This window comes from Streptomyces sp. WM6372 (assembly GCF_001279655.1).
GTDB lineage: Bacteria > Actinomycetota > Actinomycetes > Streptomycetales > Streptomycetaceae > Streptomyces.
The window spans coordinates 1-54,664 of sequence record NZ_LGDB01000203.1 but is presented as its reverse complement, the minus strand read 5'-3'; the positions used below and the strand labels follow the sequence as shown (position 1 = coordinate 54,664).

At 74.1% G+C, this 54,664-nt stretch carries 54 protein-coding genes and 1 pseudogene (1 of these 55 cut by a window edge); 13 read left to right on the top strand and 42 right to left on the bottom strand.

Going from position 1 to position 54,664, the window contains the following annotated elements; all coding sequences use genetic code 11:
* The 4 genes from ADK52_RS26255 to ADK52_RS26240 form a co-directional block, all read right to left on the bottom strand.
* Positions 1-1,286, bottom strand: partial view of an alpha/beta hydrolase family protein gene (locus tag ADK52_RS26255; RefSeq protein ID WP_107090172.1) — the 5' portion only. Its footprint begins 148 nt before the window's first position; 1,286 of the gene's 1,434 nt are visible here — the first part of the coding sequence; it begins with the start codon at positions 1,284-1,286; its stop codon lies off the left edge, out of view.
* A gap of 76 nt (positions 1,287-1,362) precedes the next feature.
* On the bottom strand, positions 1,363-2,037 hold the full coding sequence (locus tag ADK52_RS26250; protein ID WP_053692299.1) for a (2Fe-2S)-binding protein: 675 nt from the start codon (positions 2,035-2,037) through the stop codon (positions 1,363-1,365).
* An 82-nt stretch (positions 2,038-2,119) separates the two neighbouring features.
* Complete coding sequence (locus ADK52_RS26245) at positions 2,120-2,569, bottom strand: SRPBCC family protein (protein ID WP_053692298.1); 450 nt, start codon at positions 2,567-2,569, stop codon at positions 2,120-2,122.
* Between the two features lie 95 nt (positions 2,570-2,664).
* Positions 2,665-3,744, bottom strand: a complete 1,080-nt coding sequence (locus tag ADK52_RS26240; protein WP_053692297.1) for an SIS domain-containing protein — start codon at positions 3,742-3,744, stop codon at positions 2,665-2,667.
* A 772-nt stretch (positions 3,745-4,516) separates the two neighbouring features.
* On the opposite strand from ADK52_RS26240, the gene ADK52_RS26235 reads away from it, so the two are divergent.
* The gene (locus ADK52_RS26235) at positions 4,517-5,203 is read left to right on the top strand and encodes a GNAT family N-acetyltransferase (RefSeq protein WP_053692296.1); all 687 of its coding nucleotides are present in this window, start codon (positions 4,517-4,519) and stop codon (positions 5,201-5,203) included.
* 66 nt (positions 5,204-5,269) lie between these two features.
* Here the strand turns inward: ADK52_RS26235 and ADK52_RS26230 are convergent, their stop codons facing one another.
* The 3 genes from ADK52_RS26230 to ADK52_RS26220 are packed head-to-tail and all read right to left on the bottom strand — an operon-like array spanning position 5,270 to position 8,532.
* Positions 5,270-6,301, bottom strand: coding sequence for a TolB family protein (locus ADK52_RS26230; RefSeq protein WP_053692295.1), 1,032 nt, complete (start codon positions 6,299-6,301; stop codon positions 5,270-5,272).
* Between the two features lie 48 nt (positions 6,302-6,349).
* Entirely contained in the window at positions 6,350-7,648 is a 1,299-nt protein-coding gene (locus ADK52_RS26225) for an MFS transporter (RefSeq protein WP_063783940.1), read from the bottom strand.
* Positions 7,649-7,650: 2 nt separating this feature from the next.
* Positions 7,651-8,532: an alkaline phosphatase family protein gene (locus ADK52_RS26220; protein ID WP_030154071.1), complete on the bottom strand. Its 882-nt coding sequence runs from the start codon at positions 8,530-8,532 to the stop codon at positions 7,651-7,653.
* 281 nt (positions 8,533-8,813) lie between these two features.
* Here ADK52_RS26220 and ADK52_RS26215 point away from each other — a divergent pair, with 281 nt between their 5' ends.
* Positions 8,814-10,058 carry an alpha/beta hydrolase gene (locus ADK52_RS26215; RefSeq protein ID WP_078988607.1) on the top strand — a complete coding sequence of 415 codons (1,245 nt, stop codon included), beginning with the start codon at positions 8,814-8,816 and terminating at the stop codon, positions 10,056-10,058.
* Here the strand turns inward: ADK52_RS26215 and ADK52_RS26210 are convergent.
* Positions 10,036-11,502 carry a carboxylesterase/lipase family protein gene (locus ADK52_RS26210; RefSeq protein WP_053692294.1) on the bottom strand — a complete coding sequence of 489 codons (1,467 nt, stop codon included), beginning with the start codon at positions 11,500-11,502 and terminating at the stop codon, positions 10,036-10,038. The two genes, ADK52_RS26215 and ADK52_RS26210, sit on opposite strands and share 23 nt — an antisense overlap.
* Before the next feature lie 107 nt (positions 11,503-11,609).
* On the opposite strand from ADK52_RS26210, the gene ADK52_RS26205 reads away from it, so the two are divergent.
* Both ADK52_RS26205 and ADK52_RS26200 read left to right on the top strand, forming a co-directional pair.
* Complete coding sequence (locus ADK52_RS26205; RefSeq protein ID WP_159046035.1) at positions 11,610-11,996, top strand: hypothetical protein; 387 nt, start codon at positions 11,610-11,612, stop codon at positions 11,994-11,996.
* Positions 11,997-12,077: 81 nt separating this feature from the next.
* On the top strand, positions 12,078-12,356 hold the full coding sequence (locus ADK52_RS26200) for a chaplin (protein ID WP_030868780.1): 279 nt from the start codon (positions 12,078-12,080) through the stop codon (positions 12,354-12,356).
* Positions 12,357-12,474: 118 nt separating this feature from the next.
* Here the strand turns inward: ADK52_RS26200 and ADK52_RS26195 are convergent, their stop codons facing one another.
* The 6 genes from ADK52_RS26195 to ADK52_RS26170 all read right to left on the bottom strand — a co-directional run bounded on the left by ADK52_RS26195 (position 12,475) and on the right by ADK52_RS26170 (position 17,970).
* Positions 12,475-13,338, bottom strand: a complete 864-nt coding sequence (locus ADK52_RS26195) for a tyrosinase family protein (protein ID WP_053692292.1) — start codon at positions 13,336-13,338, stop codon at positions 12,475-12,477.
* A 10-nt stretch (positions 13,339-13,348) separates the two neighbouring features.
* The gene (locus tag ADK52_RS26190) at positions 13,349-13,714 is read right to left on the bottom strand and encodes a tyrosinase family oxidase copper chaperone (RefSeq protein WP_053692291.1); all 366 of its coding nucleotides are present in this window, start codon (positions 13,712-13,714) and stop codon (positions 13,349-13,351) included.
* Positions 13,715-13,899: 185 nt separating this feature from the next.
* Complete coding sequence (locus tag ADK52_RS26185) at positions 13,900-14,511, bottom strand: trimeric intracellular cation channel family protein (RefSeq protein WP_053692290.1); 612 nt, start codon at positions 14,509-14,511, stop codon at positions 13,900-13,902.
* Between the two features lie 188 nt (positions 14,512-14,699).
* Positions 14,700-15,812, bottom strand: a complete 1,113-nt coding sequence (locus ADK52_RS26180) for an acyl-CoA dehydrogenase family protein (RefSeq protein WP_053692289.1) — start codon at positions 15,810-15,812, stop codon at positions 14,700-14,702.
* A complete protein-coding gene (locus ADK52_RS26175; protein WP_053692288.1) occupies positions 15,809-16,996 on the bottom strand; it encodes an acyl-CoA dehydrogenase family protein in 1,188 nt (395 codons plus the stop codon). The genes ADK52_RS26180 and ADK52_RS26175 overlap by 4 nt, the downstream gene beginning before the upstream one ends.
* Entirely contained in the window at positions 16,993-17,970 is a 978-nt protein-coding gene (locus tag ADK52_RS26170; RefSeq protein WP_053692287.1) for an NADPH:quinone oxidoreductase family protein, read from the bottom strand. The genes ADK52_RS26175 and ADK52_RS26170 overlap by 4 nt, the downstream gene beginning before the upstream one ends.
* A gap of 195 nt (positions 17,971-18,165) precedes the next feature.
* Here ADK52_RS26170 and ADK52_RS26165 point away from each other — a divergent pair, with 195 nt between their 5' ends.
* From ADK52_RS26165 to ADK52_RS26155, 3 genes are all read left to right on the top strand, one after another.
* Complete coding sequence (locus ADK52_RS26165; RefSeq protein ID WP_147419986.1) at positions 18,166-19,305, top strand: hypothetical protein; 1,140 nt, start codon at positions 18,166-18,168, stop codon at positions 19,303-19,305.
* A 68-nt stretch (positions 19,306-19,373) separates the two neighbouring features.
* Complete coding sequence (locus tag ADK52_RS26160; RefSeq protein ID WP_234344239.1) at positions 19,374-20,351, top strand: SDR family oxidoreductase; 978 nt, start codon at positions 19,374-19,376, stop codon at positions 20,349-20,351.
* A gap of 36 nt (positions 20,352-20,387) precedes the next feature.
* The gene (locus ADK52_RS26155; RefSeq protein WP_053692285.1) at positions 20,388-21,188 is read left to right on the top strand and encodes a hypothetical protein; all 801 of its coding nucleotides are present in this window, start codon (positions 20,388-20,390) and stop codon (positions 21,186-21,188) included.
* Here ADK52_RS26155 and ADK52_RS26150 read toward each other — a convergent pair.
* The 5 genes from ADK52_RS26150 to ADK52_RS26130 all read right to left on the bottom strand — a co-directional run bounded on the left by ADK52_RS26150 (position 21,175) and on the right by ADK52_RS26130 (position 26,621).
* Positions 21,175-22,008 carry an enoyl-CoA hydratase/isomerase family protein gene (locus tag ADK52_RS26150; RefSeq protein WP_053692284.1) on the bottom strand — a complete coding sequence of 278 codons (834 nt, stop codon included), beginning with the start codon at positions 22,006-22,008 and terminating at the stop codon, positions 21,175-21,177. The two genes, ADK52_RS26155 and ADK52_RS26150, sit on opposite strands and share 14 nt — an antisense overlap.
* A gap of 45 nt (positions 22,009-22,053) precedes the next feature.
* Entirely contained in the window at positions 22,054-22,818 is a 765-nt protein-coding gene (locus tag ADK52_RS26145) for a PIG-L deacetylase family protein (RefSeq protein ID WP_053692283.1), read from the bottom strand.
* A 53-nt stretch (positions 22,819-22,871) separates the two neighbouring features.
* Positions 22,872-24,176, bottom strand: a complete 1,305-nt coding sequence (locus ADK52_RS26140) for an alpha/beta fold hydrolase (protein ID WP_107090177.1) — start codon at positions 24,174-24,176, stop codon at positions 22,872-22,874.
* Between the two features lie 338 nt (positions 24,177-24,514).
* Positions 24,515-25,600 (bottom strand): S-(hydroxymethyl)mycothiol dehydrogenase, encoded by a 1,086-nt coding sequence (locus ADK52_RS26135; protein ID WP_053692281.1) that lies wholly within the window; start codon positions 25,598-25,600, stop codon positions 24,515-24,517.
* Positions 25,601-25,673: 73 nt separating this feature from the next.
* Complete coding sequence (locus ADK52_RS26130; protein WP_053692280.1) at positions 25,674-26,621, bottom strand: LysR family transcriptional regulator; 948 nt, start codon at positions 26,619-26,621, stop codon at positions 25,674-25,676.
* A 56-nt stretch (positions 26,622-26,677) separates the two neighbouring features.
* Here ADK52_RS26130 and ADK52_RS26125 point away from each other — a divergent pair, with 56 nt between their 5' ends.
* Positions 26,678-27,586, top strand: coding sequence for a dihydrodipicolinate synthase family protein (locus ADK52_RS26125; RefSeq protein ID WP_234344238.1), 909 nt, complete (start codon positions 26,678-26,680; stop codon positions 27,584-27,586).
* A gap of 393 nt (positions 27,587-27,979) precedes the next feature.
* Positions 27,980-28,753: a transglycosylase SLT domain-containing protein gene (locus ADK52_RS43955; RefSeq protein ID WP_053692279.1), complete on the top strand. Its 774-nt coding sequence runs from the start codon at positions 27,980-27,982 to the stop codon at positions 28,751-28,753.
* Positions 28,754-28,807: 54 nt separating this feature from the next.
* Here ADK52_RS43955 and ADK52_RS26115 read toward each other — a convergent pair whose 3' ends face one another.
* From ADK52_RS26115 to ADK52_RS26060, 12 genes are all read right to left on the bottom strand, one after another.
* Positions 28,808-29,413: a response regulator transcription factor gene (locus tag ADK52_RS26115; RefSeq protein WP_053692278.1), complete on the bottom strand. Its 606-nt coding sequence runs from the start codon at positions 29,411-29,413 to the stop codon at positions 28,808-28,810.
* Positions 29,410-30,708, bottom strand: coding sequence for a sensor histidine kinase (locus ADK52_RS26110; RefSeq protein ID WP_053692277.1), 1,299 nt, complete (start codon positions 30,706-30,708; stop codon positions 29,410-29,412). Before ADK52_RS26110 ends, ADK52_RS26115 begins: the two co-directional genes overlap by 4 nt.
* Positions 30,709-30,729: 21 nt before the next feature.
* Positions 30,730-31,452: an ABC transporter permease gene (locus tag ADK52_RS26105; protein ID WP_107090176.1), complete on the bottom strand. Its 723-nt coding sequence runs from the start codon at positions 31,450-31,452 to the stop codon at positions 30,730-30,732.
* A complete protein-coding gene (locus ADK52_RS26100) occupies positions 31,452-32,477 on the bottom strand; it encodes an ABC transporter ATP-binding protein (protein ID WP_078988617.1) in 1,026 nt (341 codons plus the stop codon). The genes ADK52_RS26105 and ADK52_RS26100 overlap by 1 nt, the downstream gene beginning before the upstream one ends.
* A 110-nt stretch (positions 32,478-32,587) precedes the next feature.
* On the bottom strand, positions 32,588-33,508 hold the full coding sequence (locus ADK52_RS26095) for a squalene/phytoene synthase family protein (RefSeq protein ID WP_053692275.1): 921 nt from the start codon (positions 33,506-33,508) through the stop codon (positions 32,588-32,590).
* 46 nt (positions 33,509-33,554) lie between these two features.
* A complete protein-coding gene (locus tag ADK52_RS26090; RefSeq protein WP_053692274.1) occupies positions 33,555-35,270 on the bottom strand; it encodes a serine/threonine-protein kinase in 1,716 nt (571 codons plus the stop codon).
* Positions 35,271-35,297: 27 nt separating this feature from the next.
* Complete coding sequence (locus tag ADK52_RS26085; protein ID WP_324615943.1) at positions 35,298-36,977, bottom strand: peptide-N4-asparagine amidase; 1,680 nt, start codon at positions 36,975-36,977, stop codon at positions 35,298-35,300.
* Positions 36,978-37,062: 85 nt separating this feature from the next.
* Positions 37,063-37,563: a ribonuclease E activity regulator RraA gene (gene rraA / locus ADK52_RS26080; protein ID WP_053692272.1), complete on the bottom strand. Its 501-nt coding sequence runs from the start codon at positions 37,561-37,563 to the stop codon at positions 37,063-37,065.
* Between the two features lie 72 nt (positions 37,564-37,635).
* Complete coding sequence (locus tag ADK52_RS26075) at positions 37,636-37,902, bottom strand: GlsB/YeaQ/YmgE family stress response membrane protein (protein ID WP_030872233.1); 267 nt, start codon at positions 37,900-37,902, stop codon at positions 37,636-37,638.
* Positions 37,903-37,981: 79 nt separating this feature from the next.
* Entirely contained in the window at positions 37,982-38,317 is a 336-nt protein-coding gene (locus ADK52_RS26070; protein ID WP_053692271.1) for a hypothetical protein, read from the bottom strand.
* A gap of 5 nt (positions 38,318-38,322) precedes the next feature.
* Positions 38,323-39,297: a hypothetical protein gene (locus ADK52_RS26065; protein ID WP_053692270.1), complete on the bottom strand. Its 975-nt coding sequence runs from the start codon at positions 39,295-39,297 to the stop codon at positions 38,323-38,325.
* Positions 39,294-40,109: a phosphatase PAP2 family protein gene (locus tag ADK52_RS26060; RefSeq protein WP_053692269.1), complete on the bottom strand. Its 816-nt coding sequence runs from the start codon at positions 40,107-40,109 to the stop codon at positions 39,294-39,296. Before ADK52_RS26060 ends, ADK52_RS26065 begins: the two co-directional genes overlap by 4 nt.
* 172 nt (positions 40,110-40,281) lie before the next feature.
* Between ADK52_RS26060 and ADK52_RS26055 the strand changes: the two genes are divergently transcribed.
* Positions 40,282-40,926, top strand: coding sequence for a TetR/AcrR family transcriptional regulator (locus ADK52_RS26055; protein WP_053692268.1), 645 nt, complete (start codon positions 40,282-40,284; stop codon positions 40,924-40,926).
* 206 nt (positions 40,927-41,132) lie between these two features.
* On the opposite strand, the gene ADK52_RS26050 is transcribed toward ADK52_RS26055, so the two are convergent.
* From ADK52_RS26050 to ADK52_RS42560, 6 genes and pseudogenes are all read right to left on the bottom strand, one after another.
* Positions 41,133-41,687: a TerD family protein gene (locus tag ADK52_RS26050; protein WP_053692267.1), complete on the bottom strand. Its 555-nt coding sequence runs from the start codon at positions 41,685-41,687 to the stop codon at positions 41,133-41,135.
* A gap of 112 nt (positions 41,688-41,799) precedes the next feature.
* On the bottom strand, positions 41,800-43,026 hold the full coding sequence (locus ADK52_RS26045) for a DUF2201 family putative metallopeptidase (RefSeq protein WP_078988605.1): 1,227 nt from the start codon (positions 43,024-43,026) through the stop codon (positions 41,800-41,802).
* Between the two features lie 19 nt (positions 43,027-43,045).
* Positions 43,046-44,296: an AAA family ATPase gene (locus tag ADK52_RS26040; RefSeq protein WP_078988604.1), complete on the bottom strand. Its 1,251-nt coding sequence runs from the start codon at positions 44,294-44,296 to the stop codon at positions 43,046-43,048.
* Positions 44,297-44,302: 6 nt separating this feature from the next.
* Positions 44,303-46,075: an ankyrin repeat domain-containing protein gene (locus ADK52_RS26035; RefSeq protein ID WP_053692266.1), complete on the bottom strand. Its 1,773-nt coding sequence runs from the start codon at positions 46,073-46,075 to the stop codon at positions 44,303-44,305.
* Positions 46,072-47,211, bottom strand: coding sequence for a gala protein (locus ADK52_RS26030; RefSeq protein ID WP_053692374.1), 1,140 nt, complete (start codon positions 47,209-47,211; stop codon positions 46,072-46,074). The genes ADK52_RS26035 and ADK52_RS26030 overlap by 4 nt, the downstream gene beginning before the upstream one ends.
* 71 nt (positions 47,212-47,282) lie before the next feature.
* Positions 47,283-47,355: pseudogene (locus ADK52_RS42560) on the bottom strand.
* A 430-nt stretch (positions 47,356-47,785) separates the two neighbouring features.
* Between ADK52_RS42560 and ADK52_RS26025 the strand changes: the two are divergent.
* On the top strand, positions 47,786-48,601 hold the full coding sequence (locus ADK52_RS26025; RefSeq protein WP_053692265.1) for a glutamate ABC transporter substrate-binding protein: 816 nt from the start codon (positions 47,786-47,788) through the stop codon (positions 48,599-48,601).
* Here the strand turns inward: ADK52_RS26025 and ADK52_RS26020 are convergent.
* Together ADK52_RS26020 and ADK52_RS26015 are read right to left on the bottom strand one after the other, a co-directional pair.
* A complete protein-coding gene (locus ADK52_RS26020) occupies positions 48,585-49,529 on the bottom strand; it encodes an SMP-30/gluconolactonase/LRE family protein (protein WP_053692264.1) in 945 nt (314 codons plus the stop codon). The genes ADK52_RS26025 and ADK52_RS26020 overlap by 17 nt on opposite strands.
* A gap of 204 nt (positions 49,530-49,733) precedes the next feature.
* Positions 49,734-50,300: a DJ-1/PfpI family protein gene (locus ADK52_RS26015; protein WP_053692263.1), complete on the bottom strand. Its 567-nt coding sequence runs from the start codon at positions 50,298-50,300 to the stop codon at positions 49,734-49,736.
* 263 nt (positions 50,301-50,563) lie between these two features.
* Between ADK52_RS26015 and ADK52_RS26010 the strand changes: the two genes are divergently transcribed.
* Positions 50,564-51,397, top strand: a complete 834-nt coding sequence (locus tag ADK52_RS26010; protein WP_053692262.1) for an endonuclease I family protein — start codon at positions 50,564-50,566, stop codon at positions 51,395-51,397.
* A 116-nt stretch (positions 51,398-51,513) separates the two neighbouring features.
* Positions 51,514-51,825: a DUF3040 domain-containing protein gene (locus ADK52_RS26005; protein WP_159046034.1), complete on the top strand. Its 312-nt coding sequence runs from the start codon at positions 51,514-51,516 to the stop codon at positions 51,823-51,825.
* 37 nt (positions 51,826-51,862) lie between these two features.
* Here the strand turns inward: ADK52_RS26005 and ADK52_RS26000 are convergent, their stop codons facing one another.
* The 3 genes from ADK52_RS26000 to ADK52_RS25990 form a co-directional block, all read right to left on the bottom strand.
* Entirely contained in the window at positions 51,863-52,294 is a 432-nt protein-coding gene (locus ADK52_RS26000; protein ID WP_053692260.1) for a GNAT family N-acetyltransferase, read from the bottom strand.
* A 65-nt stretch (positions 52,295-52,359) separates the two neighbouring features.
* Positions 52,360-54,048, bottom strand: a complete 1,689-nt coding sequence (locus ADK52_RS25995; RefSeq protein ID WP_420714933.1) for a beta-N-acetylhexosaminidase — start codon at positions 54,046-54,048, stop codon at positions 52,360-52,362.
* A 70-nt stretch (positions 54,049-54,118) separates the two neighbouring features.
* Positions 54,119-54,580, bottom strand: coding sequence for a GlcG/HbpS family heme-binding protein (locus tag ADK52_RS25990; protein WP_053692259.1), 462 nt, complete (start codon positions 54,578-54,580; stop codon positions 54,119-54,121).
* Positions 54,581-54,664 lie beyond the last annotated feature (84 nt).

The following is a 54,664-nucleotide window of genomic DNA, read 5'->3' as shown; positions in this document are numbered from 1 at the left end:
GGCTGGCCGGGGTAGAACTGCTCGAAGTCGTAGTCGAGGACCAGCGTCGGCGCCTTGATCCGCGGAACGACCTTGGTGACGTCGAGGCCGATCGCCGCCTGGGCCGGGGTCCAGAGGTCCTTGAACATCCGGCCGGCCCGCGCCTCGCGCAGCGCCTCCGGCGAGAAGATCTCGAAGCGCTTCTTGACGGTGGCGGCGAGCTCCGGGGTGAGTGCGGGGACGACCTCCTCGTTCCAGACCCGGTTGGTCTCCGCCTTGTCGGCGGTGACGACGTCACGGAGCTCCTTGTCGAAGCCGAGCCACGGGCTGAGCACGCCGGGCATGCACGCCACGGCCGCGAGCCGGTGCTCGAAGGCCGCGGCGCGGGCGACCAGGTTGCCGGCCATGCTGAGGCCGGTGATCGCGATCCGGCCGCTGTCGACGTCCTCGCGGGCGTCGAGCCAGTCGACGAGCGGGGCCACCACCTGCTCCCACCGGGTGGTGAAGGGGATCTCCTCGACGAACAGCAGCTGCCCCTGGCCCGGGCCGTCGTAGACGAGCGCGTTCCAGCCCCGGCCGAGGGCGGCCGCGACGCCGTACGTCCACATGTCGACGTTCTGCCCGTCACTGCCGTTGGTGAGGATGACCGTCGGGCGGGGCTCGTCCGGGCCCTCGGGCCGGAAGAACCAGACCGGCAGCCGGGTCTTGCCGTACGGGACCTGCGCGCGGACGGCGGCCGGGGAGCAGAGCCGGCCGAAGGTGTCCCAGGCCTTGCGGCCGGCCAGGTAGAGGGCCTTCTCGTCCCCGGGGCTGCGGGTGCCGAGGACGTAGAACAGGGCCTGGGCGTAGTACTGGGCGGCCCGCAGCGAGCGGAACCGGCGGGTCTGCGAGGGGGCTCCGCCGCTGTCGCGGCCCGCGGCCGGGGGCGCGGAGAGCCGGTCGCCCCAGGACCGGAAGGTGTCGGTGAAGGTCTGCGCGGACAGGCCCGCGGTGTTGATGGCGTTGACGGCGGTGAGCACCTCGCCGACCTCGGAGGCGCGCATGCCGGCCGCGCCGAGCGCGAGGAGCCCCGCGAAGTCGTACCCGGGGTCGTCGAAGAGCTTCATGGCCCCCGGCGCGGGATCGGGCGCCGCCGCGGCCGCCCGGGGCGTGGAGGCCGCGCAGCCCGCGGCGGCGCCGACCGCGAGGACCCCGGCGCCCGCGGCGAGGCCGGTCAGGGCGGCGCGCCGGGACAGCCCCGATGAGGTCCCCGAGGGGGTCCGCGACGGCGGCAGGGGCTCCGGATGCGGTGTGCGAGCGTGCGTCATGCAAGGGACCGTAGGAGGCGGCCCCGGCGGACCGGCTCCCGCCACACCCCCGGCTGCTCCGGACGGCCCTGCCGGGTTACCTGGTGCGCAGTACGCAGTCCCCGCAGAGGCCGCCGCCGGGGACCTGGTAATAGAGGCAGCAGCTGCGGCGCACGAACGCCACCCCGAGGCCTTCCTCGTGGATGAAGGTGCCGGTTGCGCCGAGCGCGCCGTCCTCGGCCAGCAGCTCCGCGGCGAGGGACACCGCCGGGCCGCCCGGGACCCGGTCGATCAGCACCCGGAGCGCGCCGACCAGCCCCGACGCGGCGTTGCCGCGCAGCACCTTGGGCGAGACCCCGTACCGCTCGCGCAGCCGCGCGTCCAGGGCCGCGAGGTTGCCGAGCACGGTCTCCCCGAGCGACGCGGCCGGCAGGTCACCCCGGCCGGGCTCGGGCAGCCACAGTTCCAGCGAGCCCGCCCCGGGCAGCCGCCACCACACCCGGTCGGCCCCCAGGTCCGGCACCCGCCCGCCCAGCGCGGCGCAGCCGAGCCCGATCGACCACAGCCGCGAGGCGATCCCGAACTGGGCGGTGGAGGCCGCGACGCGCCCCGGCCCGCTGCCGATCCGCCGCCCGACCTCGGCGACGTACGGCTCCAGCCGGGGCCCGTACAGCTCGCTCAACGGCCGGAAGCCGTCCCCGGGCGGTTCCTTCCCGTACGGGACGGCGAAGAAGGGCCCGACGGCGGCGAGTCGGCTCAGTACCAAGTCCATGGGCGGATGATCTCAGGCGGGCTCAGGCGGGCTCAGGCGGGCTCAGGCGGGCTCAGGCGGGCTCAGGCGGGCTCAGGCGGGCTCAGGCGGCGGACTCTCGGATCACGGCGAGGGTGCGGGCGGCCGTCTCGGCCATGGACGTGCGCATCGCGGCGAGCCGGGAGGCGGCGAACTCGCGCCCGAACTCGCCGCTGAACGTCAGCGTGAGGGCGCCGGACGGGTCCTCGTCGATGACGTTGTCGATCGTCCAGACCTCCTTCTCGTCCGAGCGGCGGAAGCTCACGCGGTGGCCGATGTCGAAGACCACGACCTCGCGGAAGCGGTCCCCGGCCCGGGCTATCTCCCGGACCAGGCCCTGCGGGTTCTCCGACAGGACCGTGCACTCGGTGATCGCCGGTACGTAGGGGCGCGGGTCGGCGGCCTTGGCCACCAGGCCCGTCCACAGGTCGTCACGGCTCAGCTGGACCTGGTCCTCGGCCACGGGGTCGTTCACGGGCAGGGTGTACTCGATGCGGGTGACGGTCTCGGTCATGCCGGGCTCCCCTGGTTTTCGATCTTGTCACGGGGCAACCAGCGTCGCAGACCCGGCATTCCCCGCAGCACCCCTAAGGCCCGACCACGGCGGAATCAGGGGGCCGGGGGCCTTGCGGCGTCGCCCGCCGGGGCGTAGGCGGCCACCCGGAAGCCGGCCCTGTCGAGGCCTCCCTGCTTGGTGTCGTCGTTGGCGAAGACGAACGACTCGATCGGCACACCGCGTTCGGCGCTGAGCTGGGCGACCAGCTCCTGGAGCACCACCGCCTCCAGCACCGCGCGGACGGCGTCCGGGACCTCGGGGAGGCGGATCACCGACAGGCTGTCCGACGGGTCGGCCTTCGCCGTCGTCAGCAGCAGCGTGAGGTGCCCCGCGGCGGCCAGGGAGCGGGCCAGCTCGATCTCGCGGCCGTCGCCGAGGACGAGGTGCAGGGTGTTGCCGGCCGACTCCATCTCCCCGTGCAGGTAGTTGCGGGTCGTGGAGGCGGCCGCGGTCATCCGGACCACCTCGCGCAGCAGCAGCGCCCCCTCCTCGGCCGAGGCCCGCGAGGCTCCGGCCGCCACCGCGTCGGAGGCGACGCAGCGGGCGCCGCGCTCGCGCAGACCCGCGACCACCTCGGCGGCCTGCCGGTGGACCTCGGTGGTCCGCTCGGCGATGTCGCCCCACGGGTCCCGCTCGCGGCCCGCGACGGCCCCCGCGACCAGGTCGAGGGCGACGACGGCCCCCGTGTAGCCGATGGTCGAGGCGTACGAGTCGGGCTCGTTGCCGAGGTCGACGGTCAGGTCGGCGAGATCGCCGAGCGGCGAGGGTACGACGTTGAGCAGCGCGGCCTTCGTGACCCCGGGGGCGGCGCACCGTAAGGCGGCGATGGTCTCGCGGCTGCGGCCGCCCTGGGAGACGGCGATCAGGCAGTCGGTGTCGAAGCCCGCGGTGCCGGTCTCGATCTCGCTGGACAGCACGCGCTGGGTGACGACCCCGGCCGCGCGCAGCTGCTGCACGGGGACGGCGAGGGCGGCGTACGAGGCGCCCATGCCGGTGAACAGGGGGCGCCGGGCGGTGCGCAGGGCGGCGTACTCCGGGGAGGCGAGCCGGGTGCGGACGCGGGCGGCGATCCGGGCGAGGGCGGCGCCCTGGCCGGCCTGGCCCTCGATGAAGGTGATGCGGGATGCGGACATGGTGTGGGGTTTCTCGTCTTTCCTGGAAGGCCTGTGGCGGTCTGTGGAGATCTGCGCGGGTTCCCGAAGGTCCCCGCGGGAACGGTGCGTTGGAGGGACGGTAGGGGGCGGGAAGCGGGGTCGGGAGCCGCCCGCCCCGTCCTCCTCGGGCTCGCGGCCCGGGGCCGCCGGGTCGGATGTCACGATCGCCCAGCGGAAGGGCGCGTAACGGAGCGCGACGGGGCGGTGCCGGTCGGAATGAGCGGCCGGGGTCGGTGGCGGCGCCGTGGTTGACGGCGCGGTCGATCATCGTCGCCGGGCCGGCCACCGACCCGGCCGGCGGGGGTCCCGGAGCCCGGCGCCGGACACATCGCCGACGGCCGTATGTTCGACGTCACTGCGGCCCGGGCGGGGCCCCGGTACCATCCGCCGCGACGGCGGCCGGGGCCGCCGTGGGGCCTCCCTGGACTTCCCGGTATCCATGCAGGTCAGAGGGTGTTTGTACGCCGATCGGAGGCCGTCGGGGCGGCCGTCCGGGGGACCCGTGCGGCGCGCCGGAACGGATGTCCGCGGATCAGGATTACGGGGGCTCCTGGGCGGGGACCAAAGTCATCGAAAAACATGGCCGCGGCGTTGCCAATTTGGGGGTTCATGAGAGCACATTTAGGGGCTACATTGAGCCACTCGCGTTCACCTGACAGCCCGTTGCCTTTCACCCGTGTTTTGCGCGGGGGGCGACGTCAGGAGCGCACACTGTGCAACCACCCCACCGCCCAGAAGGACCGAAGGCTCCGTGCCCGTACCCGTACTCCTCGCGGGCCGCACCGTGCGGCTCGAGCCCCTCGCCCCCCACCACACCGAGGCCTTGGCCGTGGCCGGGGCCGAGGATCGTACGACTTACGCCTTCACCCCCGTACCCCATGGGGTGCAGGCGTCCCACGAGTACATCGACCGCGCCCTCGCAGATCAGGCGGCGGGTCGATCGCTCCCCTTCGCGGTGGTCAGAGCCACCGACGGCCGGGTCGTCGGTTCGACCCGGTTCCTGGAGCTCGACTACTGGCAGGGACCACTGGTGTGGCCCGCCGTGCCGGGCGTCCCGTTCGGTGATCCGGCGACGGCGATCCCCGATGCCGCCGAGATCGGCAATACCTGGCTGTCCCCGGGCGCCCAGGGGACGGGCATCAACACGGAGGCGAAGCTGCTCATGCTCCGCCATGCCTTCGAGACCTGGGGCGTGCGCCGCATCTCGCTGCGCGCCGACGCCCGCAACGGGCGCTCGCGGGCCGCGATGGAGCGGCTCGGGTTCACCTGCGAGGGGGTCCGCAGGGCCCATTCGCGGGGGCTCGACGGCGCCGTGCGCAGTACCGCCTTCTACTCGATCCTCGACGAGGAGTGGCCGGCCGTACGGTCGATCATCGAGCTGAAGCTGTCGGCGGGGGCCCAGCGCAAGCGGCGCCGCAAGACCCTGGTCCCGGCGTAACGGTCCTGCGGTCCGGCGTTCGGCGCAGCCGTCCCGTCAGCCCCCGCCCCGGCCCTTCCCCCGGCGTCAGCCGAGGAAGGCCGGGGCGAGGGCCGATGCCATCAGCGGGGCCGGGGCGCCCTTGCCGTCGGCCGGCAGGGCGTACAGGTCGGCGCCGAAGTCGCCGGGCAGGGAGTAGACGACCGTCTCGTCGTCCGTCCACACCACCTGGTCGTCCACGCTGCGCTCCTCGGCGAGCGGGGTCTCCCGCATGGAGGCCAGGTCCAGGACGTACAGCCGCCACGGGGCGTCCGGTGACAGGCCGGGCACCCTCTTCTTGAACACCAGCCGGGTCCCGTCGGGTGACAGCGACGGGCATTCCAGGTTCTCGCGGAGCGTGGTCACCGTGCGTTCGGCGAGGTCGCCGCGGACCAGATAGGTCTGGCCGCCGGTGGCGAGCGTCGCGTAGAAGGTCCGCTCGTCGGCGGCGAAGGTCACGCCCCAGAAGTTGACGTCGGCGTTGCGGTAGGCCTTGCCGTCCTTGCGGATCTCGAAGTCCTCCAGGGAGGCGTCGAACTTTCCGGTGCGCAGGTCGAGCAGCGAGGTCCGGGTGGAGAAGTTCGTCCCGGCGTACGAGTCCCCGCCGACGAAGACCGTCCAGGCGGCGAGGTGGCCGCCGGGCGAGACCCGGGCGCGGGTGGGGATGCCGGCCAGCGGGCGCGCGGAGACCTCCTTGAGGTGCGCGTCGAGGACGACGGCCCGGTAGCTCTCCTGGACCCCGCCGCCCTTGTCGGCCTGGAGGCAGATCCCGGTGCCGGCCGCGGAGTGGAAGCGCAGGCAGCTCACTCCGGAGGCGGTACGGGGGCCCTGGGGCGCGTCGGCGGGGACGGTGGCGAGCTCGTCGCGGTGCGGGCCCCACGCCATGTTCCGGAACACGATCCGCCGTTTGCCCGCGTCCGGGGCCAGGGAGACCTCGCCCCGGGTGATCTGCGGCCCGCCGGCCTGGGTCTGGTTCTTCTCGTCGGCCCGTGAGGAGGCCCGTACGACGGCGAGCACCCCCACCGCGGCGAGCAGGACGACGGCGGAGACGAGGATCAGGATCCGGCGTGGGAGGGTCATGGGGGCCTTTCGGGGATGGGGGGGAAGGTCGGCGGCGGCCGGGCGGGCTCAGTCGGCCGGCGTCTCGGCGGCCATGGAGTCCGCGGGCCGGAGCCAGGCGCACGCGGCGGCCGCGGCGGCCAGCAGTACGGCCGCGGCCGCGAGGGCCGGGCGGGGGCCCCAGACGGTCCAGGCGGCGCCGAAGCCCAGGGAGGCGGCGAACCGGGCGAGGGCCTGACCGGTCTGGACGAGGGCGAGGCCGCCGCCGCGGTGCTCCTCGGGCACGGCTCCGGCGGCCGCCGCCATCAGGACGCCGTCGGTGGCCGCGTAGAAGCCGCCGTGCAGCAGGAGCACGGCGTACGGCAGGACCGCGACGTGGGCGTGCCCCGGCCCGCCCGCCAGCAGCAGCCCGTACGCGAGGAGCAGCGCGAGGTGGCCGCCGAGAAAGACGCGCCAGCGGCCGATCCGGTCGGCGAGCCGGCCGAGCGGCAGCGCGAGGAGGAAGAACGCGGCGGCCGTGCCCAGCGGCAGCAGCGCGAACCAGCGGTCGGCGACCCCGGTGGCGCGCTGGAGCAGCAGGAAGACGAAGGCGTCGCTGACGGTGCACAGCCCGAGCAGCAGGGCGCACAGGCTGATCCGGCGCAGGTCGCGGCGGCCCAGCAGCCCGAAGGCGGCGCGCAGCGAGACGGGCTCGGCGCCGGGCGACGGCTCGGTGCGCCGGCCGGGGACGAACAGGACGAGCACCAGCACGCCGAGGGCGGCGACGCAGGCGCTGACCGTGAAGACGGCGTCGTAGCCGTCGGCGGCGCCGCGCAGGATGAGGAAGGCGAGGATCGGCCCGATCAGGGCGCCGGCGGTGTCCATGGCCCGGTGGACCCCGAAGGCCCGGCCGCGGTCCTCGGGGGCGGCGGCCAGGGAGATCAGCGCGTCGCGCGGGGCCGTGCGCAGGCCCTTGCCGGTGCGGTCGAGGGCGAGCACCGCGCCGATGGCGGGGAGGGTGTGCGCGAGCAGGAGCAGCGGCTTGCACAGGGCCGAGAGGCCGTAGCCGAGGCCGGCGAGGGCCTTGTGCCGGCCGAGGCGGTCGCCGAGGTGGCCCCCGGTGAGCCGGACCAGGGCGCTGATGCCGTTGTAGATCCCGTCGAGCAGTCCGAAGCCGAGCGGGGACAGGCCGAGGCCGGCGACGAGGTAGAGCGGGAGCACGGCCGTGACCATCTCGGAGGAGACGTCGGTGATCAGGCTGACCGTGCCGAGGGCGAGGACCGTGGGGGCGAGCGCGGCGCGCCGCCCCGGGCGGATGCCCGGGACGGCGGCCTGCTGCTCGGGGGTCACGGCGGGCGCGGGGGTACCGCGGCTGTCCGCAACGTACATGGTCAGGAAGCCCAGATCCCCGTGATGTCCTTGGCGCCGGCCGCGTTCCCGGCGTGGGTGGTCAGGCCGGCCAGGCCTTCCAGGGTGCGCAGCACGTCGTAGTGGTTGTAGGTGGTGGACGAGGTGCTGCCGGGGGTGACGGGCTGGCCGTAGAGGACGGTGGGGATCTTGTTGCCCGCGAGCCGGTTGTCCTCGTCGAAGGTGACGACGAGGAGGCTGTTGTGGGTCTTGGCCCAGTCCGCGTAGGCCTTGAGGTTGTTCTTGAGCCAGGTGTCGCCGGTGCCGACGGAGCAGTCGTGCATGTCGCTGCACAGGTTCGGGACGACGAAGGACACCTTGGGGAGGGTGGTGTAGTCCGTCGGGAACTGGGTCATGGTCTTCGCGGTGCTGGTGGGCACGTTGGAGAAGGCGAACCAGGGGTTGTGCTTGCGGGCGTAGTTGCCGCTGCTGCACGTGGTGGAGCCCTGGCTGGGGAGGGTCTCGTTGTAGCTGGCCCAGCTCTTGCCCGCGGCGATGAGCTCGGAGGCCAGGTTGGGCGCGGAGCTGAAGCCGGGCGTGTAGCAGCTGTCGCCGGTGACGCCCTGGTTGGAGCCCGAGAACAGCTGGAGGTAGTTGGGCTGGCTGGGGTGGGTGATGCCGAACGACTGCGTGAGGTTGGCGCCCCCGCTCTTGAGGGAGTTGATGTACGGGGCGCTGGAGCTGCCTATGACCTGGTTGTAGGCGTGGTTCTCGAAGACCACGACGACGACGTGGTCGGGGGCCGGCAGGCCGGCCGCGTGCGCGGGCTGGGCGGCGCCGAGGCCGGCCCACAGGGCCGTGCCGGCGGCGGTGAGGCCGAAGGCGGTGGCAAGGGCGGTCTTGCGGGCGGACCGTGATGAGGTCATGCCAAACACGGGAGATACCTCCGGGCAGGGGGGTCGGGTGGCGGCGCGCAGGCACCATACCCACGGGCATGTGCATGGGCCAGGGACGGTCAGCTAACAGACCGGGAACTCCGGTTGCCCTGCCGGTGTTCGGCAACGCCCTGGCCTACGGCAACCCAAGAGCTGGGAAAAAGGGGAACCAGGCAGCACGTAGGCTCATCCTTCGAACAGAAGAGACCAACCCCCAGACGGGGAAGAGACCACCCCCCGACGGGGCAGCACCAGCCGGAGAGCAACCGCACATGTCGTACTCACCCGACGGACAGCACCAGCCGTACCGGTCGGAAGGGCAGTACCAGCAGCAGCCCTACGGCGCTTCGTACACGCAGCAGTACGAACCCCAGTACCAGCCCGAGCCGCCGTACGGGCCGCCCCAGCCGCCGTACTACGAGCCGGAGGAGCCCCCGTACGAGGAGCGCCGCCCGCGCCGGGGCAGGCGCTGGCTGATCGCGGGTGTCACCGTCCTCGCGCTCGCCGGCATAGCCGCGGGGGTGATGTGGCACTTCGAGATACCGCCCTTCACCGACAAGGGCAAGGACGTCTCCTTCGGCCAGGGGGCCGCGGGCGGCGGCCAGGCGGGCGGCACGGGCGGCGCGGCCAAGCAGGCCGCCAACTCGAAGGCCCTGATGCCCACCAACCCGACGGCCGCGTTCAAGAACTCCATGACCCTGAGCGACGGCACGCACGTGGCCGTGACCACGCTGGACGGCAAGAAGTCCGGCTTCAAGGGCAAGGTGTGGGTCTGGGCCCCCAAGGAGTACAACGACCCGAAGTTCGCCAAGAGCGGCTTCCCGGTCATGATCGCCCTGCCCGGCGGCGCCGGCTACCCGAACAACTACTGGATGGGCACCGACCTGGGGCTCCAGACCAGCATCAGCAAGTGGTACGCCGAGGGCAAGAGCAAGCCGTTCATCCTCGCCATGCCCGTGCTGAATCCGGGCCCGGACGACAAGGGCATCTACTGGGACGGCTCCGACATCCCCGACCAGCCGAAGATGGGCACCTGGCTGACCGAGGACGTCCCGGACCTGATGAAGGAGAACTTCCGCACCATCAAGTCCCGTGACGGCTGGGCCTACATGGGCTCCTCCACCGGCGGCTTCGCGAGCCTGAAGGCCGTGCTCAAGTACCCGGAGAAGTTCAAGGCCGCGATCTGCTCCGGCCCGGACATCGTGCCCGACTCCTCGCTGTGGAAGGGCCACGACAAGGAGAAGGCCGAGAACAACCCGGAGCTCCTGGCCAAGGCCATGATCGACAAGAAGGGCGCTCCGGACGTCTACCTCGCCTTCCAGGTCGGCGACAACGAGAGCAACAAGAAGACGCTGCCCGACGTGCAGAAGTTCGTCGCGACGTACGGCAAGGGGCCGATCCACACCAGCCTGAGGGTCATCCCCGGCGGCCAGCACAACGCCAAGACCTACGTCCCGAACATGGGCGAGGGCCCGATCCAGTTCATCAGCAAGGTCATGGAAGGACCGGTGGAGTAGCAGCCGGTGCAACCACCGGTACGGACGACTCCTCGCGCCGCGGCCCGCCGAACACCATCGGCGGGCCGTCGCCGTCCCAGGCCGCCCAGCCCGGGTCCCCGGTCACGGCGAAGCGCACCCAGGCCGCGTGCATCCGGTCGGCCAGCTCCTGCGGGGCGTCCGGCCCGGCCAGCCACGAGGCCTCCGGTACGTCGAGGGTGTCGAACACGAAGCCCAGCTCCAGGGCGTGGCAGGAGCCGAGGCCCGGTACGCCCGAGGGCCAGCCGAACTCGTACAGGAAGCTGGGGGCGGACCGAGGCGCCCCCGCGAGGCGGCGCAGCGGATCGCGCAGCAGCCGGTCGGTGAGCAGCTGTCCCGCGAGCTCGGCCGGGCCCGCCCCGGGCAGTACGGCGCGCAGCGCCCGTACGGCGGCCCGGTCCTTGCCGCTGCGGGCGCGGGCCAGGGCCAGCGTGAGCGGGCCGAACCGGTCCATGACCGGCAGGGCTCCGGTGGGGGCGAGCCAGAGCCGGTACTCCTCGGTGGTCCAGCCCATCAGCAGCGGTACGTCCGTCGCCGTCGCGGCCTCCAGCGGGTCCGCGGGGAGCGTGTCCGGGTCGGTGACCAGGCCGAAGGCGGGGCCTCCGGTGAGCGGGTTGGTGCGGCGCAGCACGGCGCCCTGGGCGGCGAGCAGGTCGGGCAGGGCGGTGGCGGCGAAGGCCCCGGCGGTCGCGGGCACCTTGAGCAGCGAGGCCATCCGCCGGACCATGGCGCGCACCTTCTCGCGGGGCAGCGCCTCGGGGGCGCCGCTCTGCAGGGCGGCCTGCGCGAAGAGCCCGGCGGCGCGCGGGGCGCCGAGCAGGGCCCCGACACTGATGGCTCCGGCGGATTCGCCGAAGACGGTGACGCGGGCGGGGTCCCCGCCGAAGGCCTCGATGTTCTCGCGGACCCAGGTCAGGGCGGCGATCTGGTCGAGCAGCCCGCGGTTGGCGGGGGCGTCGGGGAAGAGCCCGTAGCCGAGGACGCCCAGGCGGTAGTTGACGGAGACGAGCACCACCCCGTCGCGGGCGAAGGCGGAGCCGTCGTAGACGGGGACGGCCGCGGAGCCGCGGGTGAGCGCCCCGCCGTGCAGCCACACCATGACGGGCAGCCGGGCCCCGGGGGCCGGCTCCGGGGTCCATACGTTGAGGTTCAGGCAGTCGTCCCCGGGGACCTCCGGGTCGGGCAGCAGGGCCGCGAACTTCGGCGGGTAGGGCACCTTGGGCGCGGTGGGCCCGAAGGCGCCCGCGTCGCGTACGCCGTCCCAGGCGGCCGGCGGCGCGGGCGCGGCGAAGCGCAGCGCCCCGACGGGCGGGGCGGCGTACGGGATGCCCCGGAAGGAGGCGATCCCGCCCGGGCCGGTCCGGCCCTCGACGACGCCGTGCCCGGTCCTGACCCGGGGCCGGCCGCTGCCGCCCGCTGCGCTCATCGTTTCCTCCGTCTGAATCCGGCGTTCCGCCTCCCCGGCACGGTCGCACAGGCCTGCGAGGGGTGACAAGGCGTGCCGGGCACGGGGCGGGCCGGGTTGGACCGGGCATGCGATCCATGCGTATCCACCCCGCCGTGCGCGGCTTCCTCCGGGCGGCGCGGCCGGTCCCCCCGTTCGCGCCCGTGCTCCTGCCCCTGCCCCTGCTGCTGCTCGTGGCCGCGGGCCCGGCGCGGGCCGCGGCCGGGCCCGACTTCCAGTACCTGGGCCAGGACGACAAGATCCACGGGCTGACCGCCCCGCGGGGCTGCGTGGAGGCGAAGGGCGGCGGATCCCGGGCCGTCACCAACTCGACCCGCGGGACGGCGACCTTCTACCGGGAGCCGGGCTGCGCCGGCAGCCCGGCGGCGGTCCTGGAGCCGGGCAGCGCGGGCCCGATCAAGCCGTACTTCGCCTCCGTGCGATTTTCCTTCATCACCACGGCCCAACGGCCGTGACCGCAGGGCTCCCGCTGCGTTGTACGCCATGTCAAATGCCACAGACCCCTGTGGCACCACACATCTCACGAGGAGATCTTGATGTCGCGTATCGCGAAGGCAGTCGCCGTTACCGCTGTTGCCGGTAGCGCCCTGGCCGCCGGTGCCGGTCTGGCCGTCGCCGATGCCGGAGCGCACGGTGCGGCGGTCGGCTCCCCCGGTGTCCTCTCGGGCAACCTGGTCCAGGTTCCGGTGCACGTCCCGGTCAACGTCTGCGGCAACACCGTGAACGTGATCGCCCTGCTGAACCCGGCGTTCGGCAACACCTGCGTCAACGCGTCGGGTGGCGGCGAGCACCACACCGAGGGCTACGGCGGCTGACGGCCGGATCGAGGACCGAGGGCCCCCGCCGCACGGCGGGGGCCCTTCTCGCGTCCGGGCTCGCGTCCGGGCGTCGCGTCCGGGTGGCGGATCATCCGTACGGACGCATGCGTACGGGTCATTCGTAGCGGTAGAGGCCCTGGTGGCTGAGCATGTCGCGCGGGGTGAGGTCCCACGGTGGCATCGGCTCGTCGAGGGCGATCACCCGGCCGCGCTGGAGGTCGCCCGGTTCGAGCGGGGCGGCGGGCAGGTAGCCGGAGCCGGGGTGCCTCAGCTGCCAGCGGTCCCAGAGCAGGTCCACGAAGGCGTGGTGCAGCCAGAACGCCGGGTCGTTGGGGGCCGTACCGCCCGTCATGTGGCCGCCGATCCACTGGTGGACCTTGTTGTGGTTGCGCCAGCGCTCGCTCTTCGGCGCGGCCCAGCCCTCCAGCTTGTTGCGGAAGCCGCCATCGCGCGCCGTGGAGTCCCAGGGCGAGGTGTCGTACTTCGGGTCGTCCAGCGCCCACTGGAGCTCGGCCGCGGTGGGCAGGGCGATCGGGTTCTGCGGCCGGCCGAGGTTGCGGGTGAGGAAGCGGGCCTCCGTGAGGCCCACCGTGATCTCCCAGTTGCCGTTCTCGTAGGCGAAGGGGCCGGTCATGACCCGGCGGTCGCTCTCGCGGCCGGTGCCGCCGAGGAAGTCCTCGGCCCACAGCGAGGAGACCGGGCTGTTGTCCGCGGTCCAGTCCCAGTACGGGACCGAGACTCCCGGATCGACGGCCTGGAGCAGCCGCTCGAACTCGAGCAGGTAGCGGCGGTGCCAGGGGAAGAACGACGGGGACATGTGCCCGACGCGGAGCTTGCTGTCCCGGTCGGGCACGAAGTACTTGTCGTGCGTGCGCACCAGGTCGTCGTAGGCGCCGGAGCGCTTGACCTCCAGCACGGCCGCCGTGAACCGCTTCTTCTGGGCGCTGGTCAGGTTCTTCTGATTCTGCCGGGTGTACATGCGGGGCTCCTCAGCCGTGGTGCGGGGCCGCGAACGCCAGCTGGGTGGTGCCGAGTTCGTCGACGGCGGCGCGGGCGAGTTCCAGCGGGGTCCCGAAGGACTGGAAGTGGTTGATCCCGCTCAGGTAGCTGCCGTCGGCGCGGCGCATGACGTGCAGGGGGCGGCCGTCGATGCGGACCCCGGCGAGGTCGACGGCGATGTGCCGGCCGCGGTACGTCTCCTCGGCGAGGGGGGCCGGGGTCAGGGTCTGCCGGGGGCGGCGGGCGCGCAGTACGGGGGCCAGCGCGGCGGCGGTGCCGGCGAGCACCGCCGCGGTGAAGGCCGTACGAAGGGCTGTGCGGCGGGTCAGTGCTGCGGAGGCGGGTGTGGCGTACATGCGGTCTCCCTCGCTCGGTGGTCCGCGCTACAGGGGTCTAACGCGGCGCGGCGGGCGAGGTCACCTCGGCAGGTCAGGGGGCTTGTGGAAGAGGGTGGTCGGGTGCGGCCGGCCCGCCGGGGTCGGCGGCCGGCCGGGCGGTCACGGGCCGGGCGGTCACGGGGGTCGTGCGGCGGGGACGGGGATCAGCCGGCGGCCCGCTGGAGGCGGGGCAGGTGCAGGTCGCGGAAGACGGCGGCCATGCGGAGCGTGAAGACGAGGCCGGCGCAGACGGCGGTGTTGAGGGTGTCCGCGGTCCCGGCCCAGTGCAGGCCGAGGTAGCAGGCCGCCCCGGCGAGCGCGGCGGTCGCGTACACCTCCTCGCGCAGGAGCAGCGGCGGGAACTCCCCGCAGAGCACGTCGCGGATGACCTCGCCGGTGACCCCGGTCAGCACGGCGAGGATGAGCACGGCGACGGGCGTGACGTGGGCGTCGATGGCGGCGCGGGCGCCGATGACGGTGACGACGGCGAGGCCGACGGCGTCGACGACGGCGAGGGCCCGCTGCGGGAGCTCGCGGCGGCGCAGGCAGAGCATGGTGGCGACGGCCACGGAGGCGATGACGACGAGCAGGAGCCAGTCGCGGGTCCAGTAGAGCGGGTGGCGGTCGAGGATGAGGTCGCGGAGGGTGCCGCCGGAGATGGCGGCGGCGAAGGCCAGGACGAGCCCGCCGAAGGGGTCCATGTTGGCCCGGTGGGCGGCGAGCACGCCGGAGGCGGCGAAGGCGGCGATGCCGAGGAGGTAGAGGGCGTGCAGCACGGCGCCTCCTTCAGGGGCGGGACGGACGATGCGGATCGACCCGTCGACCCTGCCGCACCACCCCGCTCCCCCGCATCGGCCGTTCGGCCATGCCCGGCCGGGTGCCGCCCGATGCCGCCGCGCCCCCGCGCCTCGAACGCCGGCCGGGCTGTGTTCGGCCCGTCCGGCGTTCGGGGAGCGGGTCCGGGCTACGGGGAGGGGAGTTCGGCGAAGTCCGCCACCAGGGCGTGGTGGTGGCCCGGGGTGCCCAGGGTCAGGGCGTCGGCCTTGGCCCGCTTCAGGTACAGGTGCGCCGGGTGCTCCCAGGTCATGCCGATGCCGCCGTGCAGCTGCACGCACTCCTCCGCCGCCCGCACCGCCACCCCGGAGCAGTACGCCTGCGCCACGGCCACCGTCAGCGGTGCGTCGGGGGCCCCGGTGGCCAGTGCGTCCGCCGCCGCGCGGGCCGCGGCGCGCGCCGAGGCCACGTCCAGCCACAGCTGCGCCAGCCGGTGCTTCAGCGCCTGGAAGGAGCCGACCGGACGGTTGAACTGGTGACGGCCGCGCACGTGCCGCACCGTCTCCGTCAGGCACCACTCCGCGAGCCCGAGCTGCTCGGAGGCCAGCAGTCCGGCCCCCGAGAGCAGCGCCCCGGCGACCGCCGCGCGGGCCGTCGCCGGGTCCGCGAGCAGGGTCCCCGCGGCGCCCTCCAGCGTCACCGTGGCGAGCGGGCGGGTCAGGTCCAGCGGGACCCGCGCGGTCAGCGAGACCTCCGCCGCCGGGACCGCGTACAGCCCCGTGTCGGCGAGGACCAGCAGGACGTCGGCGGCCACCGCGTCCGCCACCGAGGTGACGGTGCCCGTCAGGATCCCGCCCCCGGTGTCCCGGACGGCGGTCGGCAGCGGCACGCCCGGGGCCTGCGTCAGCGGCAGCGCGGGTGCGCACACCTGCCGGCCCGCGGCCAATTCCCGCAGGAGACCGGAGACTTCCGCAGTGACGGTGTCACAGCCCAGCAGGATCTCCGTCGCGAGCACCGCGCTGGTCAGGTACGGCACCGGCGCCACGGCCCGCCCCAGCTCCTCCAGGACCACGGCCGCCTCCCGGTGGCCCGCGCCCTGGCCGCCGAGCTTCTCCGGTACGAGCAGCCCGGCCGTGCCGATCTCCGCCGCGAGCGTGTGCCACAGCTCCGGGTCGTGCGGCCGGCCGGTCTCCGCCCGGGCGAGCACGGCCGCCGGTGCGCACCGGTCCGCGAGCAGCGCCCGTACGGCCGACCGGAGCTCCTCCTCCGTCTCGGAGTACAGCAGGTCGAACGCAGTGCTCATCGGGCCAGGTCCTTCCAGGCGAGGTCCTTGTCGTCGCGCGGCTCGGGGGGCAGGCCGAGGACGCGTTCGGCGACGATGTTGAGGAGGATTTCGCTGGTGCCGCCCTCGATGCTGTTGCCCTTGGCGCGCAGGTAGCGGTAGCCGGCGTCGCGGCCGGTGAAGTCGACGAGCTCGGGCCGGCGCATCGTCCAGTCCTCGTAGAGCAGGCCCTCCTCGCCGAGGAGTTCCACCTCCAGGCCGCTGATCTCCTGGTTGAGGCGGGCGAAGGTGAGCTTCATCCCGGACCCTTCGGGGCCGGGCTGCCCGGCGGCGAGCTGCTGGCGCAGCCGCTCGCCGGTCAGCCGGGCCACCTCGGCCTGGACCCACAGCTGGAGCAGCCGCTGGTGCAGTGCGTGGGTACGGAGCTCGGGGCGCTCGCGCCAGGCGGCGGCGACGGGCGCGATCATGCCACCCTCGCGCGGGATCCGCATGCCGCCGATGGAGACGCGTTCGTTCATCAGGGTGGTGCGGGCGACCTCCCAGCCCTGGCCGACGGCGCCGAGCCGGTGGCTGTCGGGGATGCGGACGCCGGTCAGGAAGACCTCGTTGAACTCGGCCTCGCCGGTGATCTGGCGCAGCGGCCGGACCTCGACGCCGGGGGCGTGCATGTCGCAGAGGAAGTACGTGATGCCCTGGTGCTTGGGCAGCGCGGGGTCGGTGCGGGCGATGAGGATGGCCCAGCGGGCGGTGTGGGCGCTGGAGGTCCACACCTTCTGCCCGTCGACGATCCAGTCGCCGGAGCCGCTCTCGCGGACCGCGCGGGTGCCGAGCGCGGCGAGGTCGGAGCCGGCGCCGGGCTCGCTGAAGAGCTGGCACCAGACCTCATCGCCCACCCACAGGGGGCGCAGGAAGCGCCGCTTCTGCTCGTCGGTGCCGTACGCGAGGATGGTGGGCGCGGCCATGCCGAGGCCGATCCCGATCCGGCGCGGGTCGTTGTCGGGGGCGCCGGCGGCCTCGAGTCCGGCGTCGACGACGGCCTGGAGGGAGCGGGGCGCGGCGAGTCCGCCGAGGCCTTCGGGGTAGTGGACCCAGGCGAGGCCGGCGTCGAAGCGGGCCCGCAGGAAGTCGGCGCGGTCGGTGTCGGCGGGCGGGTGGGCGAGGAGCAGGTCCCGTACGCGCGCCACCAGTTCTTCGGAGGTGATCACCGCGGGTCCCCTCCGTTCAGGGCCGGTACGACGACCAGCCGGCCGGTGGTGGTCCCGTCGGCGAGGCGCTGCACGGCGTCGGCGACTCCGGCGAGCGGGACGCGTTCGCTGACCAGCGGCTTGATGGCGCCTTCGGCGGCGAGCCGGGTGAGCTCGGTGTGGCAGGCGGCGATGGCGGCGGGGTCCTTGGCGGCGTACAGGCCCCAGTGCAGGCCGAGGATGGCGTAGTTCTTCACGAGGGCGTGGTTGAGGGCGGGGGCGGGGATGGTGCCGCTCGCGAAGCCGACGACGACGATCCGGCCCTCGAAGGCCACGCACTTGGCGGAGGCGGCGTACGCGTCGCCGCCGACGGGGTCGTACACCACGTCGGCCCCGCGTCCGCCGGTGAACTCCTTGACCCGGGCGACCAGGTCCTCGCCGGTCCGGTCGATCACCAGGTCGCAGCCGAGTTGCTCGGCGGTGCGCGCCTTGGCCTTGCCTCCGACGACCCCGATGACGGTGGCGCCGGCGGCCTTGCCGAGCTGGACCGCGGCGCTGCCGACCCCGCCGGCGGCGGCGTGCACGAGGAGGGTCTCGCCGGCCTGGAGGCGGGCCCGGCGGTGCAGGCCGAACCAGCCGGTCTGGTAGCCGATGTGCAGGGCGGCGGCCTCGGCGTCGTCGAGGGTCTCGGGGGCCGGCAGCAGGGCCCGGGCGGAGGCGGTGACGTACTCGGCGAAGCCGCCGTGCGGCAGGCTCGGGTTGGCGATGACGCGGCGGCCGTCCTCGGTCTCGCCGCAGATCTCGACGCCGGGGGTGAAGGGCAGCGGCGGGCGGATCTGGTACTGGCCCCGGACGAGCAGCGCGTCGGGGAAGTTGACGTTCGCCGCGAGCACCTTGAGCCTCACCTCGCCCTCGCCGGGCACCGGTTCGGGAACCTCTTCGAGGCGCATGGCCTCTCGGGGTTCGCCGGGGGTATGTACTCGCCATGCCTGCATCCGGGGCCTCCAGCCGCCGTCGAGGAACCACGCTCCGCGGGCATACTAAGCAGTCGCTTGCCTCTCTGGGAACCGCCGGCGGGGCGGATTCCGGGTCGGACCGAAACCCCACGCGTCAATCCGGCCACTTCCGCCCCCGATCAGGCAATATGTGGCGTGCACGCGTCATGACTTGAGTCCAGGGGGGACCACCACATGAGAAGAAGCATGTCCGCGGCCGCGACCGCCGTCGTTCTGGCCGGTCTGGTCACGGCGGCCGGGCCGGCGGCCGCGGCCGGGCCGGCGTGCACGCCGGACATCCTCCGGCTGCCGGCCCTCACGGACGGCCCCGCGCCGGCCGGCGGGGCCGTACGGGCCTTCGGGACCGGCGGCCTGGTGGCCGGCGACAGCGTCGGGCTGCCCGCGTACTGGACCGCCGACCACGCGGTGCACGCCGTCCCGCTGCCCGAGGGCTACGTATCGGGCCAGGTCCTCGCGGTGAACGCCAAGGGCCTGATGGTGGGCACCCTGCGGCGCGCCGGCGACTACCAGAACTCCTACGGGTTCACGTACCAGCGGGGTGCGTCGCAGGTGCGGCTGATCGGCGGCGGGGCCACGGCCGGCGCGGTGACGGACGTCAACGACGCGGGCCGCTTCGTCGGCATGGAGGGCGGCGTCGCCAAGGAATGGCTGAACGGCGCCGTGGTGCGCGAGCTGCCCGTTCCCTCGGACGCCCACCCGAGCACCCGGATCGTCTCGGTGGACGGGATCAACGCACGCGGTGACATCGTCGGCACGGCCCGGACCTCGTACGAGGAGGACGACATGCTCCGGGGCAAGACCTTCCCCGTGGTCTGGCCCGCGGGCGGCGGGTACCCGCCGTACAGCCTGCGGGTGTGGACCGAGGACGACTGGACGGTCCAGACGAGCGCGGCCGGAATCGACGACCGCGGCCGGGTCGTCGGCCACGAGGACCTCAGCCACCGCGACTGGCAGGAGCGCAAGCCGGCCGTCTGGAAGAAGCCCTACGACGCCCTGCCGAACGATCCCGGCCGGGTCAAGGGCTACGACCACGTGACCTTCGACGGCCTCAGCCCGGCCACGAACGTGGCCGTCGGCTCGGCGATGACCTTCGTCGAGGGGTACGCCAACTTCCTCCACGCCGCGTACTGGCCGGGAACGGGAGCCCCGCTGGCGCTCCCGCACCCCGCGGGTACCGGCCCGGACTCGCGCAGCTCGGCCTTCGCCGCCTCGGACGACGACCGGGTGGGCGGTACGTTCTACGACTGGGGGACCATGAAGGGCGGTGCCGTGGTGTGGAGCTGCGCGAGCAAGCAGGCGTACGCACCGCAGTAGCCCCCGGGCAGGGGCCCGGGCTCCCGCGAGCATGGTGATCTGAGCTCCGGCGCGCTATCGATGGGCGCATGCAGACGCCTTCGCAGGATCCCGCGCAGGAACCGTCGCCCGGGCCGCCCCCGCTGCCCCCTCCGCCCCCGCCGCCGCCCTCGCGGTCCGGACCGCCCGGGCTGCCCGCGCCACCGCCGGCGGGCGCCGCCGCGCTGCCGGCCGGTACGTACGCGGGTCAGGTGGTCCTCGTGACCGGCGGCGGCACCGGGCTGGGCAAGGCCATCGCCGCCGAGTTCGCCCGGCTCGGCGCGGACCTGGTGATCGCGGGCCGGCGCGCTGAGCGGCTGGAGGCGGCGCGGGAGGAGTTGGCGGCCGTCCCCGGCGCGGGCCGGGTGACGGCCGCCGTCTGCGACATCCGGGACCCGGAACGGATCGCCGAGGTCTTCGACGCGGCGGAGGCGGCGCTCGGCCTGCCGGACGTCCTGGTCAACAACGCGGCCGCCAACTTCCCCTGCCCGGCGGAGGACCTGTCCCCCCACGCCTGGCGGTCGGTCGTCGACATCACCCTGACCGGTACCTGGTTCACGACCCGCGAGTTCGGCCGCCGCCACCTCGGCGCCGCCGCACCCGGGTCCATCGTCAACATCGGCGCCTCGTACGCCTGGACCGGCGGGCCGGGCTTCGCCCACAGCGCGGCCGCCAAGGCCGGGGTGAAGAACCTGGTGGAGACGCTCGCGGTCGAATGGGGGCCGTACGGCATCCGGATCAACGGCCTCGTCCCCGGCCTCTTCCCGCACGCCGACATGACCGAGGACATCCGCGGGGGCCTGGAGCGGGCCGCGCCCGACGCCCGGGACTCCCGCCAGCCCGCCCTGCGCGTCGGCGCCCCGCGCGAACTCGGGTGGGCGGCCACCTTCCTGGCCTCCCCGTACGCCCGGTTCATCACCGGGCACACGCTGGTGGTCGACGGCGCCAACTGGCAGCGCCGCTCGCTGGTCAACCCGGAGGTGGTCCCGGTCCGCACGCAGTTGGGCCGCGGCCCGTTCACCCCCTGAGCGCCGACTGTCAGTGGCCGGTGCGAGGATCCCCTCATGTCTCTCGCCGATCTGACCCTCACCCACTGGCGTTCGCTCGACCGGGCCGCCGCCGGGCGCGTCGCACACGAGGCCGCCGCGCAGGCGGGCGGCCGCGTGGTGCTGCTCGACACCGTCGACCACCTCGGCGGGCCGCTGCACCGCGTCCGCATCGAGCGCGAGGGGCAGGAGTTCGCCCTGATACCCGGCGGGAGGGTGCGGCTCGGGTTCGACCTCGACGCCTGGGTGCCGACGCCCGCGCAGGCCGCCGACTACGAGGAGAGCCGGGCGGAGGGGTACGGGTACGAGCTCCCCCTGAAGGACTACCTCGCCGAGGTGCTCAGCCCGGTCCGTACCACGGTGCTCGCCACCGTGCTCATGGCGGTGGAGGACGAGACGCTGACCGAACGCCCGGAGGCCATGGCGGACGTGCTCGCGGCGCGCGGGCTGCGGATGCCGGGCGCCGACGAGTGGGAGCACGCCTGCGGGGCCGGGGCGGGCACCCTGTTCCGGTGGGGGAACGAGTGCCCCCTGGACGAGCCCTCGTACGGGGGCGACGGTGGCCTGCGGCACGAACCGAACGCCTTCGGGCTGCACATCGCGTACGACAGCTACGGCACGGAGCTGGGCGGCGACCCGGCCGCGGTGCACGGCGGTGACGGCGGCGAGGCCGTCTGCGGCGGATACGGCGACCTGCTCGCGTGGCTGCCGCTGGCCACCGCCAACCGCAACCCGTCCACAGCCGAGTTCGTGTACGGACCGGACGGCGAGGGCATGTACGAGGAGTTCTCGACGCGGCCGGTGTTCAGCCTCCGGTGAAGTGCGGCGGGCGGCGGGCCGCCTTGGCGGCGTAGCCCTCGCGGCAGTCCTCGGAGGTGAGGGTGAGGGCCGCCGTCATCGCGACGCGGTCGAGGGCCGGGGCGAGGGCGGCGTCCGCGTAGGCGTCGATCCCGCGCTTGATCCCCTGCACGGCGAGCGGGGCGTTGGCGGCGATCTCGGCCGACACCGCGCGGGCGGTGCTCTCCAGCTCGTCCGGGGAGACGAGCAGCTGGACCAGGTTCAGGCGGTGCGCCGTCGCGGCGTCGATCCGGCGGCCGGTCAGCGCCAGGAACTTGGCCCAGCCCGCCCCCGCCTCGCGGGCGATCCGCAGATCGCCGCCCGCGTCCACCGCCACGCCGAGCCGGGCCTCGGGGAGGGCGAAGACGGCGTCCTCGGCGGCGATGCGGAAGTCGGCCATCAGGGCCAGTTCGAAGCCGAAGCCGAGGCAGTAGCCCTGTACGGCGGCGACCACCGGCTGCGGGAGCCGCGCGAGCACGGCGAAGCGCTCGTGCACCCAGCGGACGCCCTCGTAGTAGTTGCGGGTCCGCTCGGCGGCCGTCGCGCCCGTGATGGCGCCGCCGGGGGCGCTCACGTCGATGCCCGCGCAGAAGGCGCGGCCCTCGGCCCGCAGCAGGACCACCCGTACGTCCGGATCGAAGCGGATCCGGTCCGCGAGCAGGCCCAGCTGGCGGGTGGACTCCCAGCTCCAGCCGTTGAGCCGGTCCGGGCGGCAGAGGGTGAGGACCGCGATCCCGTCCGCGCTCTCCAGCCGGACGCGCTCCTCGCCCTCCGCGACCTCGGTGCCGATGGTGTCGATCACGGGAACCCCCTCTTCTGACGGTTCGTCAGAATAGAGGTTGCGGACTCAGCGGGTGAAGACCTCGAACGTCACCGCCGGGCGGCCGCCGAAGCGCGGCGCCGCCTGCTGGGCGTAACCGGTGAGGAAGCCGCGGACGTACTCCTCGGGGTCCTGGTCGGTGAGGACCTCGATGTACGCCTTGTGCTCCATCAGCGACTTGATGGAGCGCTCCAGGCCGGGGCCGGCGTCCACGGCGTGCGTCGGCGTCGAGGACCCGGCCACCGCGACCCAGCGCACTCCGTCCCAGGGCTCCAGGCCCTGCTCGGAGATGAGCTCGGGGAAGATCCACCGGTTGCCGGCGTCGGCGGCCGCGTCCAGGGTGGCCCGGCCGACGGCCTTGTGGTCGGGGGTGTTCCAGTTGCCCCCGCCACCCTGCCCGCCCCAGGTGTCGCGGTGGTTGAGGGTGATGAGCAGTTCGGGGCGGTGCCGGCGAATGGCCGCCGCGATGTCCCGGCGCAGGTCCAGGCCGTACTCGACGACGCCGTCGCGGTAGTCGAGGAACTCCACCGTGGAGACCCCGACGACCGCGGCGCTCGCGCGCTGCTCGGCCTCGCGCAGCGGGGCGCACTCCTCGGGCGGGATCGTGTCGATGCCGGCCTCGCCGCGGGTGGCCAGGAGGTAGACGACCTCGCGGCCGCCGTCCGTCCACTGGGCGATCGCGCCGGCCCCGCCGTACTCCAGGTCGTCGGGGTGGGCGACCACCGCGAGGGCGCGCTGCCAGTCGGCGGGCATCGGCTCCAAGGGCGCGGGCTGATCCAGTTGTTCGGTCATGCCCCGCACAATAGACGCACCCCCGCCCACCCCCACGTGCGGGAAGCGGAGTTCTAGACGTCGTCGCGCACGAGGGCCAGCAGGCGGTCCAGGACGCGGGGGCCGCCGGCGCGGACGCCGTCGTGTTCGAACTCGTCCGTCACCCAGGTGCGCAGGCCCCGGATCGACGCGGCGGTGTGCAGGGAGTGCGCGGTGTCCACGTAGAGGTCGTCGTGGTAGATCACGGCGGCCACCGGGACCTCGTTGGCGGCGAGCCGGGCCGGGTCGTACAGGGGCCCCCAGCCGGTACGGGCGGCCAGCAGTTCGGCGGTCTCGCGCAGCGGGGCCAGCGCCGGGTCGGCGGTGAAGTGCCAGGGGTGGATGGTCTCGCCGGTGAACAGCAGGGGTCCGTCGCCCGCGAGGGTCTTCCCGGCGTCGAAGCCGGGGTGGCCCGCGCGGACCCGTTCGGCGGCCCAGGCGGTGGGCGCGGCCGGGTCCTGGGCGTAGATGGGTTCGTGGAGCAGGGCGTACAGGGGGTGCGCGGCGAAGGAGAGCAGCCCCTGTACGCGTTCCAGGAACGCGTCGGCGAGGGCCGGGCCCGCCGGGGTCGGGACGAAGGCGTCCTCCAGCAGGTAGTGCAGCTGGTGGCTGCCGTCACCGGTGCCGAGCAGGATGCCGAGGGATTGGAAGGCCTCGGCGGTGAGGCGGTGGCCGCCGGGGAGTTCGGCCGGGCGCTCCACGAGGTGGGCGGCGATGCGGCGGGCGCGTTCGACGTCCATCGGGTAGCGGGCGTAGTGGGCCAGGTTCTTGCGCTCCATGCGGGGGTACGCCGCCGCGTACACCTCGTCGGCGGTGGCCGTCAGGGAGGGGAGGCCGCCGGTGATGAGGGCGGCGGTCAGGCCCTCGGGGGCGGTGGAGAGGTAGTGGGTGGTGCAGAAGCCGCCGAAGCTCTGGCCGAGCACGGTCCAGGGCGCGCCGCCGGTCAGGCCGGGGCGGATCGCCTCGGCGTCGCGCACGATGGAGTCGGCGCGGAAGTGGGCGAGGTACTCGGCCTGCCGCTCGGGGGTGCCGCGCAGGGGCAGGGTCTGCCGGTTCGCCGGGGTGGAGCGGCCGGTGCCGCGCTGGTCGAGCAGGAGGACGCGGTACTCGGTGAGGGCCCGCTCCAGCCACGCCTGCCGGCCGGTGAAGCGGCGGGCGCCGAAGCCCGGGCCGCCCTCCAGGTAGAGCAGCCAGGGCAGGGTCTCGGGGTCCTTGCCGGTGGCGACGGCCTCGCGGGCGTACAGCTCGATGTGCTCCCCGTCCGGGCGCGCGTGGTCGAGCGGGACGCTGAAGCGGTGGTCGGTGAGGACGACACCGGGCTGGCGGTAGCTGCGGTCGATGGTCACGAACGGCCCCTAGGTCGTGTCTTTTGGATCAGGTCGGATCAGGTCGCGGCGTCCGGTGCCGTGCATCGCAAGGCCGAGGAGGGAGTCGACGCGGCGGGGGCACCTCCCAGCGGTAGCTGGGGGACGTCGGCGAGCGACGAGAACGCGGCGAGGTGCGGCACCAGACGCCGCGAGCCCGGCATGATCCGAAAGACACGACCTCGGTGTGCGGCGGCCCCGGCCGGATCACGACCGGGGCACGGGTCTGGCGGCCCGGCCGAGTGGAGTACGGGCCCGCCGCGCCCCACGGCCCCCACCTGCGCCAACGTCAGCCGGGGGCCGGGGAGCGGGGCCTAGAACTCGACGACCGAGCGGAGGACCTCGCCGCGGTGCATGCGGGCGAAGGCCTCTTCGACCGCGTCCAGGGGGATGGTCTCGGAGACGAAGGCGTCCAGGTCCAGGCGGCCCTGGAGGTAGAGGTCGATGAGGAGGGGGAAGTCCCGCTCGGGGAGACAGTCCCCGTACCAGGAGGACTTGAGGGCGCCGCCGCGGCCGAAGACGTCGAGCAGCGGGAGTTCGAGCTTCATCTCCGGCGTCGGCACGCCGACCAGGACCACCGTGCCGGCGAGGTCGCGGGCGTAGAAGGCCTGCTGGTAGGTCTCGGGGCGGCCCACGGCGTCGATGACGACGTCGGCGCCGTTTCCGCCGGTGAGGGCCTGAACGGCCTTGACCACGTCCTCCGTACGGCCGTTGACGGTGTGGGTGGCCCCGAGGCCGCGCGCCCACTCCAGCTTCCGGTCGTCGAGGTCGACGGCGATGATCCGGCCCGCGCCGGCGAGGCGGGCGCCGGCGATGGCCGCGTTGCCCACTCCCCCGCAGCCGATGACGGCGACGGAGTCGCCGCGTCCGACGTTGCCGGTGTTCAGGGCGGCTCCGAGACCGGCCATCACCCCGCAGCCGAGGAGTCCGGCGGCGGCCGGGGAGGCCGCCGGGTCGACCTTGGTGCACTGGCCGGCCGCGACCAGGGTCTTCTCGGCGAACGCGCCGATGCCGAGCGCCGGGGAGAGCGGGGTGCCGTCCTCCAGGGTCATGGGCTGCCTGGCGTTGTGCGTGTTGAAGCAGTACCAGGGGCGGCCGCGCTTGCAGGCCCGGCAGGTACCGCACACGGCGCGCCAGTTGAGGACGACGAAATCGCCGGGCGCGACGGAGGTGACGTCAGGGCCGACGGATTCGACGATTCCGGCGGCCTCGTGGCCCAGCAGGAAGGGGAACTCGTCGTTGATTCCGCCCTCGCGGTAGTGGAGGTCGGTGTGGCAGACCCCGCAGGCCTGGACCTTGACCAGGGCCTCGCCGGGTCCCGGGTCGGGCACGAGGATCGTCGTCGTCTCCACCGGTGCGCCCTTGCTCCTGGCGATGACCCCTCGTACACGATGCGTCACGTCGTACCCCGCTCTGGTCGGATCTGTCTGGATCAACGAACGTACACGGGCGCGGCGGTGGAAGGGAGTCGTGTCACGCCGGGGAAGTGGGAGTGGCGAGTTCCGGAGGTACGGCGGCGCGAAGTGCCGCGCCGAAGGCGGCCACGGCGGGATGGGCGGCGGCGCCGCTGCGGAAGGCGATCTGGGTGCGGCGCTCCATGAGGAGCCGGGTGAGGGAGACGGCCGGATCGGCGGGCCCCGTGACCCCGAGCTGCGGGACGACGGCGACGCCCTGACCGGCCGCGACCAGGGCGAGCACGGTGGGGAACTCGTCGACCCGGTGGCGGATCCGCGGGGTGAACCCGGCGGCCTGGCAGGCCCGCAGGGCCATCGCGTGGCAGAGGGTGCCGTGGGTGGCCGTGATCCAGGGGGCGTCGGCATGGGCGCGCAGGACGGCGCCCTGGTCGGGACCGCGGCCCGCGGGGGCCGCGGCCGCTCCGGCCGGGGCCCCCGCCGGAGCGGCCAGGTACATCGACTCGCGGTAGAGCGGCTGCGTGGCGAGCCCCGGCTCCTGCGGCGCGGGGACGAAGTCGTACTCGTGGATCAGGGCCACGTCCAGGTCGCCGGCGCGCAGCGCGTGCGCGACCGCCGCCGGGTCGGTCTCCGAGACCATCGGCTCCAGACCCGGGTGGCGCCGGGCCAGGGCCACCAGGGCGGCCGGGACGATGGCCCGGATGGCGGTGGGGAAGGCCCCGATGCGCAGGGCCCCGGCCAGGCCGCCGCGCGCCTCGGCGAGATCGGCGTCAGCCTGTTCCAGCCGCTCCAGCACGGCCTCGGCGTGCCGGACCAGGTTCTGCCCGGTAGGGGTGAGCCGGACCCGGCGGCCGGTGCGTTCGAGGAGCGGCAGCCCCGCCTCGCGTTCGAGGACGGCGAGTTGCTGGGACACCGCCGAAGGGCTGAAGGCGAGGGCCTCGGCCACGGCGGCGATGGTTCCGCGGCGGGCGAGTTCGCGCAGCAGGCGCAGGCGTCGTACGTCGAGCATCGGCTCAGCTTACGGGTGGGGTAAGAAACGCGAACTGGATTTGATGCTCCGGGCAGATGAAGCTCGACCGCATGGCACAGGACCTCTCCCTCCACGGGATTCACGTACCGCTCGTCACCCCCTTCACGCGCGCCGGGGACGTCGCCGCCGACGCCCTGGAGGCGCTCGCCCACCAGGTGCTCGACGAGGGCGCCACCGGGATCGTCGCCCTCGGCACCACGGGCGAGGCCGCCACCCTCGACGAGGCGGAGCGCGACCTCGTCACCGGCGTCTGCGCCCGGGTCTGCCGCGAGCGGGGGGCGATGCTGACCGTGGGCGCCGGGGCGGGCGGCACCCGGGCCGCCGGGGCGGCGCTCGGCAGGCTCGCGCAGTGGCCCGAGGTGCGGGCGGCACTGGTGACCGTGCCCTCGTTCGTACGGCCCGGGGCGGCGGGGGTGCTGGCGCACTTCGCGCGGCTGGCCGAGGTGAGCCCCGTACCGCTGGTCGTCTACCACATCCCGTACCGGACCGGGCAGCCGCTGGACGCGGCCGCGCTGCGGGCGCTCGGGGAGCTGCCCGGGGTGGCCGGGATGAAGTACGCGGGCGGCGGCGTCGGCGAGGAGGCGGTGGCGCTGCTCGGCGGTCTGCCGGACGGGTTCGCGGTGCTGGCGGGCGACGACCTGTACGTGTCCCCCCTGCTGGCACTGGGCGCGGCGGGCGGGGTCCTCGCCTCGGCGCACCTGGCGACGGCCCGGTACGCGGAGCTGGCGGCGGCCTGGCGGGCCGGTGACGTGCCGCGGGCGCGGGCCCTGGGCCACGCCCTGGCCCGGCTCTCGGCGGCACTCTTCGCCGAACCGAACCCGGTGGTCGTGAAGGGCGTGCTCCATGCCCAGGGCCGGATCCCGACGCCGGACGTGCGGCTCCCGCTGCTGCCCGCGGGCGGGGCGGCGGTGTCGGCGGCGCTGGAACGGCTCGCGGAGGTCTGAACACCGTCCGACGGCGCGACGGGCGTGCCGGGAAGCGCCCCCCGTGGGCGGTTCGCAAACAACGGGCGAGATGCCCGAATCAGGCAGGAGTACGGGCGACTTGTCCGTTTCCCCGAACGGCCTCCGGAGCCCGTGATGTGAGTCACTCGAATAGGAGCAACATCATTAAACCGGAGCGGGCGTTTTCCTTTTCCCGGAAAGGAATTTCGGCATTCCCGGAAGGCGCCCCCAAGGTCGTTTTCTACCTTGAAACCGGCAAGTCGATCACCCGGGGGAATTCGAGCCTTGTTCCCGCCCGGCGGACTCGCTTACCTTCACGTCATTCCCAGCGGGCAGCTGCCGAAACCGGCGGCCGCCAGGGATCCCCCGCACCCCCACGTGAGGAATTCCGCCATGCCCGGACTCGGTAAGCACCGTCGGCCGAAGCAGCGCCCGATCGCCCGCAAGCTGGCCTTCGCCGGTACCGGCGGCGCCGCCCTCGCCCTGCCGCTGATCAGCGCGACCACGGCCGGCGCGGCCGTCACGCAGCCGGCCGCGGCGCCCGCCGCGAAGACCGTCACGCTGCCCGCCGTCACGCTGCCCGCCGTCAAGCCGGCGCTGGTAAAGGCGGCTGTCCCCCTCACCTATTCCGTGACCGTCGGCGACACCCTTTCGAAGATCGCCGTCGAGCATGCGGTGAACGGCGGCTGGCAGGCCCTCTACGAGGCCAACCGGAGCGCCATCGGGGCCAACCCCTCGATCATCCGCCCCGGCCTCAAGCTGAGCATCGGCGCGGCGGCCAAGGCGGCCGCGGCGAAGGCGACCGCGGTGAAGGCCGCCGCGGTGGCCAAGCCCGCCACCACGTACGCGAACAACCTGGACGGCTGGATCCGGCAGTCGCTCGACATCATGGCCCGGCACGGAATCCCCGGCAGCTACAACGGAATCCACCGCAACGTCATGCGGGAATCCTCGGGCAACCCGCTGGCCATCAACAACTGGGACTCCAACGCCGCGGCGGGCATTCCCTCCAAGGGCCTGCTCCAGGTCATCGACCCGACCTTCCGGGCCTACCACGTGCCCGGCACCTCCCTGGACTCGTACGACCCGGTCGCCAACATCACGGCCGCCTGCAACTACGCGGCGGCCCGCTACGGCTCGATCGACAACGTCAACGGCGCCTACTAGGCCCCGAGAGGACCGCCCTGGAGCCGACGTTGGAGCCGGGCCCCGGAGCCGGCGCTAGAGCCAGCCCTGGCGGCGGGCCGCGCGGACGGCCTCCATGCGGTTGCGGGTACCCGTCTTGCCGATGGCCGAGGACAGGTAGTTCCGTACCGTCGACTCCGACAAGTGCACCCTGGCCGCGATGTCGGCCACGGTCGCCCCGTCGACCGCCGCGCCCAGCACGTCGACCTCGCGCGCGGTCAGCGGGTTCGGGCCGGCGCTGAGCGCGGCCGCGGCGAGCGCGGGGTCGATCACGGTCTCCCCGGCGAGCACCCGGCGTATCGCGGCGGCCAGTTCCTCCACCGGACCGTCCTTGACCAGGAAGCCCGCGGCGCCCGCCTCCATCGCCCGGCGCAGGTAGCCGGGGCGCCCGAAGGTGGTCAGGATCAGCACCCGGCAGCCCGGCAGCCGCGTGCGCAGCTCGGCGGCCGCGTCGAGACCGCTGCGGCCCGGGAGTTCGATGTCGAGCAGGGCCACGTCCGGCCGTGCCTCGACCGCGGCCGGCACGATCTCGGTCCCCGTGCCGACCTGCGCCACGACCTCGATGTCCTCCTCCAGCCCGAGCAGCAGGGCCAGCGCACCGCGCATCATGCCCTGGTCCTCCGCGAGCAGGACCTTGATCATCGACTCTCCTCGTTCTCCGGGCTCTCTCCGGTCTCCGGTCCGGCCGGCTCCACCGGGAGTTCGGCCGTGACCCGGAACCCGCGTCCCGGGTCCGGTACCGGGCCGCCGGCCAGGGTGCCGCCCGCCGCGGCGAGCCGTTCCGTCAGGCCGGTCAGTCCGCTGCCCGGCGCCGTCGAGCCTACGCCGTTCCCATTGTCGGTGATCACCAGGCGGACGCGCTCCGCCGTGCTCCGCACCTCGATCTCGCAGGTGGTCGCGCCGCTGTGCCGGATGGCGTTGGTGGCGGCCTCGCGCACCACCCAGCCGAGCAGCGCCGCCGCCTGCGGGGGCAGCGGGGGCCCCGACTGGCGTACGACGGGCTCGATCCCGGCGGCGGTCAGCGCGCCGCGGGCCCGGTCGAGCTCGGTGGCGAGACTGGCCTCGCGGTAGCCGGTGACGGCCTCCCGGATCTCGGTGAGCGCCTGGCGGCCGACCGACTCGATGTCGGCGACCTGGGCGAGCGCCGCGTCCATGTCCCGGGGGGCGATCCGGCGGGCCGCCTCCGACTTCACGACGATCACCGACAGGGTGTGCCCGAGCAGGTCGTGCAGATCGCGGGAGAAGCGCAGCCGCTCCTGGTCCACCGCGGCCCGGGCCAGCTCCTGCCGGGTCTCGCGCAGTTCCTTCACGGTCTCGGACAGGGCGAGGATGGCCGCGGTGACCATGCCGGACACCAGGGTCCCGTACACGATGCCGAGGGTGTCCCAGCCCTCGTCGAGACCCGCGATCGCCCCGGCGAGGCCGGTGACGGCGAACATCACCGGGCCGAGCTTGCGGCCCCGGACCACCGCGCCGGTGGCCAGGCCCCAGAGCGGGAAGAACAGCAGCCAGTTGCCCCCGTACGCGAGGGCGAGGGCGCAGGTGACCGCACCGAGGGCGGCCAGGCACCAGAGGGTGCTGGCGGCCTCGCGGGCCCGCCGGTCGAAGGCGCGGAACACCAGGGTGATGTAGAGGGAGTTGAAGAGCAGCAGGCCGAGGGCGCCGATCCAGGGGTTGGGGGTCTCGCCCTTGATGACGTTGGAGATGGCTCCCATGCCCAGCAGCAGCCACGGCAGCAGCGTGAAGGCGTTCGGCGGGCCCATGGGGCCGCGGCCGTAGTCCGGGGCCCCGCCGCACTCCTTGCGCCTCTTCTCCCGCGCCCGCCATTCGGCTTTGCGGACCGCCCAGTCGGCCTTCCACTCGGCCTTCCGGTCCGCCCTGGCCCTGCGGGCGGCCTTCCGGTCCCGCCCGGTCCCCCGCCTGTCCTGCGTCTTCATTCCCGGTCCCTGCTCCATGCGTTACACCGTCCTCGCGGACCGACGGTACGAGAGCACCGCGTACGAGCCGAACAGCAGGGCCCATACCGCGAGTACGGCGACCGCGGCCAGGCCGGGGGCGGAGCCCGCGGCGAGGGACTGGCCGATCTCGGCGAAGCGGCGCGTCGGGGTGAAGCCGGACAGCGAGCGCAGCCAGTCCGGGAACAGCTCGACCGGGAACCAGAGCCCGCCGACGATGGAGAGCGCGAGGCTGCACCCGACGTTGACCATGCCGGTGGACTGGGCGGTGAGCCGGTACCCGTTGCCGATGCCGAGCAGGGTGAAGGGAAGCGCGCCGAGCCACAGGACGAGCGCGACGGCGGCCCATTCCCAGGCCTCCAGCCGGACCCCGTTGACGAACGCGCCGGCCGCGAGCACGGCGGCCACGGCGGGCAGCACGGTCACCGAGCCGGTCAGCGCCCGGCCGACCACCACCTGGCGGGGGGTCATCGGGGTGACCCGCAGCTGCCGCAGCCAGCCGATGCCCTTGTCCTCGGCGACTCCTGATCCGGTCCCCAGGGCCGAGCCCAGGGCCCCGTACGCGGCCATGGCCACCATGGAGGCCGTCTTCCAGCCGCCGGTGTCGGCGTCGGTGCCGAGGTTGGTGAAGAGGAGGTACATCAGCACCGGCATGCCGATGCCGAAGACCACGAAGGAGGTGTCGCGCAGGGTACGGCGGACTTCCAGGCGGACGTAGGCGGTGATCATCGGGCGCTCCCCGCGGCGGCGGTGTGGGTGGAGTTGGAGGTGTGGGTGGGGTTGTGGGTGGGGTTGTGGGTGGAGGTGCGGATGGGGTTGTGGCTGTCGGTGAGGGCGAGGAAGGCGTCGTCGAGCGAGGGCGCGGTGACCTCGATCCCGCGGACGGCGCCGAGGCCCGCGAGCGCGACGACCGTCGCGTCCGGGTCCTCCGTACGCAGCCGCGCACGGTCTCCCCGTACCTCCACGGAGACCACACCGGGCAGTTCGCCGAGCCCCTCGGTGGGGCGCCCGGCCAGGTCGACGCAGACCAGCGACCCGCCGGCGGCGCGGCGCAGCTGCTCCCCGGTGCCGTCGGCGACGATCCGGCCGGCGTCGACGACCACGATGCGGTCGGCGTGGGCGTCGGCCTCCTCCAGGTAGTGCGTGGAGAACAGGACGGTGTTGCCGCGCCGGGCGAAGCCGCGCATGGAGTCCCAGAAGGCGCGCCGGGCCTCCACGTCGAGGGCGGCGGTCGGCTCGTCGAGCACGATGAGCTCCGGGTTCCCGGCGAGGGCGACGGCGAAGCGGACGCGCTGGGCCTGCCCGCCGGAGAGCCGGTCGATGCGGCGGCCGGCGAGCTCGGTGAGCCCGGCGAGCTCCAGCGCCTCGGCGACGGGCATGGGGGCGGGGTAGGTCCGGGCCACGAAGCCGACGAGCTCGCGCACGGTGATCCGCGGTACGGCGCGCCCCTCCTGGAGCATGGCGCCCACCCGGCCGGCCCGGACCGCCCGGTCGGGGGTCTCGCCGAAGAGCCGTACGCTGCCCGCGTCGGGCTCGTCGAGGCCGAGCAGCAGGCTGATGGCGGTGGACTTGCCCGCGCCGTTGCGGCCGAGCAGGGCGACCGTCTCGCCGCGCCGGACATCGAGGTCGATGCCGGCGACGGCGCGGACGGCGCCGAAGGACTTGGCTGCGTTCCGGAACCGGACCGCGGGCTCCTCGTGCGGCGGCTCCGCCGCCCCGGCCGTCTGCGCCGAACGCGCCGGCTGGATCATCTGCGTCATGCCCACCACGCTACGGAGCGGGGCGGGTCCCCCGGCAGATCCGCATGTACGGACCCCACCAGTACAAATGTCCCGGCCTCTGCCCCGCGGCCGGGCCGCCGCTACCCCGTCGGCCGGAGCCGGGACTTGCCGGCACGGGCGCGCAGCAGGGTGCGGACGGGCGCCGCCAAGCCGTAGCCGACGTCCTTGCGCAGCGCCTGGACGCCGGCCCGTTCCACGGCGGCGAGTTGGTGTCCCATGAGCTCCGTCATCGCGGCGATCACGGGGCGCAGGCCCGGCTCTACGAGGTCGAGGATGCCGTCGGTGGCGTCGAGGGCGCTTCGGGCGCGCCGGGTTTCGGCGGCGAGGAGGGCGCGTACGGCCGGGGTGTCGCGGGCCTGTTCGAGGTCGGCCCGGGTGACGGAGTGCTCGGCGAGGCGGGCGCGCGGCAGGCAGAGCCGGCCGTCCGCGAGGTCTCCGGAGAGGTCGGCGAGGAAGTCCACCCGCTGGGCGGCGTCCACGAACCGCCGCCACCCCGCGGCCTGTTCCCCGTCGGGGCCGCCCTGGTACTGGAGACCGGTGAAGACCAGTACCCCGGGCCAGGCATAGGCGTCGAGGTAGGCCTGGAAGTCCTCCTCGGTGTCGAAGCCGTCGAAGCCGGCCTCGGCGGTGGCCGCGCCCTCCAGGAACCGGGAGACCCAGTGCTCCGGCAGCCCGCGGGTGGCGACGGCGTGGGCGTACGCGCGCAGCAGCGGGTCGGGGCTGTCGCCCGTCAGGAGCGCCGTCTCCGCCTGCCCGGCGAGTGCGGCCAGACCGGCGGAGCGCTCCTGCGGGGTACCGGTCTCGGCCACGTCGTCGACGAGGTTCATGAAGGCCACCCCCGCCGTCAGCCAGGGCACCAGCGGCGGCGCGGCGAGCAGGCGCAGCGTCACGTACGGGGCCGGCTCGCGGCGCAGGACCCGGCGGGCGACGTAGGTGTAGTCGTCGCGCAGCCGGGGGCCGGTGATACCGGCCGCCGTGAGGGTGGTGCGCCAGCTGGGCATGGTGGTGGGACTCCCCGGATCGGACCGCTCGTACGGATACACGATGTCAGGAGCGGTAGACCTTCTTCACCTTGCCCTGGGTGTCCGCGTAGACGTACCCGCCCTGGCCGTACTCGTCGGTGAGGTAGGGCCGCATGGACGGGGTGTCGTCCATGAGCCAGGGTTCGACGATGACGTAGCGGGAGGTCGGGTTGGCCACGCCGAGCTCCTGCTTGGCCTGGTCGAGGAGGCCGGGCAAGGCGTCCCAGTTTACGGCCGCCATGTCGATCAGCGGCTCTTCCGCCTTAATGGTGCTGCCCGGGCCGGTGCGCTTCGCCTCGCCGTCGCGGTACTGGTAGCGGTCGTAGGTCTTGGCTCCGGGGGCGGTGGGGATGGACGCGAGCACGTACTCCTCGTAGACGGTCATCTCCACGAACTGGGTGGTGCCCGTCTTCTGCTTGAAGGCCTCGATCGCGGTCCGCACGTTGGCGGGGGTGAGCAGGCTGCCCTTGGGGGCGGCGACCGGGTTGCCGACCGACTTGGGGAGGCTCTGCTTGGGGCCGGGGGTGGTGGAGGGGCCGGCGCTCGCGGTGGCGCCGCCGCCCTTCGCCTCGCCGCTGCCGCCGCCGGAGTTCCCGTCGGGCATCCACTTCACGAGCCCGATCACGCCGCCGGCCAGGACCAGCGCGAGGAGACCGCCGAGCAGCACCGGGCGCCGCCGCGGGGTGCGCGCGGCCGGGACGGGGGTGGTGACCGAGTACGGGGAGCCGCCCCCGGGGGTGAACGGCGCGGACGGCGCGTAGGGCTGCGGGATCTGCGGCTGCGCGGGCCGGGTCTGGCCGGGGCCGGGGCCGATCCCGGGCCCCGGCTGCGGGCTCGGCGGCCCGTACTGGCCCAGGACCGTCGGCGGCGCGGCCGCCGGGGCACCGCCCCCGAGAGCACTGCTCGCGTCCCGGAGCAGTTGTTCCAGCTGCGCCGCGTCGGGCCGTACGGACAGGTCCCGTACGAGCAGCCGTTCCAGTACGGGCCCCAGCGGGCCGGAGCGCACCGGAGCCGGGATCGGCTCGTCGAGCACGGCGACGACGGTGGCCAGGGTGGTGGCACGGCGCAGCGGATGGGCCCCCTCCGCGGCCACGTAGAGCAGCATGCCGAGCGACCAGAGGTCGGAGGCCGCCAGGCCTTCCTCGCCGCGCGCCCGCTCCGGTGCGATGTACTCCGGCGATCCGATGAGCACGCCGGTGGAGGTGAGGGCGGTCGAGTCGTGCAGGGCCGCGATGCCGAAGTCGGTCAGCACGGCCGAGCCGTCGGGGCGCAGCAGCACGTTGGCCGGCTTCACGTCGCGGTGGAGCACCCCTTCGGCGTGGGCGGCCCGCAGCGCGGCCAGCACGTCGAGGCCGAGCCGCAGCACGTCGGCGACGGGCATCGGCCCCGACTCCAGCCTGTCGTGCAGGGAGCCGCCCTTGACCAGCTCCATCACGATCCACGGATGTCCGTCCGTGCCGGCGGCGGGTTCGACGATGTGGTGGATCGTCACCACGTGCGGGTGCGCCAGCCGGGCGAGCGCGCGGGCCTCGCGGATGGCGCGTTCGCGCATCTGGTCGGTGAGTCCGGGCTGGGCGGCGGCGGTCGCCGGGTCCGGCGGGCGCACCTCTTTCAGGGCGACGTCGCGGTGCAGTGCGATGTCGCGGGCGCGCCACACCGTGCCCATACCGCCGGCGCCCAGCGGCGCGATCAGTTCGAAGCGGCCGTCGACCAGCTGTCTGCCGGCCTCACTCATGTCCATGGCCGGTCATCGTAGGCGCAGCCGCTGTCAGCAGCGTCGGCGGTCCACCGTCACCGTGCCCTGGGCGGTGGACACCGTACGGTCGTAGCAGCCGCGTCCGGCGTCCGTCCCGTACAGCTGGTAGTGCTCGGAGCCGGTGCCGACCGCGTGCCGCTGCTCGCGCGGGACGTTCGCCGTGTAGCTCGCGTCGCCCGTGTACCGGTCGTCGAGCCAGGTGCGGTCCACGGTGCGGTCGCCGCGCAGGGTGGTCGTCTCGGCGCGGTCGCCGAGCGCGATGACGGTCCGCAGCCGGTCCCCGGCGCCGAGGGTGGTCTCGCCGTCCATCGTGTACGTGCGCGCGGTGCGGAGGGTGGCGGAGCCGCGGGTGACGCTCTCCTCGTCGGTCCAGGTCGCGGTCAGGGCGTCCTGGTTCTCGCCCTCCGTCCAGCGGTGCACGGAGGTGTTGTGCACGGCGCGGGTGACGGTGGTGGTGACCCGGCCGTGGGAGGTGTCGAGCCGGCCGGCGACGGTGAGCCGGTGGCCGCCCTCGGTGTCGAGGCGGTGCTGCGCGGCGGGCGTTCCGGGCGCGGCGGGGGTCCAGTGGGTGGAGTTGGCCGGTTCGCCCTCCTCGTGGCGGGTGAGGGAGCCGGTGACGACGGCGCGGCCCTCGTCCTGCCACAGGAGCAGGTTGGTGGGGGTGCTCCAGCCGCTCTGCCCGGCCGGGACGCCGGCGACGGACACCTCGATCCGGTGCGGGCGGCCGTCGTTGAGGAGGGCGGCGTACGGGGTGAGGTCGTAGACGACCGGCTGGACGTCGAAGGCGCGGGGCGCGGGGGTGACGTACCAGAGGAAGGGGTTCGACCAGCCGCCGGTCCACACGGTCGGGAAGGGGGCCGCGATGCCGGCGAGTTGTCCGTCGACGGAGATCCGCACCTCGCGGTACGGGCCGTCGGCGGCCTTGCAGGAGTACGGGGCGGCGTCGGGGGTGGTCATGTACCAGTACTCCTCGCAGCCGCCCCCGGAGCCGGTGGCGTACACCTCGGCGAGGAGCCGCTCGGTGTTGCGCGGGGTGGTGACCGTGGGGGTGGTCAGCGGCAGGACGCGGTCGGGGGTGTCGGGGGCGGCGGCGTGCCGGTCCCGGTCGGCGGCGTAGAACGTCAGGGTGACCTTGACGTCGATGACGCCGGTGTAGGTGTCGTCGACGAAGTTGCCGATCAGCATCTCGACGGGCTGCGGCTTGCTCAGGGTGTCGCGGTAGCGGGTGACGTCCTTCTCGACGGACCAGGTGATGCCGTCGGGCGAGGGCTCGGGGGTGGAGGTGCGCAGGATTTCGACGCCGCCGAGGGAGAGGTGGCCGAGGCGGTCGTACTGGCGGCCCTTGACCTTGCCGTCCATGCGCAGGACGACCTTGGCCCAGTCACCGCCGCACGCGGCCGGGGGTGCGTAGCTCCCGGCGTACGGGGTGTAGTCGCGGAACTGTGCCTCGGCGACGGTCACCTCGCAGGAGCGGGTCGCGGGGCGCGCGACGGGCGGGGCGGCGGTGAGGGGGTCGTGCCAGTCGCTCCCGAACTCCGCGGGCGGCTCGGTCCGCCGCTCGGCGGGGGCGCTGCGGGCACCGCTCTCGCGCGCGGTCGGGTCGGCGGCGGCCGCGGGTCCCGCGGCGCCGGCCAGGGTGCCCGCGGCGAGCGCGAGCGCGCCGAGCAGGCCCATGATCCTGTGTCGTGTCATGGCCCCGCAGTGAATCCCGCCCCACGGGCCCGGCACCAGGGGCCCCGGCCCGCCCCTGGCCGGATTTCGCCCCTCCCCGACCAGGTCAGGCGGTGGGGAGGAGGACCGTGCCGTCGTCGTCCGCGTGGACCGTGTCCCCCGGGCGGAACGTCACGTCGCCGATGGTGACCGGCTCGTCCACCGTTCCCGCGCCCGTCTTGCCGCTCTTGCGGGGGACCGTGCCCAGCGCCTTGATGCCGAGGTCGAGTCCGCCGAGGGCGGCGCTGTCGCGGACCGCGCCGTTGATGATCAGGCCCGCCCAGCCGTTGCGCTGCGCCGCCCCGGCGATGAGGTCTCCGGTGAGGGCCGTGCGCAGGGAGCCGCCGCCGTCCACGACGAGCACCGCGCCCCCGCCCGGGGTGTTGACCAGCTCGCGCAGCAGCGCGTTGTCCTCGTGACAGCTGACGGTCCGCACCGGGCCGGCGAAGAGCCGCCGGCCGCCGAACTGGCGGAACTGCGTGGTGCAGAGGGCGAGGGCCTCGCCGTGCTCGTCGTACAGGTCACTGGTGGGGACGGGAGTGACGGGAGTGACAGGGGTGACGCTCATGGGTCTCGGGGCTCCTCGCAGCTCGTACGTCGCGCCGTGCGGCCCGAGCCTAACCGGTGGCCTCGGGGCGGCTCAGTCCCGGGAGTTGCCGAAGAGGATGCGGTAGCCGATGAGCAGGACCAGCGAGCCCGCGATCGCGGAGCCCCAGGTGGCGGGGTCGTAGAAGTCGTGGCCGATCGGCTTGTCCAGGAACTTCGCGGAGAGCCAGCCGCCGATGAAGGCTCCGGCGATGCCGATGAGCGTGGTGCCGATCAGGCCGCCGGGGTCGCGGCCCGGCAGCAGGACCTTGGCTATGAGGCCGGCCAGCAGCCCCAGGACGATCCAGCTGACGATCCCCATGGTCGTTCACTCCGCTTCGCTCGTGTTCCGTGTGTGCGCGTTCTCACCGGGGAGGACGCGCACACCGGCGAAACGGTTCTCAGCTGCGGCGGGCCCGTACGAGCGCGACGCCGGCGACCATCACGGCGGCCGCCGCGAGGCCACCGCGCGAACGCCGCCCGAGGACCGCCCGGGTCGACCGGTAGGAGAGTACGGAGCGGTGCGACTGTGCGGAGAGCACGGAGCAGACCGATTGCGCCGAGAGCAGGGAGCCCGTGCTCAGCCACGAACCCGCGGAGCCGATCGAGAAGGCGGAACCGACGGAGCCGACCGACAGCACGCTGCCGACGGAACCGACGGAGAGGACCGAACCCACCGACCCGATGGACAGCACCGATTTCCTGGACCAGAGCGAGAGGAACGATCCGTCAGCCATGGGCGTCATGCTGCCACACGGCTGATCGGCGCGGCGGCCGACAGCGCGTCCGGCGCCGCGGCGGAGACAGCTGCGGACGCGGGTGCGGAAGCGGACGCGGACGCGGGTGCAGGGGCGGGTGCGGACGCGGACGCGGGTCCGGGGCCGGACCCCGGCGCCGCGCCCGGCGCCGTCCGCGTCAGCAGCAGCACCCCGCGCGCCGCCGCGAGGGCGCCGGCCACCGCGAGCAGGAGGCCCGCGGCGCCGCCCTGGAGGCGCTCGCCGAGCAGGATCATGCCGATGGCGGCCGCGGCCAGCGGGTTGGCCAGGTTCACCACGGCGAGCGGCGCCCCGAGCCCGCCCCGGTAGGCCCGCTGCGACAGCAGCATCCCGCCGACCGCGAACACCACGACGAGCAGGGCGACTGCGACGACCCGCACGCTGAGCAGGGCCCCGCCGCGGCCGCCCGCGACGGCCACCGTCTGGGTCAGGGCGGAGGCCACGGCGGAGGCCAGCCCGGACGCCGTCGCGTGCCGCAGCCCCGAGCGCACGTCCCGCCGTACGGTCAGCACCGTGATCGCGGCGATGGTGGCCCCGGACACCGCGAGGGCTTCGGCCAGGGTGAGCGTGTCGTCGGGGGCCGGTCCGGAGGCCGGGAGCAGCAGCAGCCCGAGCCCGACGACGGTGGCCAGGGTGCCGCGCCATTCGGTGGCCGCGACCCGGCGGCCGGCGCCGTGCGCCCCGAGCGGGACGGCGGCGACGAGGGTGAGCGCGCCGAGCGGCTGGACCAGGGTGAGCGGCCCGTAGCGCAGGGCGGCCGCGTGCAGCAGCGCGGCGCCGGCGTTCAGCCCGGCCGACCACCACCAGGCCCCGTTGCCGAGCAGGGCTCCGGCGCTGCGGGCCACGGCCGCGCGGGCGAGCCGCTCCTGGGCCACGGCGGCGGCCGCGTACGCCACGGCGGAGGCGAGGCAGAGCAGGACGGCGAGCAGGGTGGCGTTCATCGGCCGGCCCCCACGACCTCGGCCGCCCCGGCGGTGCTCCGCGGGCGCGGCAGGTGCCGTACGACGGCCAGCGACCCGGACCGGACCCGCGGGCGCGGCACGATCAGCAGCGCCCCGCCGAGCAGCACGGTGGCCACGATCGCGTCGAGCCAGTAGTGGTTGGCGGTGCCGACGACCACGAGCAGCGTCACCAGCGGGTGCAGCAGCCACAGGACGCGCCACCGGGACCGGGTGGCGGCGATCATGCCGAGCGCCAGCATCAGCGCCCACCCGAAGTGCAGCGAGGGCATCGCGGCGAACTGGTTGGCCATGGTGTCGGTGGCGGGCGCGGCCCGGTAGACGGAGGGCCCGTAGACCTGTGCGGTGTCCACGAGGTGCGCGGCGCCGAGCATCCGCGGCGGTGCGAGCGGGAAGGACAGGTGCAGCGCGAGGGCGGCGCCGGTCAGGACGGCGAGCACGCGCCGGGCCCACAGGTAGTGGCCGGGCCTGCGCACGTACAGCCAGATCAGGAAGAGCGCGGTCGCCGGGAAGTGCACGGCCGCGTAGTAGGTGTTCGCCGTGTGCACGAGGGCGTCGCCGTGCAGGAGCAGCCGCTGGATCGCGCCCTCGCCCGGCAGGTGCAGGGTGCGCTCGGCGTCCCAGACCCGGCCGGCGTTGCGGAACGCCTCGTCGGTGCGGTCCGTGGAGAGCATCCGGCCGGCCTTGTAGACGGCGAACAGGCCCGCGACGAGCAGCAGCTCGCGTATGAGTCGGCGCCTCGGCCCCGGTACCGGGCCGTCGGCCGGCCCGGCGGGTGTGGTGTGGGAGCTCATTTCCCCCGCTTTCTCTTCTCTGTGCTCGCGCGCCGCCTGTACGCGGACATCGACACGCCAGTGTATCGATACATTCGCGTATCGATACGCGGGTGTACCGATACGCTTGCGTTCCCGTACACTTTCCTCACGGATACATCAGCTGCGGAGCCCCCGAGGAGAGCCGCTCACCATGACGTCGACAGCGCCCGCCGCGCGCCGCTCCAAGATCACCCCGGAACGGGTGCAGGAGTTCTACGACGCCGTCCTGGAGCAGCTGCGCGAGCACGGGTACGAGGCGCTGACCATGGAGGGCGTCGCCGCCCGCGCCTGCTGCGGGAAGTCGACCCTCTACCGGCAGTGGAAGACCAAGCCCCAGCTGGTCGCGGCCGCCCTGCGCGCGAACCGGCAGGGCACCCTGGCCGCGGTGGACACCGGCACACTCGCCGGCGACCTGCGCGAGGCGGCCCGGATCGCGGCCGGCAATTCGGGACGCGACACCCGCCTCACCCAGGCGCTCGGGCACGCCGTGCTCAGCGACGAGGAGCTCCAGGCGGCGCTGCGCGAGGCGCTGGTCGAGCCGGAGCTGGCCGCGTTCGACGCGATGGTGGCGCGGGCCGTGGCGCGCGGCGAGATCGCGGCGGGCCATCCGGCCGTGGAGTTCCTGCCGGCGCAGCTGATGGGCGTCCTGCGCATCCGGCCGGTCCTGGAGGGGCAGTACGCCGACGCCGACTACCTGGTCCGGTTCGTCGACGCGGCCCTGCTGCCCGCCCTGGGCCTGGCGCCCGTCCCGGCCCCTGCCCCCGCCCCGGACCCGGACCGGGCCGAGGCCCCCTGAACCGGTGGGCCGCCGTCCCCGATGACCGGATGGCGACCCGCCCGCGCTGCCTCGTGGGGACGGCGGCAGCGCGCCACCCGGACGGGGCGGTGGCCACTCACTCGAGGGAGTGGCCACCGCCCGGTCTGTGCGGCCCCACGTCACAGGCCCGTGTCACCTCAGGACCGTGTCACCTCAGGACCGTGTCACCTCAGGCCCGTGTCACCTCAGACCCGCGGCGCGCCCATGGTCCGGGCGAACTCCTCCGGATCGGCGTCGAAGCCCCGTACCGCGGCGTCCAGCGACCAGGCCCCCGATCCGTCGCGCGTGAACTCCGCGATCGTGGCCGCCGTGGCCGCCGGGACCCCCGCGAAATCGGTCACCGCGAGGTCGGTGTAGCCCTCCCGGATCCGGACCCCCGTACCGCCTATGGCCGTGAAGGTCTTCGTACGGGCACCCCGCTCCCCGGTGTCCTGGATGACCACGCCGACCACCACCCGTCCCAACGCGGGCGCCATCCGGTCCAGTTCGAGGGTCATCACCTCGTCGAAGCCGAAGCCCTGGCCGGTGTGGCTGTCGCGGTTCAAGGTGATGGTGCCGTCGGGCGAACGGCTGCCGAAGTGCACGAGGTGGACCGGCTCCCCGTGGAGGTCCGCGGCGCCGAACACCGCCGCGATGATGTCCAGGTCATGGGCGGGCGTGCCCGCGGGGCTCGGATCCCACCGCAGTGCGATCTCCACCTTGGCCAGGCCCTTGCGTACTCCGCTCGTCGAAGTGCTCACCGAACTCCCCCTCCGCTTGCCGGGTGTTGCCCGGCCATGCTGTCATGCGGCGGCCCCGCCGGTCCGGACGAGCGTACGTTCCCGGCCAGTTGAGCCGGATGCCGTCCGTCACTCAGGACCCGGGCGGGACGCGTACGGTCTCCACCCAGTCCGGCGGCTGCGGCGCCTCGGCCCCGATCAGCGCGGCGATCAGCCGGCACGACGGGGTCTCGTCCGGCCACGGCGTGTACCCGTCGGTCAGCACGACGACGATGTTCGGCCGCTCCGCCGCCGCCAGCGCGGCGCGGATGCCGACGCGCATGTCGGTGCCGCCGCCCCCGGCCAGGGTCACCTGCTCGGCGCTCGTCACCCGGGCCACGGTGTGCACGTCCGCGTCGCAGGCCAGGACGGCGACCCGGTTGCCCCGGACCCCCACCTCCCGCAGCACGCCGGTGACCTCGCCGAGCGCGGCGGCGAGTTCGTCCTCGCCCATCGACCCCGAGGTGTCGATGACGATCGCGACCCGCGGCAGCGGCCGGCGCAGGCTGGGCAGCACCACGCGGCCACCGAGCGCCGGGGTGCGCCGCGAGGGACGGCGGTACGTGTAGTCCACCGCGCCGCCCGCCCAGGCCGCGGCCTCCCGTACCGCCCCGGACAGCGCGCGGCGCCAGTCGACGGTGGGCTCCAGCAGCTCCTGCGCCCAGCGCTGCCAGCCGGCCGGGAGCCTACCCCGGGCGCGCTGGTGGGCGCGCATGGCCTGGGCGGTCTGCCGGCGCAGCGCCTCCGCCTCGACCGGGCCGATGCGGGCGGGACCCGCCGCCCCGCCGAGCTCCCAGGGCATCGGCGTGCCGTGGGCTCCCGAGCCGCAGTCCGGTGCGTGTGGCGGGGTGGCAGGGATCGCGGGCAGGTACGTCTCGAACATCCCGCCGGTGGCGAGGCCGAACAGCCGGGGTTCCATCCGGCCCTCGGGCAGCGCCAGCCCGTCGGCGAGGAGGTCGTCGTTGATCTCGCAGTCCTGGGCGATGTTGACGCGGTGCCGGTCGCGCTGGTCGGCGGCCGGGAGCCGGTCCGCGCGGGCGTGGTGGTCGCGCAGCAGGTGGGCCACCTCGTGGATCCACACCCCGGCCAGTTCCGCGACCGGCGTGGCGTCGACGAACGCGGGCGAGACGTAGCAGCGCCAGTGCCGGTCCACACCCATCGTCGGGACCCCGGCCGAGGGGACCACGGTGAGCGCGTACAGGGCGGAGGCGAGGTACGGCCGGGCCTCGGCCGCCTTGTACCGGGCGGCCAGCAGCTTGGCCCGGTCCAGGCGGGCGGCGGCGGGGGCCGTGTCCTCGTGTGCGCCCGCCGGGCCGTCCATGGGCACGCTCACCCGCCCGTCAGCCGCCGCCCGGCAGGGCGCCGGAGAGCTGGAGCAGTTCGACGAACGCGTCGATCCCGGCGGGCACCGGCCAGTCCAGGTCGCGCATGGCGGCCAGGTCGGTGGCCGCACGCGCGGCCACGTCGGGCACGCCCGCGTCGACCGCCTTGGCGAGGACCGCCCAGCCGGCCTCCCAGCGGGGGCGGGTGAGCTCGCCCTGGACGGCGGCGACCACGGCGATGAGGAAGGCCAGTTGCCGGTCGCCGCGGTCCGGCAGGGCGAAGGCGTCCGGGTCGGCGAGCACCCGGTCCGGGTCGGGCAGGTCGAGGTGTTCCACGTACGAGAGCAGCTCGATCCCGGCCGCGTCCCCGACGGCCCCGGTGAGCGCGGCGGCCAGGGCCTCCCGGCCGGCGCCGGCCGCGTACCCGGTGGCCAGCAGCCGCAGCGCCATCTCCCAGGTGCGCGGGGAGGGCCAGGCGCGGCCGCGGCCCTCGGCCTCGTTCGGCATGTGGTGGACCAGGCCCGGCCGGGCGGTCAGGAAGCCCGAGATCACGCCGCGGGCCCGGGCCACGGCCCCGGAGGCGCGGGCGGGGTCGACGGCCGGGATGGCCACCTCGGGCCAGGTGCCGGCGAGGCCCCGGGCCACGGTGCGCGGGCTGTGGGTCCAGTCGAGGTGGACGAAGCGGTTGGCCAGCGGCGGGCTGAGGTGCCAGCCGTCCGCCGCGCTGGACGGCGGATTGGCCGCGGCGACGATCCGTACGGACTCGGGCAGGACGAGGCTGCCGATCCGGCGTTCCAGGACCACGCGCAGCAGGGCCGCCTGCACGGCGGGCGGGGCGGAGGACAGCTCGTCGAAGAACAGCAGTCCGTGGCCGGTGCGGGCGAGGCGGACCGCCCAGTCCGGCGGGGCCATGGGCACGCCGGTGGTGGCGGGGTCGTCGCCGACGATGGGCAGCCCGGCGAAGTCGGAGGGCTCGTGGACGCTGGCGATGACGGTCTCCAGCTCGACGCCGAGGGCGGTGGCGAGCTGCTGCATGCCGGCGGATTTGCCGATGCCCGGCTCACCCCACAACAGGACGGGCTGATTGGCCGTCACGGCCAGGGCCAGCGCCTCGAGTTGGGGGTTGGTCGCCGGTTCGGTGCGGGTGGCGCGGAGCCGGGCGCCCAGGGCGTCGGCGGCCGCCAGGGCCCGCGAGGGCTGCGGCCGCGCGCCCCGCTCCGGGCCGGGCTGTGACGGTGGCCGCGGCACGCGCGGCGGCTCGGTGCTCATGCGTCCTCAGTACTCCTCGTCGGACTCTCGCTCGTCCAGGTACTCGTCGAACCACTCGGAGCCGATGCCCGGGAACTCCTCCTCCACCCGGCTGCGCAGGAAGGCGAGATCGGTGCGCTGGTGGCGGCGGATCACCTGGCCCAGCGACAGGTCCGCGTCGTCGACGACGTCGATCCTGCTGCCGGCCGCGAGGAGCGCCCGGACCAGGCCGACGCTGCCCCCTCGCTCGACGGCCACCTGCAGCGGGGTGCACCCCGACGTGTCCTGGGCCTCCACGTCCAGGCCCGCCGCCAGCAGCCGCGGCAGCAGCACCTCGTGGTCGAGCAGGTGCAGGACGTGCAGCAGCGTGTACCCGCGGGCGTCGCGGACCCGGGGGTCCGTGCCCGCGTCGAGCAGCGCGACGACGCCCGGGGTGTCCCCGTGCTGGACGCGCAGGAACAGCTCCTGGCGCTCCGCCCGCAGGGCGCGCGGCAGCCGCCCCTCTCCCGTGGTCCAGATCTGCTGCACGGCGAAGCAGCCCTGGATCGCGCCGCCGAACGCCCGCATGGCGCGCTCACGCCGCTGCTCCTCCGGGCTGTGCGGGAGCAGGTCCAGTACGCCGCCCTGGGAGCGGACCTCGTGCCACTCGCCGCGGCAGCGCACCCGTACGGGCTTCGCCTCGGCGGGGCCGGGCGGACCGGCGGCGGGGCCGGCCCCGGGGAACAGCGCGGCGGCGACCAGCGGGTGCAGCTCGCGCGGGGTGATCCGGCCCGTGCGGACCAGTTCGAGGTCGGGGAGCCGCTTCCAGGCGAACAGCGGCAGCAGGGGCACTCCCCGCCGCTCGTCCTGGCCGGCCGCCCGGACCCGCACCCCGGTGCCGGGACCGGAGCCGACGTGTTCCACCAGCAGGCTGCCGCTCCAGTCGCCCATCCGGAAGCGCTCGCCGGCGCCGGCCGCCACGAGGCGGCGCACCTCCGCTCCCAGCCGCGTCAGGTCGGCCCCGGCCGCGGCCATGAGGGTTTCCGGGGCCGGCACGGTGCCGTACCGCGGGACTTCCGGGGGCTTGGTCAGATCCCGTTCGATCCCCGCGGCCGCGTACGCCCCGGCGAAGTCTTCGCGGGCGTGCAGCAGGGCGACCCACTCGGCGTGCCCGGCCGGGTCGGCGGTGCCGGGATCGCCGGTGGGCAGCTCGTCCGCGGGCAGCGGGGTGCCGTCCGGGCGGAAGAAGGGCAGCCGCTCGCCGCCGCCGCTGAGGCGCTCGCGCAGCGCGGCCGTGTGCCGGGCGTCCCAGAGCGGGCGGGCCGCGGTCCAGTCCTCGGGGCGCAGCGGGTTCGCTCCGCCGAAGGTGCGGTGGCGCGGCGGGGGTTCGACCGGCGCGCAGTGCAGCAGCAGCCGCTGCGGCCCCTCGATCATCGGGCCGGTGGACACGGACAGCACCGGCGCGTCCGCGTCGGCGCCGTAGCGGGCGAGCAGGACGCGCACCTCGGGCTCGACGGTCGTACGGCCGCCCAGGGAGCGGGGCAGGTGCCAGCGCACCAGGTCGGGCGCGAGGTGGCGCAGGTCCTCCCGCACCGCCTGCGCGACGGGGGCTCCGTACCGGGCGGCGAGCGCGGGCAGGTCGAAGGTGACGTCCACGGCGGCGGCCGCGCAGGCGGCCTGCCAGTCACCGGCCAGCCGGTGCGCGGTCGCGCGCTCGATCATCCAGCCGGGTACGGCGTAGCGGCGGATCCGCCGCCAGGCCGGTCCGTCCTCGGCCCGGAAGCCCCCGGGCAGCTCGACGTGCTCGGTGTACCCGCTCATCGGTACACGCTCGTGATCGCGCCGAGGTCGGGGTGGGCGGGCCGGGCGGGCCGCAGCCGGGCGGTGAAGGACCGCTTCACCTTGCGGGGCAGGCCGGGGCCGAGGCCCACGTACTCCAGCGGGGAGTCTTCGGGCACCGCGGCCAGCAGGCACTTCGCACCCCGCCCGGTGAGCCCGGTGTGGCGCAGTTCGAGGCGGCGCAGCGGGCTGCCGGGGAGGGCGGCGGCCAGGGCGTACGCGCCCTCGTCGCCGGTGTCGTTGCCGGCGGAGCCGAGGCTGCGCTCGGACATGGCCCGGCCGAGGTCGAGGGCTTCGATCCCGCCGAGGGCGTCGGCGAGGGCCCGGGCGCCGGCCGGGCCGATGCCGTTGCCGCCGAGGCCGAGGCGGACCGGCAGCGCGGGGTCGGCGGCCGCGGCGGCGGCCAGGACGGCGGTGCCCTCGTCGCCGAGGTGGTTGGCCGGGAGGTACAGCTCGCGCACCCCGGCCTCCCGGATGAGGGCGGCGAGCAGCGGTGCGGCCTCGGCGGTGAGGCCGTTGCCGCCGAGGAAGAGCCGTTCGAGCGGGGTCTCACGGGTGCGCAGGGCGTCGAGGAGGAGGCGTACGCCGCCGATGCCGATGCCGGTGTTGACCAGGTCGAGGGTGCGCAGGGTCCGGTTGCGGCGCAGCAGGGCGGCGAGGGTGCGGGCGCCGTCCTCGAAGAGCGGATTGCGCTTGAGCCACAGGGCCTTGACGCCGGTGTCGTCCGCGAGCACGTCGGCGAGTGCGGCCACGCCGTCGGGGCCGATGCGGTTGCAGCCCAGGTAGAGGGTGTGTAGTCCGTGTCCGTCGGTGAGGGCGCCGGCGAGGGTGCGGGCCCCTTCGTCGCCGATGGAGTTGGTGCCGAGGAGCAGGTGCCGGGCGTGGGCGGAGCGGGCGGCGACGGCGGCCACCCGGGCGGCGCCGGCCGGTCCGAGGCCCTGCTTGCACAGGTCGACGCGGCCGTCCGCGCGCAGGGTTCCGATCGGGAAGGCCTCGTCGGCCCCGACGGCGTCCTCGGCGGCGAGGCGCGCGAGCAGCGGGTCGAGTCCGGCCGGGTCGGCGATCGGCAGGTCGGGGTGCTCGATCGCGGGGCACCGTACGGGTGTCGGCTGTGTCATCACCACTCCACCGGTCCTTCGCCGGTGCCCGGCGTCCACAACGACATGGGGAAAACGCATGAAAGAAGACGCAAGACCGGTCGGATTCGAACCGACGTCCTCCAGCTCGATGCGTGGGCGCGACGACCTCTGCGCTACGGCCTTGCTGCGGGAGATCATACCCATCCGCAGGCCTGATTTCGATCACCAGTTTGAACGGTCGCGGGCCGGTCGCCGCACGCGACCGACCCCGGCGACGGCGGGCGGGTGCCGGATCCGGACAGGCGCAATGTACGGACAAAGTGGATTTACACCCCTTCACCGCATAGCGGAGTGTTTCCCCTCAGCCGTACCGAATCCGCCATGTACCCAGACCCCTTTATCCCGTTCACCACGCATTCGCCGGAGACACGCCGATCGCGCCGGATCGTTACCTCAAGTTTTGCTCAATTGCAGTGACACCGCGCCGGGCGCCTTCCTAGCTTCTGCGTACACGCGTCACGACTCTTCTTGACGCTTCGTACGAATCCGCGGATCCCCCCCGCTGCCGGCGATCCCCGCAGCACATCCCGCGGCCCCGAGGAAAGAGTGCAGCATGAAGGTTCCCAAGGCCGGTGCTTTGGTCGCAGTGGTCGGCCTCGCCCTGACCGCCTCCGGGTGTGGCGGTGACAGCGGCCCCCAGGGGAACCTCGCGATCGGCATCAAATTCGACCAGCCGGGTGTCGGGCTGCGCGAGCAGGGCGGGACCTTCTCCGGTTTCGACGTGGACGTCTCGACGTACATCGCCAAGGAACTGGGCTACAAGCCGGAGCAGATCGAGTTCAAGAAGGTCGACAGCTCCGACCGCGAGCTGCTGCTCCAGTACAACGAGGTCAAGTTCGTCGCGGCCAGCTACTCGATCAACGACAAGCGCAAGGAGAAGGTCGACTTCGCCGGCCCGTACTTCCTCGCGCACCAGGACCTGCTGGTCCGCGCCGACGACACCACCATCACCAAGGCCGAGGACCTCAACAACAAGAAGCTCTGCTCGGTCACCGGCTCCACGTCGGCGCAGAACGTCAAGGAGAAGCTCGCCCCCAAGGCGAGCGTCCTGGAGCTCGACGGGTACTCGGAGTGCGTCGTCGCGCTCCAGGACGGCCTGGTCGACGCCCTCACCACCGACAACTCCATCCTGGCCGGGTACGCCGCCCAGAAGGCCAATACCGGCAAGTTCAAGCTGGTCGGGCTGAGCCTGAGCAACGAGAACTACGGCATCGGCGTCAAGAAGGGCAACAAGGACCTCCAGGGCAAGATCAACGCCGCCCTGAAGAAGATGGTCCAGGACGGTTCCTGGGAGGCCGCGGTGAAGAAGAACTTCGGGCCGGCCAACTACAGGAACGAGCCGGCCCCGCAGATCACGACGGGCAGCTGACGATCGTCGACGCGGTGGCGGGATCCGACCAGTCGGAGTCGAAGGCCGCGTTGACCACGTAGAGGCGGCCGCCGTGGACCGCCGCCGTGGTGGGTTCGTCGAAGCGCGGGTCGGTGATCCGCCGCACGAAGGCGGCCCGGCGGGCGTCCGCGGCGATCGCGAACACGTCGACGGCCTGGTCCCGGTTGCGGACCACGTACAGCGTGCGGCCGTGGACGACGAGCCCGTCGCCGTTGGCCACCGATCCGCCGTCGAGCGCGACCTCGGTCGCGGCGCCGGTGCGCGGGTCGACGCGGAACAGCGCCCGCACGTTGTCGTTGACCACCAGCAGCGCCCGGCCGTCCGGGGTCCGCTCGATGCCGTTGGCGCCCCAGACCTGGCCGCCGGGCGGGGTCGGCGCCCACTCCCCGGAGAGCGCCACGGCGTGCGGGGCCCGGCCGGCGGGCAGGAAGTACAGCACGTCGTTGAAGGAGTCGGTGAACCAGGCTCCGCCGCAGCCGACGACGACGTCGTTGACGAAGGCCGTCCCGGTGGCCGCCTGGTGGGTGGCCAGCACCCGGCCGTCACCGGCGTGCACGACGCGGATCCGGCCGCTCGCACCGCCCGCGACGAGCAGTCCGCCGTGCCCGTCGAGCTTGAGCCCGACGGAGGCCTGGCCCGGTCCCAGCGCGGGGGTGATGATCCGCCCGGCCCCGGTGGCGAGGTCCGCGCGGTAGACGGACCCGTCGAGCAGGGAGCCCGTGTAGGCCAGGCCGCCGGGTGAGACGGCGATGCCCTCGGGCTGGAATCCGGGCGGGGTGTGCAGGGTGTCCGGCCGGGACGCGGCGGGCCTGGCCCGGGCGAGCGGTGCGAGCGGCCCCACGAGCGCGGCGCCGCCGAGGGCCGCGGCCGCGCCGAGGAAACTACGCCGACCCAAGGGTCCGGTCACGGTGGTGTCCTTTCAACTGCCGTACGAACAGCGGTGGTTGAACAGCATCGGTTGACCCCGCCACCTCAGCACACCGCAGCCGCCCCGTCAGTCCCGGATCCGGACACTTCACAAGGGAATGGGGAGCCTCCCCTTCACCGCCACCCGTACGCGGCCGGGCCGAGGCCGCCGGGCGCCGGGCGCCGGGCGTCCCCACCGCGTACGTCAGGCCAGCGGGGCCTTGGCGCGCAGCACCTTCAGGAACTCCCGCATCCAGGCGGAGTGGTCGGGCCAGGCGCGCGCCGAGACCAGGGTGCCGTCGACCACGGCCTCGGAGTCCTCGTACGTGGCCCCGGCAGCCTTCATGTCGAGTTCCAGCGCCGGGTACGAGGTCACCCGGCGGCCGTCCAGCCCGCCGCTCGCGGCCGTGATCAGCGGGCCGTGGCAGATCTGGGCGACCGGCTTGTCGGAGCCGGTGAAGGCGGCCAGGATGCGTCGCACCTCTGGATCGTTGCGCAGGTACTCGGGCGCCCGGCCGCCCGGGACGACCACGGCCGCGTACTCCTCCGTCACCACGTCCGCGAACGCCACATCGGCGGGCCAGGTGTAGCCGGGCTTCTCGGTGTAGGTGTCGAAGCCCTCCTCGAAGTCGTGCACCACGAACCGCAGCTTCTTGACCGCCGGCGCCGCGATGTGCACCTCGTACCCCTCCTCGCGCAGGCGCTGGTACGGGTAGAGGACCTCCAGCGACTCCGCCGCGTCGCCGGTCACGATGAGGATCTTCACTGCCATGGGCTGCTCCCGGTAGGGGTGTTCACGGTGTGCACCGTCCACGCGGCCCCGGCCGGGGCCACCGCCACCGTGCCCGCGGCGGAGCGATCTGCCAAGGGGGCCTCGCCCGTTCGGCCCAGTGGCCCCCGGGGGCAGAATCCGGCCTTCCGACACATGGATTTTACCTGTAGGGCACATGACAATGTGAGCCTCTGCTCTGCCACCTGACGCCCCGCCAACTGCCTCGGCGGGGGCGGTGCCTGCGAAGAGGTATCCCCCACATCATGAAAATCTCCCCACGCGCCCCCTGGGTCGCCGGCCTCGCCGTCGCGGCCCTGGCCCTCATTCCGGCCACCGCGTCGGCCGGCTCCCAGCGCACGGCGGCTCCCCACGCCGACGCTGCCGCCGCCACCACGGCCACCACCGCCGCTTCCGTGGACGCGTACTACGCGGCCGCCGAGGGCAAGACCGGAGCCGCGCTGAAGACCGCGCTCCACAACATCATCAAGACCCAGTCCAAGGTGACCTACGACGGCGTGTGGAACGCGCTGAAGGTGACCGACCAGGACCCGGCGAACCCGAACAACGTCATCCTCGTCTACTCCGGCCGCTCCCAGTCCAAGTCCACCAACGGCGGCGGCGTCAACGACTGGAACCGCGAGCACGTCTGGGCCAAGAGCCACGGCGACTTCGGCACGGCCACCGGCCCGGGCACGGACCTGCACCACCTGCGCCCCGAGGACGTCACGGTCAACAGCACCCGCGGCAACAAGGACTTCGACATGGGCGGCAGCCCGGTCGCCGAGGCCCCCGGCAGCTTCACCGACTCCGACTCCTTCGAGCCGCGCGACGCCGTCAAGGGCGATGTCGCGCGCATGCTGCTCTACATGGCCGTGCGCTACGACGGCGGCGACGGCTTCGCGGACCTGGAAGTCAACGACAAGGTCAACAACGGCACCGCCCCCGCCATCGGCCGGATCAGCGTGCTCAAGCAGTGGAACCAGCAGGACCCGCCGGACGCCTTCGAGCAGCGCCGCAACCAGGTCATATTCGACACGTTCCAGCACAACCGGAACCCGTTCATCGACCACCCGGAGTGGGTCAACTCCATCTGGTGACCCTCCCCCGGAAGCCAGGGGACGGCCCGCGAGGGTTGGGCCGCCCCTGGTCGGGTATTCGCAGGCCAGAGGCTGTGGTGCGCGCCGCCCGGCGACGCCGGCCGATGGAGGTCGTCATGGACGGAGCCGGACTGTCCGACCACGAGCGGCGCGCCCTCTCGGCGATCGAGGCCGATCTCGAAGCGGACCGCTCTCTCCAGCGGATCCTGCGCGCCGCGCGGAGCCGGCCGCGCAACCGCACCGTGGCCGCCTGTCTGCTCGGCGCGGTGACCCTGGCCCTGCTGGTCGCGGCCGCGGTCACCGTGTCGCTCCCGCTCATCTGGGGCTTCGCCGCGGCCTGGACCCTGACCGTGGTCCTGGCCCTGCCGCTGGTCGGCCAGTGGATCCGGCGCCGCTGGCAGCGCCGGGAGCACGCCGAGCGACCGTAGCTCCCGCCATCTCCCGCAGCTCCCGGCGGCCGCTCCCCTACTGCTCGCCGAGCACCATCCACTTCTCCTGGTCCGCGAGGGGCTCGAAGCCGACCTCGGCGTAGACCGTGTGCGCGTCGGCCGTCGCGAGCATCACCCGGCGCAGCCCGTACGGGGCCAGGTGGTCGCGGATCGCGGCGACGAGGCTCGTCCCCAGCCGTTTCCCGCGTGCGGCGCGGTCGATGTAGACGTCGCACAGCCAGGCGAAGGTGGCCCGGTCGGTCACGACGCGGGCGTAGCCGAGCTGGGCGCCCGAGGCCGTGTCGTAGACGCCGAAGTTCAGGGACTCCGCCATGGCCCGGTCCTGCTTCTCCCGGCTCCGGCCGAGGGCCCAGTACGCGTCCTGCGACAGCCAGCGGTGGATCAGCTCGGCGTCGAGTCGGGCGGGGTCGGTGGACAACTCACAGCCGTCCGGCAGCTCACTGTTCATCCCGGCATCCAAGCAATGCGGGCGGCGCCCTGGCCAGCGAATATCCGGGGCCGGCCGGACACGGGTCAGCCCGGCGGCTGGAGCCGGTCGGCGAGTGCCTTGAACTCGGTCCACGCGGGCGTCGGCGGGCGGGCGTCCCAGACTTTCTGGGACAGCGCCGCGAGCGGCAGCCGGATCCCCTCGGCGACCTGGGCCTGGGTCTGGGCACCGGCCAGGTCGGACCAGACGGCGAGCCGGGCGCCGAGTATCTGCGCCGCGTACTGGGCGGGCACCGGGGTCGTGCCGCGCAGGACGAGCGGGGTCCACTGCTCGTAGATCCGCTTGCCGGTGGGATAGGTGAACTGGTTCGGCTGGCCGAGCACGTAGTAGAGGTACTCGTCGTTCAGGTTGACCACCTTGCGGCCCTCCCGCAGGTACTCCAGCGGCGGCCGGGCCCCGTTCTCCTTGCCCGTCCAGTACTCGACCTGGATGTCCTTGGCCGCCTGGACCACGCCTCCGGCGAAGAAGCCGTCGTTCCACGCCTTGGGCACCTTGCCCGCCGGACGCACCACGTCCGCGCGGTCGTTGAGCCAGCCCTCGGCCAGGTCCTGGATGCGCGCCTGGGCTCCGTACTTCTGCCGGGCCGCCGTCGCGAGCTGCGGGAAGGAGGCCTGCGGGTCGCGGTAGACCAGCGCCTGGTACTCGTCGGCGCCCAGGTGCCAGAGTCCGCCGGGGAACAACGGCAGGTATTCGCGGAGCAGTTCGTCGATCAGCTTGGCCGCGGCCGGGTCGGAGATGTCGACGGCGCCCTTGACGGCCCTTCCCTGTACGTCGCGCAGCTGGAGGGCGGGGTGGGCGCGCAGCACCGCGCCGAGGTGGCCGGGCGAGTCGAGCTCGGGGACGACCGTGATGTGCAGGCGGGCGGCGAGGGCGGTGATCTGCCGGACCTGGGCCTTGGTGAGGTGGGGCGTGGAGACGATCTCGGGGTGGGTGTCGGACTGGATCCGGAACGCCTGGTCGTCGGAGAAGTGCAGGCCGAGCTGGTTGAGTTTGAGGTCGGCCATGCGGCGCAGCTCGTCCTCGATCCAGCCGACGGTGAAGTTCTTGCGGGCTATGTCGAGGTTGAGGCCGCGCTGGGGCTTGGCCGGGGCGTCGCGCACGGTGCCCTCGGGGGCCGAACCGGCGGACTTGACCGCTTGTTTGAGGGTGCGCGTGCCGTAAAAGACCCCGGCCTCGTCCGGGCCGGTGACCCGGACGCGGCCGCCCTGGACGGTGAGCGTGTAGGACTCGGGCGGTCCGGAGTTCTTGGCGCCGAGGGCCAGTTCCACGTCGCCGGGGCGCGGGTCGGCGGTCTCGGCGAAGCCCATGTGGAGCTCCCCGGCGAGCAGCTTGCCCTCGTCGGTGAGGGCGGCCGCGTTCCCCGGTGGTACGACGACCCGCGCGGCGGCGGCCGGCTTCCAGCCGGGGCCGCGGGCCGGGATGTGCTCCCGTACGGCCGGAATGGTGCGCGGGGCCGTGGACAGCGCGTACGACGGGGTGGGCGAGGGGGCCGGGTCCGTCGGCGCGGAGACGGCGGTGGCGGGGGCGGCGGAGCCGCTGGTGCTGCCGTCCCCGAGGCTGCGGCCCTCGTCGGAGGAGGCCGTACACCCCGGCACGGCGAGGGAGGCGAGGGCGGCGACGACCGCCGTCGCGATGACGTGGCTCCGCCTGACCTGCCTGACCTGCCTGACCTGCCTGACCTGCTTCGACCGGACCTGCCTGGACTCTCGCATCATGCACCCCTGTCCCCGTACCAACGTGGCACGGGGGACCGGGGCGCGCGACCCGGAGGCCGGGCCGGAAACGTCAGACCAGCGCGTCGAGGGCGGCCGCAGCGAATCCGTGGTCCTGGTCGGGGGCGCCGCCGCCCACGCCGATGGCGCCGATGAGGCGGCCGTCGCGGTGGACCGGCAGCCCGCCCGCGATGAACAGCAGCGGCCGGTCGAGGGCGGTGGGCAGGGTGTGGAAGGGCCCGCCGGGCCGGACGGCGTCGACGAGGTCGGCGGTCGGGGCGTCGAGCTGGAGGGCGGTGAAGGCCTTGCGGGTGCTGGTCTCGCCGGAGATCAGCACGGCCCGGTCGTCCCGGCGGAAGGCGAGCAGGTGCCCGCCGGCGTCGAGGACGGTGACGCTGACCGTGACCCCCGCCCGTTCGGCGGCGGCGCGGGCCGCGGAGAGGAGGAGCTCGGCGTCCTCGGTGGTCAGCGGGGCGACGGCGGTACGGGCGGGGGTGGTGGTGGGGGTGGCGGCGGGGGTGGTGGGGCCGGACATGCGGGTTCTCCTGAATCGTGGGGGGGGGGATGCCGTACGAGGGGGGGGGTAGGGGGGGTTGTGGATCAGTGGCGGGAGGGAACG

Bases quoted from the DNA above. Each gene is read 5' to 3' on its own strand.
- ADK52_RS26230 (WP_053692295.1), bottom strand. From the start codon at position 6,301: ATGACCCTCCCACGCCGGATCCTGATCCTCGTCTCCGCCGTCGTCCTG.
- rraA (WP_053692272.1), bottom strand. From the start codon at position 37,563: ATGAGCGTCACCCCTGTCACTCCCGTCACTCCCGTCCCCACCAGTGAC.
- ADK52_RS26210 (WP_053692294.1), bottom strand. From the start codon at position 11,502: ATGAGCGCAGCGGGCGGCAGCGGCCGGCCCCGGGTCAGGACCGGGCAC.
- ADK52_RS26035 (WP_053692266.1), bottom strand. From the start codon at position 46,075: ATGAGCGGGTACACCGAGCACGTCGAGCTGCCCGGGGGCTTCCGGGCC.
- ADK52_RS26165 (WP_147419986.1), top strand. From the start codon at position 18,166: ATGAGAAGAAGCATGTCCGCGGCCGCGACCGCCGTCGTTCTGGCCGGT.
- ADK52_RS25995 (WP_420714933.1), bottom strand. From the start codon at position 54,048: ATGATGCGAGAGTCCAGGCAGGTCCGGTCGAAGCAGGTCAGGCAGGTC.
- ADK52_RS26195 (WP_053692292.1), bottom strand. From the start codon at position 13,338: ATGTACACCCGGCAGAATCAGAAGAACCTGACCAGCGCCCAGAAGAAG.
- ADK52_RS26205 (WP_159046035.1), top strand. From the start codon at position 11,610: ATGCGATCCATGCGTATCCACCCCGCCGTGCGCGGCTTCCTCCGGGCG.
- ADK52_RS25990 (WP_053692259.1), bottom strand. From the start codon at position 54,580: ATGTCCGGCCCCACCACCCCCGCCGCCACCCCCACCACCACCCCCGCC.
- ADK52_RS26110 (WP_053692277.1), bottom strand. From the start codon at position 30,708: ATGAAGACGCAGGACAGGCGGGGGACCGGGCGGGACCGGAAGGCCGCC.
- ADK52_RS26000 (WP_053692260.1), bottom strand. From the start codon at position 52,294: ATGAACAGTGAGCTGCCGGACGGCTGTGAGTTGTCCACCGACCCCGCC.
- ADK52_RS26030 (WP_053692374.1), bottom strand. From the start codon at position 47,211: ATGACACAGCCGACACCCGTACGGTGCCCCGCGATCGAGCACCCCGAC.
- ADK52_RS26190 (WP_053692291.1), bottom strand. From the start codon at position 13,714: ATGTACGCCACACCCGCCTCCGCAGCACTGACCCGCCGCACAGCCCTT.
- ADK52_RS26005 (WP_159046034.1), top strand. From the start codon at position 51,514: ATGGACGGAGCCGGACTGTCCGACCACGAGCGGCGCGCCCTCTCGGCG.
- ADK52_RS26055 (WP_053692268.1), top strand. From the start codon at position 40,282: ATGACGTCGACAGCGCCCGCCGCGCGCCGCTCCAAGATCACCCCGGAA.
- ADK52_RS26125 (WP_234344238.1), top strand. From the start codon at position 26,678: ATGAAGCTCGACCGCATGGCACAGGACCTCTCCCTCCACGGGATTCAC.
- ADK52_RS26145 (WP_053692283.1), bottom strand. From the start codon at position 22,818: ATGACCGAACAACTGGATCAGCCCGCGCCCTTGGAGCCGATGCCCGCC.
- ADK52_RS26090 (WP_053692274.1), bottom strand. From the start codon at position 35,270: ATGGACATGAGTGAGGCCGGCAGACAGCTGGTCGACGGCCGCTTCGAA.
- ADK52_RS26170 (WP_053692287.1), bottom strand. From the start codon at position 17,970: ATGCAGGCATGGCGAGTACATACCCCCGGCGAACCCCGAGAGGCCATG.
- ADK52_RS26155 (WP_053692285.1), top strand. From the start codon at position 20,388: ATGTCTCTCGCCGATCTGACCCTCACCCACTGGCGTTCGCTCGACCGG.
- ADK52_RS26220 (WP_030154071.1), bottom strand. From the start codon at position 8,532: ATGACCTCATCACGGTCCGCCCGCAAGACCGCCCTTGCCACCGCCTTC.
- ADK52_RS26060 (WP_053692269.1), bottom strand. From the start codon at position 40,109: ATGAGCTCCCACACCACACCCGCCGGGCCGGCCGACGGCCCGGTACCG.
- ADK52_RS26045 (WP_078988605.1), bottom strand. From the start codon at position 43,026: ATGGACGGCCCGGCGGGCGCACACGAGGACACGGCCCCCGCCGCCGCC.
- ADK52_RS26075 (WP_030872233.1), bottom strand. From the start codon at position 37,902: ATGGGGATCGTCAGCTGGATCGTCCTGGGGCTGCTGGCCGGCCTCATA.
- ADK52_RS26160 (WP_234344239.1), top strand. From the start codon at position 19,374: ATGCAGACGCCTTCGCAGGATCCCGCGCAGGAACCGTCGCCCGGGCCG.
- ADK52_RS26010 (WP_053692262.1), top strand. From the start codon at position 50,564: ATGAAAATCTCCCCACGCGCCCCCTGGGTCGCCGGCCTCGCCGTCGCG.
- ADK52_RS26225 (WP_063783940.1), bottom strand. From the start codon at position 7,648: ATGTACGTTGCGGACAGCCGCGGTACCCCCGCGCCCGCCGTGACCCCC.
- ADK52_RS26015 (WP_053692263.1), bottom strand. From the start codon at position 50,300: ATGGCAGTGAAGATCCTCATCGTGACCGGCGACGCGGCGGAGTCGCTG.
- ADK52_RS26095 (WP_053692275.1), bottom strand. From the start codon at position 33,508: ATGCCCAGCTGGCGCACCACCCTCACGGCGGCCGGTATCACCGGCCCC.
- ADK52_RS26200 (WP_030868780.1), top strand. From the start codon at position 12,078: ATGTCGCGTATCGCGAAGGCAGTCGCCGTTACCGCTGTTGCCGGTAGC.
- ADK52_RS26215 (WP_078988607.1), top strand. From the start codon at position 8,814: ATGTCGTACTCACCCGACGGACAGCACCAGCCGTACCGGTCGGAAGGG.
- ADK52_RS43955 (WP_053692279.1), top strand. From the start codon at position 27,980: ATGCCCGGACTCGGTAAGCACCGTCGGCCGAAGCAGCGCCCGATCGCC.
- ADK52_RS26100 (WP_078988617.1), bottom strand. From the start codon at position 32,477: ATGATCCAGCCGGCGCGTTCGGCGCAGACGGCCGGGGCGGCGGAGCCG.
- ADK52_RS26250 (WP_053692299.1), bottom strand. From the start codon at position 2,037: ATGGACTTGGTACTGAGCCGACTCGCCGCCGTCGGGCCCTTCTTCGCC.
- ADK52_RS26180 (WP_053692289.1), bottom strand. From the start codon at position 15,812: ATGAGCACTGCGTTCGACCTGCTGTACTCCGAGACGGAGGAGGAGCTC.
- ADK52_RS26130 (WP_053692280.1), bottom strand. From the start codon at position 26,621: ATGCTCGACGTACGACGCCTGCGCCTGCTGCGCGAACTCGCCCGCCGC.
- ADK52_RS26025 (WP_053692265.1), top strand. From the start codon at position 47,786: ATGAAGGTTCCCAAGGCCGGTGCTTTGGTCGCAGTGGTCGGCCTCGCC.
- ADK52_RS26240 (WP_053692297.1), bottom strand. From the start codon at position 3,744: ATGTCCGCATCCCGCATCACCTTCATCGAGGGCCAGGCCGGCCAGGGC.
- ADK52_RS26085 (WP_324615943.1), bottom strand. From the start codon at position 36,977: ATGACACGACACAGGATCATGGGCCTGCTCGGCGCGCTCGCGCTCGCC.
- ADK52_RS26040 (WP_078988604.1), bottom strand. From the start codon at position 44,296: ATGAGCACCGAGCCGCCGCGCGTGCCGCGGCCACCGTCACAGCCCGGC.
- ADK52_RS26070 (WP_053692271.1), bottom strand. From the start codon at position 38,317: ATGGCTGACGGATCGTTCCTCTCGCTCTGGTCCAGGAAATCGGTGCTG.
- ADK52_RS26245 (WP_053692298.1), bottom strand. From the start codon at position 2,569: ATGACCGAGACCGTCACCCGCATCGAGTACACCCTGCCCGTGAACGAC.
- ADK52_RS26065 (WP_053692270.1), bottom strand. From the start codon at position 39,297: ATGAACGCCACCCTGCTCGCCGTCCTGCTCTGCCTCGCCTCCGCCGTG.
- ADK52_RS26115 (WP_053692278.1), bottom strand. From the start codon at position 29,413: ATGATCAAGGTCCTGCTCGCGGAGGACCAGGGCATGATGCGCGGTGCG.